This is a genomic window from Streptomyces sp. NPDC016851, assembly GCF_055562795.1.
This window is the reverse complement of sequence record NZ_JBVHEP010000037.1, coordinates 1-54857: the sequence shown is the minus strand read 5'-3', so window position 1 is coordinate 54857 and position 54857 is coordinate 1. Positions and strand designations below refer to the sequence as shown.

Annotated in this window: 54 protein-coding genes and 2 pseudogenes; 31 read left to right on the top strand and 25 right to left on the bottom strand. The window is 72.0% G+C overall.

Going from position 1 to position 54857, the window contains the following annotated elements:
* Positions 1 to 41: 41 nt before the first annotated feature.
* The gene (locus ACZ3I3_RS38725; protein ID WP_467372473.1) at positions 42 to 569 is read right to left on the bottom strand and encodes a hypothetical protein; all 528 of its coding nucleotides are present in this window, start codon (positions 567 to 569) and stop codon (positions 42 to 44) included.
* 270 nt (positions 570 to 839) lie between these two features.
* Here ACZ3I3_RS38725 and ACZ3I3_RS38720 point away from each other — a divergent pair, with 270 nt between their 5' ends.
* On the top strand, positions 840 to 1373 hold the full coding sequence (locus ACZ3I3_RS38720; RefSeq protein ID WP_467372472.1) for a hypothetical protein: 534 nt from the start codon (positions 840 to 842) through the stop codon (positions 1371 to 1373).
* Between the two features lie 117 nt (positions 1374 to 1490).
* Here the strand turns inward: ACZ3I3_RS38720 and ACZ3I3_RS38715 are convergent, their stop codons facing one another.
* Positions 1491 to 1814: a hypothetical protein gene (locus ACZ3I3_RS38715; RefSeq protein WP_467372471.1), complete on the bottom strand. Its 324-nt coding sequence runs from the start codon at positions 1812 to 1814 to the stop codon at positions 1491 to 1493.
* A 208-nt stretch (positions 1815 to 2022) separates the two neighbouring features.
* Between ACZ3I3_RS38715 and ACZ3I3_RS38710 the strand changes: the two genes are divergently transcribed.
* Positions 2023 to 2877: a fructosamine kinase family protein gene (locus ACZ3I3_RS38710; protein ID WP_467372470.1), complete on the top strand. Its 855-nt coding sequence runs from the start codon at positions 2023 to 2025 to the stop codon at positions 2875 to 2877.
* Between the two features lie 4 nt (positions 2878 to 2881).
* Here ACZ3I3_RS38710 and ACZ3I3_RS38705 read toward each other — a convergent pair whose 3' ends face one another.
* Positions 2882 to 4540, bottom strand: a complete 1659-nt coding sequence (locus ACZ3I3_RS38705; protein ID WP_467372469.1) for a catalase — start codon at positions 4538 to 4540, stop codon at positions 2882 to 2884.
* Positions 4541 to 4649: 109 nt separating this feature from the next.
* Positions 4650 to 6002 carry a hypothetical protein gene (locus ACZ3I3_RS38700; RefSeq protein WP_467372468.1) on the bottom strand — a complete coding sequence of 451 codons (1353 nt, stop codon included), beginning with the start codon at positions 6000 to 6002 and terminating at the stop codon, positions 4650 to 4652.
* 96 nt (positions 6003 to 6098) lie between these two features.
* Here ACZ3I3_RS38700 and ACZ3I3_RS38695 point away from each other — a divergent pair, with 96 nt between their 5' ends.
* The gene (locus ACZ3I3_RS38695; protein ID WP_467372467.1) at positions 6099 to 6713 is read left to right on the top strand and encodes a hypothetical protein; all 615 of its coding nucleotides are present in this window, start codon (positions 6099 to 6101) and stop codon (positions 6711 to 6713) included.
* A 69-nt stretch (positions 6714 to 6782) separates the two neighbouring features.
* On the opposite strand, the gene ACZ3I3_RS38690 is transcribed toward ACZ3I3_RS38695, so the two are convergent.
* Positions 6783 to 7019, bottom strand: a complete 237-nt coding sequence (locus tag ACZ3I3_RS38690; RefSeq protein ID WP_020276938.1) for a hypothetical protein — start codon at positions 7017 to 7019, stop codon at positions 6783 to 6785.
* Between the two features lie 342 nt (positions 7020 to 7361).
* On the opposite strand from ACZ3I3_RS38690, the gene ACZ3I3_RS38685 reads away from it, so the two are divergent.
* From ACZ3I3_RS38685 to ACZ3I3_RS38660, 6 genes are read left to right on the top strand one after another with little or no spacing between them, the layout of a single operon-like run.
* Positions 7362 to 9050 carry an ATP-binding protein gene (locus ACZ3I3_RS38685; RefSeq protein WP_467372466.1) on the top strand — a complete coding sequence of 563 codons (1689 nt, stop codon included), beginning with the start codon at positions 7362 to 7364 and terminating at the stop codon, positions 9048 to 9050.
* A complete protein-coding gene (locus tag ACZ3I3_RS38680; RefSeq protein ID WP_356928909.1) occupies positions 9047 to 9469 on the top strand; it encodes a roadblock/LC7 domain-containing protein in 423 nt (140 codons plus the stop codon). The genes ACZ3I3_RS38685 and ACZ3I3_RS38680 overlap by 4 nt, the downstream gene beginning before the upstream one ends.
* On the top strand, positions 9466 to 9828 hold the full coding sequence (locus ACZ3I3_RS38675; protein ID WP_467372465.1) for a DUF742 domain-containing protein: 363 nt from the start codon (positions 9466 to 9468) through the stop codon (positions 9826 to 9828). The genes ACZ3I3_RS38680 and ACZ3I3_RS38675 overlap by 4 nt, the downstream gene beginning before the upstream one ends.
* Positions 9800 to 10426: a GTP-binding protein gene (locus tag ACZ3I3_RS38670; protein ID WP_467372464.1), complete on the top strand. Its 627-nt coding sequence runs from the start codon at positions 9800 to 9802 to the stop codon at positions 10424 to 10426. Before ACZ3I3_RS38675 ends, ACZ3I3_RS38670 begins: the two co-directional genes overlap by 29 nt.
* Positions 10423 to 11661 (top strand): cytochrome P450 family protein, encoded by a 1239-nt coding sequence (locus ACZ3I3_RS38665; RefSeq protein ID WP_467372463.1) that lies wholly within the window; start codon positions 10423 to 10425, stop codon positions 11659 to 11661. Before ACZ3I3_RS38670 ends, ACZ3I3_RS38665 begins: the two co-directional genes overlap by 4 nt.
* Positions 11658 to 12884, top strand: a complete 1227-nt coding sequence (locus ACZ3I3_RS38660; protein ID WP_467372462.1) for a cytochrome P450 family protein — start codon at positions 11658 to 11660, stop codon at positions 12882 to 12884. The genes ACZ3I3_RS38665 and ACZ3I3_RS38660 overlap by 4 nt, the downstream gene beginning before the upstream one ends.
* Positions 12885 to 13122: 238 nt before the next feature.
* Here the strand turns inward: ACZ3I3_RS38660 and ACZ3I3_RS38655 are convergent, their stop codons facing one another.
* A complete protein-coding gene (locus ACZ3I3_RS38655; protein ID WP_467372461.1) occupies positions 13123 to 14616 on the bottom strand; it encodes a helix-turn-helix domain-containing protein in 1494 nt (497 codons plus the stop codon).
* A 174-nt stretch (positions 14617 to 14790) separates the two neighbouring features.
* Between ACZ3I3_RS38655 and ACZ3I3_RS38650 the strand changes: the two genes are divergently transcribed.
* The 5 genes and pseudogenes from ACZ3I3_RS38650 to ACZ3I3_RS38630 form a co-directional block, all read left to right on the top strand.
* Positions 14791 to 15411 carry an L-threonylcarbamoyladenylate synthase gene (locus tag ACZ3I3_RS38650; protein WP_243377919.1) on the top strand — a complete coding sequence of 207 codons (621 nt, stop codon included), beginning with the start codon at positions 14791 to 14793 and terminating at the stop codon, positions 15409 to 15411.
* Between the two features lie 145 nt (positions 15412 to 15556).
* Complete coding sequence (locus ACZ3I3_RS38645) at positions 15557 to 16312, top strand: dienelactone hydrolase family protein (RefSeq protein ID WP_467372460.1); 756 nt, start codon at positions 15557 to 15559, stop codon at positions 16310 to 16312.
* Between the two features lie 131 nt (positions 16313 to 16443).
* The gene (locus ACZ3I3_RS38640) at positions 16444 to 17286 is read left to right on the top strand and encodes an MHYT domain-containing protein (RefSeq protein WP_467372459.1); all 843 of its coding nucleotides are present in this window, start codon (positions 16444 to 16446) and stop codon (positions 17284 to 17286) included.
* Between the two features lie 46 nt (positions 17287 to 17332).
* On the top strand, positions 17333 to 18838 hold the full coding sequence (locus ACZ3I3_RS38635; protein ID WP_467372458.1) for a metallophosphoesterase family protein: 1506 nt from the start codon (positions 17333 to 17335) through the stop codon (positions 18836 to 18838).
* 7 nt (positions 18839 to 18845) lie between these two features.
* Positions 18846 to 19045, top strand: a pseudogene (locus ACZ3I3_RS38630) (LLM class flavin-dependent oxidoreductase); the annotation flags it as partial.
* On the opposite strand, the gene ACZ3I3_RS38625 reads toward ACZ3I3_RS38630, so the two are convergent.
* From ACZ3I3_RS38625 to ACZ3I3_RS38615, 3 genes are all read right to left on the bottom strand, one after another.
* Positions 19042 to 19605, bottom strand: coding sequence for a dihydrofolate reductase family protein (locus ACZ3I3_RS38625; protein WP_467372457.1), 564 nt, complete (start codon positions 19603 to 19605; stop codon positions 19042 to 19044). The pseudogene ACZ3I3_RS38630 and the gene ACZ3I3_RS38625 sit on opposite strands and share 4 nt — an antisense overlap.
* Before the next feature lie 81 nt (positions 19606 to 19686).
* Positions 19687 to 20661 carry a TauD/TfdA dioxygenase family protein gene (locus ACZ3I3_RS38620; RefSeq protein ID WP_467372456.1) on the bottom strand — a complete coding sequence of 325 codons (975 nt, stop codon included), beginning with the start codon at positions 20659 to 20661 and terminating at the stop codon, positions 19687 to 19689.
* 129 nt (positions 20662 to 20790) lie between these two features.
* On the bottom strand, positions 20791 to 22335 hold the full coding sequence (locus ACZ3I3_RS38615) for a glycoside hydrolase family 32 protein (protein WP_467372455.1): 1545 nt from the start codon (positions 22333 to 22335) through the stop codon (positions 20791 to 20793).
* Positions 22336 to 22494: 159 nt separating this feature from the next.
* Here ACZ3I3_RS38615 and ACZ3I3_RS38610 point away from each other — a divergent pair, with 159 nt between their 5' ends.
* Genes ACZ3I3_RS38610 through ACZ3I3_RS38595 form a run of 4 tightly spaced genes read left to right on the top strand, consistent with a single transcriptional unit; the run spans position 22495 to position 27099 of the window.
* The gene (locus tag ACZ3I3_RS38610; RefSeq protein ID WP_467372484.1) at positions 22495 to 23904 is read left to right on the top strand and encodes an extracellular solute-binding protein; all 1410 of its coding nucleotides are present in this window, start codon (positions 22495 to 22497) and stop codon (positions 23902 to 23904) included.
* Entirely contained in the window at positions 23901 to 24857 is a 957-nt protein-coding gene (locus tag ACZ3I3_RS38605; protein ID WP_467372454.1) for a carbohydrate ABC transporter permease, read from the top strand. Before ACZ3I3_RS38610 ends, ACZ3I3_RS38605 begins: the two co-directional genes overlap by 4 nt.
* Positions 24858 to 24871: 14 nt before the next feature.
* Positions 24872 to 25726 carry a carbohydrate ABC transporter permease gene (locus tag ACZ3I3_RS38600; RefSeq protein WP_467372453.1) on the top strand — a complete coding sequence of 285 codons (855 nt, stop codon included), beginning with the start codon at positions 24872 to 24874 and terminating at the stop codon, positions 25724 to 25726.
* Positions 25723 to 27099 carry a glycoside hydrolase family 32 protein gene (locus tag ACZ3I3_RS38595; RefSeq protein WP_467372452.1) on the top strand — a complete coding sequence of 459 codons (1377 nt, stop codon included), beginning with the start codon at positions 25723 to 25725 and terminating at the stop codon, positions 27097 to 27099. The genes ACZ3I3_RS38600 and ACZ3I3_RS38595 overlap by 4 nt, the downstream gene beginning before the upstream one ends.
* On the opposite strand, the gene ACZ3I3_RS38590 is transcribed toward ACZ3I3_RS38595, so the two are convergent.
* Complete coding sequence (locus ACZ3I3_RS38590; protein ID WP_467372483.1) at positions 27062 to 28126, bottom strand: LacI family DNA-binding transcriptional regulator; 1065 nt, start codon at positions 28124 to 28126, stop codon at positions 27062 to 27064. The two genes, ACZ3I3_RS38595 and ACZ3I3_RS38590, sit on opposite strands and share 38 nt — an antisense overlap.
* A 123-nt stretch (positions 28127 to 28249) precedes the next feature.
* On the opposite strand from ACZ3I3_RS38590, the gene ACZ3I3_RS38585 reads away from it, so the two are divergent.
* Genes ACZ3I3_RS38585 through ACZ3I3_RS38575 form a run of 3 tightly spaced genes read left to right on the top strand, consistent with a single transcriptional unit; the run spans position 28250 to position 29976 of the window.
* Positions 28250 to 29080: an aldo/keto reductase gene (locus ACZ3I3_RS38585; protein ID WP_467372451.1), complete on the top strand. Its 831-nt coding sequence runs from the start codon at positions 28250 to 28252 to the stop codon at positions 29078 to 29080.
* A 54-nt stretch (positions 29081 to 29134) separates the two neighbouring features.
* The gene (locus ACZ3I3_RS38580; RefSeq protein WP_467372450.1) at positions 29135 to 29746 is read left to right on the top strand and encodes a DNA polymerase ligase N-terminal domain-containing protein; all 612 of its coding nucleotides are present in this window, start codon (positions 29135 to 29137) and stop codon (positions 29744 to 29746) included.
* Positions 29743 to 29976: a hypothetical protein gene (locus tag ACZ3I3_RS38575; protein ID WP_467372449.1), complete on the top strand. Its 234-nt coding sequence runs from the start codon at positions 29743 to 29745 to the stop codon at positions 29974 to 29976. The genes ACZ3I3_RS38580 and ACZ3I3_RS38575 overlap by 4 nt, the downstream gene beginning before the upstream one ends.
* Here the strand turns inward: ACZ3I3_RS38575 and ACZ3I3_RS38570 are convergent.
* The 4 genes from ACZ3I3_RS38570 to ACZ3I3_RS38555 form a co-directional block, all read right to left on the bottom strand.
* Positions 29966 to 30862 carry a carbohydrate ABC transporter permease gene (locus tag ACZ3I3_RS38570; protein ID WP_467372448.1) on the bottom strand — a complete coding sequence of 299 codons (897 nt, stop codon included), beginning with the start codon at positions 30860 to 30862 and terminating at the stop codon, positions 29966 to 29968. The two genes, ACZ3I3_RS38575 and ACZ3I3_RS38570, sit on opposite strands and share 11 nt — an antisense overlap.
* Complete coding sequence (locus ACZ3I3_RS38565) at positions 30859 to 32040, bottom strand: carbohydrate ABC transporter permease (RefSeq protein ID WP_467372447.1); 1182 nt, start codon at positions 32038 to 32040, stop codon at positions 30859 to 30861. The genes ACZ3I3_RS38570 and ACZ3I3_RS38565 overlap by 4 nt, the downstream gene beginning before the upstream one ends.
* A gap of 6 nt (positions 32041 to 32046) precedes the next feature.
* Complete coding sequence (locus ACZ3I3_RS38560) at positions 32047 to 33291, bottom strand: sugar ABC transporter substrate-binding protein (RefSeq protein WP_467372446.1); 1245 nt, start codon at positions 33289 to 33291, stop codon at positions 32047 to 32049.
* A gap of 146 nt (positions 33292 to 33437) precedes the next feature.
* Complete coding sequence (locus tag ACZ3I3_RS38555) at positions 33438 to 34502, bottom strand: LacI family DNA-binding transcriptional regulator (protein ID WP_467372445.1); 1065 nt, start codon at positions 34500 to 34502, stop codon at positions 33438 to 33440.
* A gap of 121 nt (positions 34503 to 34623) precedes the next feature.
* Here ACZ3I3_RS38555 and ACZ3I3_RS38550 point away from each other — a divergent pair, with 121 nt between their 5' ends.
* Together ACZ3I3_RS38550 and ACZ3I3_RS38545 are read left to right on the top strand one after the other, a co-directional pair.
* Positions 34624 to 36744, top strand: coding sequence for an amylo-alpha-1,6-glucosidase (locus ACZ3I3_RS38550; RefSeq protein ID WP_467372444.1), 2121 nt, complete (start codon positions 34624 to 34626; stop codon positions 36742 to 36744).
* Between the two features lie 63 nt (positions 36745 to 36807).
* Positions 36808 to 37113: an ATP dependent DNA ligase gene (locus ACZ3I3_RS38545; RefSeq protein WP_467372443.1), complete on the top strand. Its 306-nt coding sequence runs from the start codon at positions 36808 to 36810 to the stop codon at positions 37111 to 37113.
* A gap of 15 nt (positions 37114 to 37128) precedes the next feature.
* Here ACZ3I3_RS38545 and ACZ3I3_RS38540 read toward each other — a convergent pair whose 3' ends face one another.
* From ACZ3I3_RS38540 to ACZ3I3_RS38525, 4 genes are all read right to left on the bottom strand, one after another.
* Positions 37129 to 39471: a SpoIIE family protein phosphatase gene (locus ACZ3I3_RS38540; RefSeq protein WP_467372442.1), complete on the bottom strand. Its 2343-nt coding sequence runs from the start codon at positions 39469 to 39471 to the stop codon at positions 37129 to 37131.
* 61 nt (positions 39472 to 39532) lie between these two features.
* On the bottom strand, positions 39533 to 40000 hold the full coding sequence (locus tag ACZ3I3_RS38535; protein ID WP_467372441.1) for a peroxiredoxin: 468 nt from the start codon (positions 39998 to 40000) through the stop codon (positions 39533 to 39535).
* Positions 39997 to 40377 (bottom strand): DoxX family protein, encoded by a 381-nt coding sequence (locus tag ACZ3I3_RS38530; RefSeq protein WP_467372440.1) that lies wholly within the window; start codon positions 40375 to 40377, stop codon positions 39997 to 39999. The genes ACZ3I3_RS38535 and ACZ3I3_RS38530 overlap by 4 nt, the downstream gene beginning before the upstream one ends.
* Positions 40378 to 40697: 320 nt before the next feature.
* Positions 40698 to 41213: a MarR family winged helix-turn-helix transcriptional regulator gene (locus ACZ3I3_RS38525; RefSeq protein ID WP_467372439.1), complete on the bottom strand. Its 516-nt coding sequence runs from the start codon at positions 41211 to 41213 to the stop codon at positions 40698 to 40700.
* Between the two features lie 189 nt (positions 41214 to 41402).
* On the opposite strand from ACZ3I3_RS38525, the gene ligD reads away from it, so the two are divergent.
* The 4 genes from ligD (at position 41403) to hemC (ending at position 45423) form a co-directional block, all read left to right on the top strand.
* Positions 41403 to 42383: a non-homologous end-joining DNA ligase gene (ligD, locus tag ACZ3I3_RS38520; RefSeq protein ID WP_467372482.1), complete on the top strand. Its 981-nt coding sequence runs from the start codon at positions 41403 to 41405 to the stop codon at positions 42381 to 42383.
* Positions 42384 to 42523: 140 nt separating this feature from the next.
* On the top strand, positions 42524 to 43297 hold the full coding sequence (locus ACZ3I3_RS38515) for an NPP1 family protein (RefSeq protein ID WP_467372438.1): 774 nt from the start codon (positions 42524 to 42526) through the stop codon (positions 43295 to 43297).
* Positions 43298 to 43396: 99 nt separating this feature from the next.
* Positions 43397 to 44419: a questin oxidase family protein gene (locus ACZ3I3_RS38510; protein ID WP_467372437.1), complete on the top strand. Its 1023-nt coding sequence runs from the start codon at positions 43397 to 43399 to the stop codon at positions 44417 to 44419.
* 68 nt (positions 44420 to 44487) lie between these two features.
* Positions 44488 to 45423: a hydroxymethylbilane synthase gene (gene hemC / locus ACZ3I3_RS38505; RefSeq protein ID WP_467372436.1), complete on the top strand. Its 936-nt coding sequence runs from the start codon at positions 44488 to 44490 to the stop codon at positions 45421 to 45423.
* Positions 45424 to 45446: 23 nt separating this feature from the next.
* Here hemC and ACZ3I3_RS38500 read toward each other — a convergent pair whose 3' ends face one another.
* The 4 genes from ACZ3I3_RS38500 to ACZ3I3_RS38485 form a co-directional block, all read right to left on the bottom strand.
* Positions 45447 to 45968, bottom strand: a complete 522-nt coding sequence (locus ACZ3I3_RS38500; RefSeq protein WP_467372435.1) for a hypothetical protein — start codon at positions 45966 to 45968, stop codon at positions 45447 to 45449.
* A gap of 191 nt (positions 45969 to 46159) precedes the next feature.
* Positions 46160 to 47020, bottom strand: coding sequence for an ABC transporter permease (locus ACZ3I3_RS38495; protein WP_467372434.1), 861 nt, complete (start codon positions 47018 to 47020; stop codon positions 46160 to 46162).
* The gene (locus ACZ3I3_RS38490) at positions 46980 to 47837 is read right to left on the bottom strand and encodes an ABC transporter ATP-binding protein (protein WP_467372433.1); all 858 of its coding nucleotides are present in this window, start codon (positions 47835 to 47837) and stop codon (positions 46980 to 46982) included. The genes ACZ3I3_RS38495 and ACZ3I3_RS38490 overlap by 41 nt, the downstream gene beginning before the upstream one ends.
* Positions 47834 to 48289, bottom strand: a complete 456-nt coding sequence (locus tag ACZ3I3_RS38485) for a MarR family winged helix-turn-helix transcriptional regulator (RefSeq protein WP_467372432.1) — start codon at positions 48287 to 48289, stop codon at positions 47834 to 47836. The genes ACZ3I3_RS38490 and ACZ3I3_RS38485 overlap by 4 nt, the downstream gene beginning before the upstream one ends.
* 278 nt (positions 48290 to 48567) lie before the next feature.
* Here ACZ3I3_RS38485 and ACZ3I3_RS38480 point away from each other — a divergent pair, with 278 nt between their 5' ends.
* Positions 48568 to 49359, top strand: coding sequence for an RNA polymerase sigma factor SigF (locus ACZ3I3_RS38480; protein WP_467372431.1), 792 nt, complete (start codon positions 48568 to 48570; stop codon positions 49357 to 49359).
* Between the two features lie 34 nt (positions 49360 to 49393).
* On the opposite strand, the gene ACZ3I3_RS38475 is transcribed toward ACZ3I3_RS38480, so the two are convergent.
* Positions 49394 to 49714, bottom strand: coding sequence for an ANTAR domain-containing protein (locus ACZ3I3_RS38475; RefSeq protein ID WP_174523400.1), 321 nt, complete (start codon positions 49712 to 49714; stop codon positions 49394 to 49396).
* 252 nt (positions 49715 to 49966) lie between these two features.
* On the opposite strand from ACZ3I3_RS38475, the gene ACZ3I3_RS38470 reads away from it, so the two are divergent.
* The gene (locus ACZ3I3_RS38470; protein WP_467372430.1) at positions 49967 to 50773 is read left to right on the top strand and encodes a VOC family protein; all 807 of its coding nucleotides are present in this window, start codon (positions 49967 to 49969) and stop codon (positions 50771 to 50773) included.
* A gap of 1 nt (position 50774) precedes the next feature.
* On the opposite strand, the gene glgX is transcribed toward ACZ3I3_RS38470, so the two are convergent.
* Positions 50775 to 52922 (bottom strand): glycogen debranching protein GlgX, encoded by a 2148-nt coding sequence (gene glgX, locus ACZ3I3_RS38465; RefSeq protein ID WP_467372429.1) that lies wholly within the window; start codon positions 52920 to 52922, stop codon positions 50775 to 50777.
* Positions 52919 to 53431: a pep a2 gene (locus ACZ3I3_RS38460; RefSeq protein ID WP_467372428.1), complete on the bottom strand. Its 513-nt coding sequence runs from the start codon at positions 53429 to 53431 to the stop codon at positions 52919 to 52921. The genes glgX and ACZ3I3_RS38460 overlap by 4 nt, the downstream gene beginning before the upstream one ends.
* 361 nt (positions 53432 to 53792) lie before the next feature.
* On the opposite strand from ACZ3I3_RS38460, the pseudogene ACZ3I3_RS38455 reads away from it, so the two are divergent.
* A pseudogene (locus ACZ3I3_RS38455) lies at positions 53793 to 53990 on the top strand (DUF5133 domain-containing protein); the annotation flags it as partial.
* A 300-nt stretch (positions 53991 to 54290) separates the two neighbouring features.
* On the top strand, positions 54291 to 54857 hold a 567-nt coding region (locus tag ACZ3I3_RS38450), incomplete at its 3' end, for a maltotransferase domain-containing protein (protein ID WP_467372427.1).

Below are 54857 nucleotides of genomic sequence, written 5' to 3'. Positions count from 1 at the left end.
AACCCGGGGTGCCGCCGCAGGCGCACGGACGGCCGGCGGTGTCAGGCGATCAGCGTGCGGCCCGGGTGCAGGCGGGCGAGGAGCTGGGCGTGGTGGAGGTCGGCCACGGGGGCGAGCAGGTCGGGGTGGCGCAGGAGGGCGGCGGCGCGCTGGTCGCTGTCGTCGGGTGCGACGAGGCGGCGGAACTCGGCCGTCGTGCCGGTGCTGTGGCTGCCCTCGGCGAGCGCGGCCACCGCCAGGGCGGCAAGCTCAGGGTCGGTGAGCAGACTGGCCGCCCAGCTCGCCACGACCTCGTCCACCCAGGTGCGCCAGGCGTGCGCGTCCACGTCGTCACCGAGGGACGCGTCGGCGCCGGTGAGCCAGTCCAGCCGCGCGGAGCCGCCGGGGCCCGCCACACCGACCAGGGCGGCGTCCATCTCCGTCGGGTACCTGAGCCACGCCGCGACCGTGACGGCCTGGCGGGCCTGCATCTCGCACAGCGCGGAGGCGAGCGCGCCGCCGGAGGCGGGGAAGGCGCGGGTCAGCCACTGGGCGGTCGCCGCTATGACAGGAGAGAGGTCTGCTTGCACTGCCGGGCCGTCCGAAAGGGTGGGGAAGCGGGGATCTGCCCGTAGACGGTAGCCGCCGCCCCGCGCACCCGGACGTGATCGGGGCCTCGTCCAGGTTGTGGCCTCGGCCACATCGAGGCGGGGCTCGTGAGCAGGGGCGTCGATCCCGTTTCGCGGGGAGGGGCCCGGGCACCCGCCCCGCATCAGCTTCCGCAAGCCGGAAAGTCCGGAGAACCCCTGGTCCAGCCGCCTTCGGGCGGGGCCGGGCCGGAGCAGGACAGGAGCACTGCCATGACGGAACAGCGAACGGATCCGCCGGGCGCCCGGCGTGCTCCGGCCACCGACATGTCGCTGCTGGGCGTCTACCTCAACGACCATCTCGCCGGCGCCACCGCCGGGACGGCGCGGATACGCCATCTGGTGCGCTCGTGTCGGGGTACGGCGCTCGCCGACGCCCTGGCCCCGGTCGCCGCCGAGATCGCCGAGGACCGGGCGAGCCTGCTGCACATCATGCGGCGGCTCGACGTCCCGGTGCGGCGCTACAAGGTCTACGCGGGCCGGGCGGTCGAGCAGATAGGCCGGTTGAAGAGCAACGGCACCCTGGTACGGCGCTCCCCGCTGAGCACGCTGTGGGAGCTGGAGGCGATGGGGTTGGGGGTGGAGGGAAAGATGGCCGGCTGGCAGACGCTCCGCGATCTGGCCGCCACGGACGCGCGCCTGGACTCGCGGCACCTCGACGACCTCGTCGAACGGGCCCGGCGGCAGCGCGCCACGCTGGAGGAACTGCGCCGCAAGCAGGTTCAGGTCGCCTTCCGCGAAACCTGACGCGCGGGTTCCGTCGTCGGCCGTTTCGTCGTCGGCCGTTTCGTCGTCGGCCGTTTCGTCGTCGGCCGTTTCGTCGTCGGCCGTTTCGTCGTCGGCCGTTTCGTCGTCGGTCCCGGCTTACCAGAACCTGCTGCTGAGAGCCGGCTGATGCGACAGTTCCACGGCGTCCCGCAACCGCAGCGCGACGCTGATGGTGGCGCGCAGCGCGGAGGGCCGCACGGTCTGGGCGGTCTCGGTGGCCAGGACGAGCAGGCAGGCCGCCGCCTGCTCGACGACCGGCGCGGGGAGGATGAAGTCGTTGTCGGCGGCCTCGCGGAACGCCTTCAGGGGGATCGCGGCCCCGTCGATGGACCGGTGCGCGGCCTGCTCCAGATGCTGTGCGGCCTGTTCACACACGGGGGCGGGCAGGGCGATGGTGCGCTGGAACGGTGAGCTCGTCATACCCCGACTGGTCCCCCGGCGGTGGCCGGTTCTGTCGGCGGGCGGCGCGATTTCACCGTCCCGCGTGACCGGGGCGTGGCGAATGTCCCGGAGAGGACGAGTGCCGTCTGCGGGTCCGTACGGGCTGGTCGCGCACTTCCCCGCGCCCCTTCGGGCGCGGTCGTAGTCTGGGTGCCGATCAAGCTCGACCCACGAGGGAGGAACACGTATGACCACCCCTGCGGACGTCGTGGCCCGGCTCACCGGGCGGGCGGTCACCGGGGAACGGCCGCTGTCCGGGGCGCTCGCCGAGGTCACGCTCGACGACGGGCGGGTGGTGATCGCCAAGCGCGCCGACGATTCGGGGGCGGCGCGGGCGGAGGCGGCCGGACTGCGCTGGCTGGCCGGCGCCGGCACGGTGCGGATACCGGCCGTGCACGGCCACGACGGGAACTGGCTGGTCGTCGACCGGGTCACGCAGGGGCGGCCGAGCCGGGAGGCGGCGGTCCGCTTCGGCCGTGACCTGGCCGCCCTGCACGCCGCCGGGGCGCCCGCGTTCGGCGCGCCGCCCCCGGACGGGCCGGCGGACGCGTACATCGGGCTCGCCCCGATGCGCAACGAACCCGGCGCCGACTGGCCGGGCTGGTACGCCGAGCATCGCGTGCTGCCCTATCTGCGGCGCGCGGTCGACGAGGGCACCGTCCGCCCCGGCGAGGCGACCGACGTGGAACGCCTGTGCGAGCGGCTGCCGGAGCTGGCGGGGCCCGCCGAACCGCCCGCTCGGCTGCACGGCGACCTGTGGAACGGCAACGTGCTGTGGGCGGCCGACGGGCACGTCTCGCTGATCGACCCGGCCGCGCACGGCGGGCACCGCGAGACCGATCTGGCGATGCTGCGTCTGTTCGGCTGCCCGCACCTGGAGCAGGTACTGGACGGCTACCAGCAGGAGGCGCCGCTCGCGGAGGGCTGGGCGGACCGCGTCGGCGTGCACCAGCTGTTCCCGCTGCTGGTGCACGCCGTGCTGTTCGGCCGGGGCTACGCGGAACAGGCCCTCGCGGTGGCCCGGAGCGCCCTGGCGGGGTGACCGGTCACCGGGTCACGACGTGCCGTTCGTCCGGCACGCAGTGGGTCATGGTGAGGCCCTCGACGTCACGCGGCGGGTTCTTGCCCAGGTTGGCCAGGCGTTCGCGGTCCTCGTCCGTGAGGTCCTGGCTCGCCAGCGGCTCCAGACCGGCCACGTCCTCGGGACCGATGCCCAGCCCCTCCCCGACCCGCAGGCCGAGGTCGTTCTCGACCAGCAGGAAGTGCCAGACCATGCGCTCCTGGACGGGCCGGTCGCACTGCGACAGCAGGTCGGTGAAGTTCTTCACCAGGTCGTCCCGCTCCCAGTCCTCCAGCAGCAGGTAGCGCTGGCCCGCCTGCATGTAGTCGTTGGTGCGGGGGATGCGCTTGCGGGTGAGCCGCCCCTCGATCACGGGCCCCTGATCGTCGTGGGTCGGGTAGCGGGCCTCGCGCAGGCCGCCGGTGATCGACGGCTCGTAGTTGACCTGCGGGTTCTCTCCGCCGCCGTCCACGTGGTACGCCATCTGGCCGTCGCGCTGGTTGGTGCGCACATCCGCGTTCTTGGCCTGGTTGACGGGCAGCTGGAGGTAGTTCGGGCCGACCCGGTAGCGCTGGGTGTCGCTGTAGGAGAAGGTCCGGCCGACGAGCATCTTGTCGTCGGAGAAGTCCAGGCCGTCGACGAGGACGCCGGTGCCGAAGGAGATCTGCTCGTTCTCGGCGAAGAAGTCCTTCGGCATCCGGTCGAGCACCATCCGGCCGACCGGCTTCGGCGGGAAGTCCTGCTCGGGCCAGGTCTTGGTGTCGTCCAGCGGGTCGAAGTCGAGCTCGGGGTGGTCGTGGTCGTCCATCATCTGGACGAGCAGCTCCCACTCCGGGTGGTCGCCGCGGGCCACCGACTCGTACAGGTCCTTGGTGGCGTGGCCGAGGGAATCGGCCTGGACGTTGGCCGCGTCCTCCTCGGTCATGCTGCGCACGCCCTGCTTGGGCATCCAGTGGTACTTGACCAGCTTGGTGTCGCCGTCGGCGTTGACCCACTTGTACGTGTTGACGCCGAAGCCCTGCATGTGGCGGTAGTCCGCGGGGATACCGCGCGGGCTGAACAGGTTGACCAGCATGTGCATGGACTCGGGCGTCTGCGACATGAAGTCGAAGATGCGGCGGGGCTGCTGCTCGAAGGTCACCGGGTCCGGCTTGAGGGCGTGGATGACGTCCGGGAACTTGATGGCGTCGCGGATGAAGAAGACGCCGAGGTTGTTGCCGACCAGGTCCCAGTTGCCGTCCTCCGTGTAGAACTTCACCGCGAAACCACGCGGGTCGCGGGCGGCCTCGGAGGAGTCGCGTCCGCCGATGACGGTGGAGAAGCGGACGGCCACGTCCGTGCGTTTGCCCCGGTCCTGGAAGAGTTTGGCCCGGGTGTAGCGGCTGATCGGCTCGTCGCCCCAGGTGCCGTAGGCCTCGAAGTGGCCGTAGGCGGTGACGCCGCGGGCGTGCACGACGCGCTCGGGGATGCGTTCCCGGTCGAAGTGGCTGATCTTCTCCAGGAACTGGTAGTTCTCCAGCGTGGCGGGCCCGCGGGCGCCGATGGTGCGCTGGTTCTGGTTGTCGTAGACCGGATGGCCCTGGCGGTTGGTGAGGACCTCGCGGTCGTCGCCCGGAGCGGGACCGGTACCGGATACGTCCGTCATATGCGTGGGCTCCTTCGGCTCATGGCCGGCGGCCGACCGGGTCGGCGCCGCGAGCGGCCGCCCGGCCGGTCATGGCGGAACGCCCGGGTACCCGGAGGGGCGGGCTCAGTCACCTGCCGGTCCCGCGCACCACGGACCAGACCTCCGCGAGCAGGGCCGTGTGGTCCTCGCCGTATGTGACGACGGCCGCGAACACCGCGTCGAGGGCCGCCCGGAGCGGGTCGGGTCCGGCGGCGTCGGTCACCGCGGGGAGGGCCATGTGCGGTTGCGACATCCGCAGGGACGGGTCCGGTGGGCCGAAGGTGACCGCCATGGTGTGCAGCCCGGAGCCGGCGACCTGCGGTTTCGCCGCGGCGGACGGGCCGGAGCCGGAAAGCTGTCGTATCGCCGAGGCGTACGGGCCGGAGCCGGAGGCCTGCATTCTCGCCACGGCAGCCGCCGGGCCCACCACGGCCTGTGTGGCCTCCAGGGCTTGCGGCACGGGGGTGCCCGGGGACGTGGGCGGCCGGAAGGGAGGCCGCTCGGGCGGGACGGCCCGGCCGACGGTCCGGTCCGGGACATGCGGGTCGGTGGCCAGGGTCTCCCACATGCGGGCGTCGTCGTCGAACGGCGGCGGCAGCGGACGGCCTTCGTCCAGGGCCGTGAGCGCCTCGGCGACCCAGTCGAGGGCGGTGAGACCGGCCGCTTCACACGCCCGGCGGGCCGAGAACAGGGCCACCTCACGCTGCGTGGCGGGGCCGGACGCGTCGATGGCGTGGACCAGGGCGGGGTCGAACTCGAGCAGGCCGCGGACGTTGCCGCCGACGTCCCTCAGGGCCTGGCTCGGATGCTGTCCGCCCCATTGCCATCGCTCGAAGGCGAGCCGGCGTTCCCGTTCCGCCGTCTCCTGGGCGAGGCGGGCCCGGCGCTCGGCTTCGGCGCGTTCGGCGGGCGTCGGAGGCGGCGGCAGTTCGCGGGCGTAGCGGTTCCAGTAGGCGGCGACCTGCGAGGTCTGCTTCAGAACACGGTCCGGCTCGGGTGGGGCGGGCCAGAACTGCAGGAGGTAGCAGTCGAGTCGGGGCTCGCCGTCCATCCGGGTGTCCCGCTCGCTCGCCCGGTCCATGCCCCGGGCGCAGTACCGCACGCGGTAGTCGGTCTCCTCCAGATCGAGCTGCCAGGAATCTCCCCCTCCCCATTCCACGAGCGCGCTGTCCGCCGACACCGGACGGAAGGACACCTCCACCACGTCCTCCCAGGCCGGATCCAGCGGCGGCTCCTGCTCGTGCACCTCGACCGTGAAGCCCACCGAGCCGGTGTGCAGTCCGGTGTTCAGCCACAGGGCGCCCGGCGTCGCCGCCCCGCACAGTCCCGCGCTCTGCCCGGCGAACGCCTCCTCGAGGCCCGGCCCGTAGCTGTCCGGATCGGTCTCGACGTAGATCTGGCCGTAGTGCACATGAACCTCTCCCTCGACCGGCCTGCGCACGATCAGCTCCTTCTCGTCCGGGGATGGGATGGTGAGCTGTCGGCATCGTGGCATCCACCACTGACAATCAGAGCGCGACCACGGGAGAGCGGAAGCATGCGGCACGTCTACTGGATCGGGGGCGGGAGCGGCGCGGGCAAGTCCACGATCGCCCGCAGACTCGCCGATCGGCAGGGCTGGCGTCTCTACTCGACCGACGACGTGATGGGGGACCACGCCCGCCGGACCACGCCCGACGAGGCCCCGTTCCTGCACGAGTTCATGGCCATGGACATGGACGAGCGCTGGGTGGACCGGTCTCCGGAGACGATGCTCAGCACATTCCACTGGTTTCGCGGCGAGGGCTTCGGGCTGATCGTCGAGGACCTGCTGCGCATGCCTCGGGAGACGTGTGTCGTCGTCGAGGGCTTCCGCCTGCTGCCGCACCTCGTACAGCCCCTGCTCACCGAGCCCGGACACGCGGTCTGGCTCCTGCCCACACGGCGGTTCCGGCAGGCCGCGTTCACGGGCCGGGCCACGCCGGGAGCGGGTTTCACGGAGCGGACCAGTGACCCGGAGCGGGCGAACCGCAACATCGCCGCGCGGGACCACCTGTTCACGGAACGCCTCCGCGAGGAGACCGCACGCCTGCGACTGCCCGCCGTCACGGTCGACCTCACGATGTCGGAGGACGCACTCGCCGAACGGGTGAGCGCGCTCTTCCGGCTCTGACCTCTTGCCACGCGAAGGGCCCGGACCCCGCCCGCCGGCGGTGTCCGGGCCGTGTGACCCGGTGGGGCCTCAGCCGCCGTTGAGGCGTGCGCGCAGGAGGTTCTTGCCCAGTTCGGCACCCTTGCGGCTGTCCGCCTGGGCCTTGCGGAACAGGTCCGCGACCTCGGTGTCCTTGGCGCGCTCCGCGTCCTGGATGTAGCTCTCCAGACGCAGGGCGTTGTTCAGGCACGCCTCGACGTACCAGATCAGGTTGTAGTCCTTGTCCTGCGTACCGGTCACGCCGCCGGTCTCCGTCTCACTGGTCATTCGGACCTCCTTCTCACGGAGCGGACCTCTTCAGGCGCCGGACGGGTACCCGTCCTCCGGTCGGACACACAGCCCTCCTCCATCACGTTGCGTATTCATTCGGTCACCCCCCGGGCGAGCGGGCGGCCGACCCGGCGGTCAGACCCGTACGGACCACCAACTCCCCTCCCCCGTACGGCAATACCGACAGTTGCCACAGAAGCGAACAGACGCTGGTCAGTTTCAGAACGAAGTGCCGTTCCACCGTGCGAGACCGGTCGATGACGGTGTGTACTGTGCTGCGGGTGGCTCGTCAGAGCGCCTCGGACTCCGCCCTGCCCGACTCCCCCTGGACTCGACTCGATGATCGAATTACCGGACCTGGTCGTCGGCGGTCTCGCCGTCGGCACACTGTCCGCGTTCGCCCTCGGCGGCGGGTTGCTGCGCTCACGGCGGCAACTGGCCGCGCAGCGCGCGAAGACGGCCGCCCTGCGGGCGCGACTCGACGGCACCACACGGGCGTTCACGGCCGAGGTCGAGCACCTGGCGACCCGGCGCGTGCCCGCAGCCGCCCGGCAGGCGGCCCATCCGCACGTCGCGGTGCCCGGCCCGCTCAGTCCGCAGCTCGCGGGTTCGCCCCTGGGTCTCGCGCTGGAGCAGATACTGAAGGGGCTGCACGCCGAACTCGCCGCGCAGCGCATCCGTATCGACGCCGCCGCGCAGGCCGGGATGCGCGGGGCCACGCGGGAGATCCAGGCGGCGCTGTACCGGCTGCAGGACGCCCTGCGCGGTCTGCAACAGCGCTATGACGACCCCGAGTTGGCGCAGACCCTGTTCGAGCTGGACCACGAGAACGAGCAGTCGCTGCGGCGCGCGCAGATCGCCGCGGTGGTGTGCGGGGCCTGGGTGGGGCTGGCCCGGGAGGAGTCCCATCTCGTGGACGCGGTGACGGGCGGTCAGGCCCGGCTCGCGGGCTACCAGCGCGTCCGGATCCACAACCACCTTCAGGCCGGGACCGCCCTGGTGTCCCACGCCGTCGAACCGGTCGCCATCATCGTCGCCGAGCTCCTCGACAACGCGCTGCGGCACTCCGCGCCCGACACCGAGGTCGTGGTCAACCTGGAGGCCGTCCACCACGGTGTCTGCGTCACCGTCGACGACGCCGGACTGGGCATGACGCAGGACGAACGGGCCCGCGCCCAGCGGATGGTGGCCGGCTCGGAACCGATCCTGCTCACCGAGCTCGGCGACCCGCCGCGCATGGGACTCGCCGCCATCGGCCAGCTGACCCGGCAGTTCGATCTGAGCGTGGACCTGTCCTCCCCGTCCCCGTACGGCGGCGTGCGGGCGGTGCTGCGGGTCGACAGCCACCTGCTGACCCGCATCGACCCCGACGAACTGCCTCCGGCGGCCAGCGCCCCGCGGTCGACCCGCAGGGCGGAGCGGGACACGGCGGGCGGTACCGCCACGTCCCCCGGTGTGGTGCCGTCCCCCGGTGTCGTGCCGTCCCCCGGTGTCGTGCCGAAGTCCCAGAGTGACGTGCCGGACGCAGCCGCCCCTGCCGCGCCCGCCGCCCCTTCGGCCCCTCCCGCCCCGGGCCGTGAACCCGATCCGGCCCCGGCCCCCGCGTCGGGGAAGCCCGAGCAGCCGTCCGCCCCCACCCCCGCCGCCGACTCCGCCCCGTCCTCCGACGATCACGGCTACGGCACGGACCAGGAGGACCAGCCCGCCGCCCCGGCCCCGGGCCACCACGGCCCCCGTGACAGTGGCGGACTCCCCCAGCGGCGTCGCCGCAGCCGGGCCACGCCCCCGCCGGGCATCCCGGCCGCCGCGCCCGCACCGGCACCGCAGCGCCGCCCGCGCCGTCCCGAGGAGTCCGCCGCCGCCCTCGGCGCCCTCCAGTCCGGCACGGCGGCCGCACGTTTCGCCGCCCGGCCGAACACCGGCGCCCCTCCAGCCGTACCTGAGGGTGCCCCGGCCGCGACCACGGCCGACGGGCCCGACGACACCGGCCGAGACCGGAACGACCACGAAGGGGGAACGGCTCGATGACCAGCCGCGCAACGGGGGACACGGCCTGGGTGCTCGAACCGGTTCTGGAGGTGCCGCACGTCGTGGCCGCCGTCCTGCTCACCCGGGACGGGCTCGTGACCGGTTACACGGACGCGCTGTCGCGGCCGTCGGCCGAGCGGGTCGCCGCCATCACCAGCACCGTGCAGGGCGCCTGCCGTACCGCGGCGGCGGCGTTCGCCGACACCGACCGGGCCGACATCCGGCAGGTCGTGATCGAGTCGGACCACGGCTATGTGCTCATCGTGCCGACGGATCACGGCACCTGCGTGGCCGCGTACGGCGACCCCGAGGTGCGCCTGGACCTGCTCGCGCACCGGGTGCACTCCCAGGTCGCGCGGCTGGGTGAGAAGGCGATGGCCGCGGGGCCCCGAGGTGCCGACGGCGACACGCCGGCATGACGGGCCGCCGAGGCGGCCGTCCCCTGGTTCCCGCGTATCTGTCGACCGGTGGGGTGGCCCGGCCCAGCCGTGCCCATCTGGAGCGGCTGTCGGTCCTCACCGGCAGCGGCGAGCCGGCTCCCGCCGATCTGCCCGCCGCGCAGGCGGCCCTGCTGGAGGAGCTGGAGTACGGGTCGCTGACGGTGGTGGAGGCCGCGGCCCTGCTGCGGCTGCCCGTCTCCGCCGTGCTGGTGCTGGCCGCCGACCTCATCGACCGTGACCTGGTGCTGGCCCGCCCGCCGATCCCGCCCGCCCGGCGCTTCGACCCCGACCTGCTGAAGAGAGTGGCCGATGGCCTCCGCGACCTCAAGCACCGTTGACGCCCCCGGCGGCGGCGACGGCGTCCATCTCCCGGACACCGCCCGCGACCTGGTGAAGATCCTGGTCACGGGGCCTTTCGGGGTGGGCAAGACCACCCTGATCGGCTCGGTCTCGGAGATCCGCCCGCTGCACACGGAGGAACAGCTCACCGAGGCCTCCGCGCAGGTCGACGATCTCGCCGGGGTCCGGGACAAGTCGACCACCACGGTCGCCATCGACTTCGGCCGGATCAGCCTGCCGGGCGGGATCGTGCTGTATCTGTTCGGCACGCCCGGCCAGGAGCGGTTCCGGTCGCTGTGGGACGACATCGCCCACGGGGCGCTCGGCGCGCTCGTGCTGGTCGACGCCCGCCGGATCGACGCCTCGTTCGACGTGCTCGGGCTGGTGGAGGAGACCGGACTGCCGTACGCGGTCGCCTTCAACACCTTCCCGGACGCGCCCCGGCACCACACGCCCGAGCAGTTGCGCGCCGCCCTGGACCTGGAACCGACGACCCCGATGGTGACCTGCGACGCGCGGGAGGCGAACTCCTCGATCGACGCCCTGCTCGCCCTGGTCCAGCACCTGATCGACCACCGACCCGCGGAGTACCGGTGACCCACCCGTCCCTTGCCGAGCAGGCGTTCTCCCGCGCGGTGCCCGTCCGCCTGTGGGAGGACGGCTTCGCCCGCGACCCCCGCCCGTACTACGCCGCACTGCGCGCCCAGGGCCCGGTCGGCTGGGCGGAACTCGCGCCCGGTGTGCCGGCGTACGTCGTCACGGACCGGCGGGCGGCGCTGGACCTGCTGCACGACACGAAGACGTTCTCGCACGATCCGCGGCCCTGGCAGGCGACGGTCCCCGACGACTCCCCCGTCCTCGGGATGATGCGCTGGCGGCCCAACACCCTGTTCGCCGACGGTGCCGCCCACCTCCGCTACCGCACCACGCTGATCGACGCGTTCGACCTGGTGGAGCCGCACGACCTGCGGGACCGGGTGCACCGGGCGGTGCACCTGCTGGTGAGCCGGATCGGGCCGCGGGGCGAGGCCGACCTGGTCGGCGAGTTCACCAGGCCGCTGATGGCGCTGGTGTTCAACAGCCTCTTCGGCCTGCCGGACACCGCCGGCGACCGGCTCGACGCCGCGCTCGGCAAGCTGATCGAGGGCGGCGCCCAGGCGGCACAGGGTGAGGCGGAGTACGCCGGGTACGTGCTGGAGCTGATCGCGGCCAAGACCGAGCGGCGCGGCGACGACCTGCCGAGCTGGCTGCTGGACCATCCGGCGGGGCTGACCCCCGAGGAGGTCACCTGGCAGGTGTTCCTCACGCTCGGCGCGGGACACGAGCCGACGGCGAACCTGGTGTCCAACGCGCTGTCCAGGATCCTCGGCAACCCGGCCTACTACTCGACGCTCACCAGCGGCGCCCGGCCGGTGACGGACGCGGTGCTGGAGGTGCTGCACCACGAGACGCCGCTCGCCAACTACGGCATCCACTACGCCCGTACGCCCGTCACCTTCCACGGCGTGTGGATCAGGGCCGCGGTGCCGGTGGTGGTCTCGTACGGGGCACTGGCGCAGGCCACCGAGCAGGAGCGCGGCGCGGACCGGCACCCGGGCGACGCCTCACACCTGTCCTGGTCGGCGGGCCCGCACGCCTGCCCGGTCAAACAGCCCACGCTGCTCATCGCCACCGAGGCGATCGAACGGCTCACGCAGTGGCTGCCCGACCTCGAACCCGTGCTGCCCCGCGAGCGCCTCACCTGGCGGCCCGGCCCCTTCCACCGCTCGCTGACGGCGCTGCCCGTCCGTTTCACTCCCCGCTCCCCCGACCAGCCAGGAGGACGACCGTGACCGTGACCGACCGCATCGCTCTGGACCCGTTCGGCGCCGACATCCCCGGTGAGAGCGCCCGGCTGCGCGCCCTTGGGCCGATCGTGCCCGTGGAGCTGCCCGGCGGGATACCCGCCTGGGCGCCCACGCGCTACGACACGCTGAAGCAGCTCATCCTCGACCCTCGGGTCAGCAAGGATCCGCGGCTGCACTGGCGGCTGTGGCCCGAGATCGGCGAGCATCCGTCCTGGGGCTGGATCCTGGGCTGGGTGGGCGTGGTCAACATGCTCTCCACCTACGGCGCGGACCACACGCGGCTGCGCAAGCTGGTGGCGCCGAGCTTCACGCACCGGCGCACCGAGGCGATGCGGCCCCGGGTGGAGGCGATCACCGCGGAGCTGCTGGACGCGCTCGACGCGGCCGGCGGCGATGTCGTGGACGTCAAGGCGGGGTTCGCCCATCCGCTGCCGATGCGGATCATCTGCGAACTGTTCGGCGTCCCGGACGCGTTGCGCGAGGACACGGCCCGGATGATCGCGGCCATCATGGACACCACCGACCCGAGCCCGGAGCACGCGGCGTCCGTCCAGCGGCAGATCGGCACGGTGCTGCCCGCGCTGATCGCGCACAAGGCCGCGCACCCCGGTGACGACATGACCACCGAGCTGATCCGGGTCCGGGACGAGGACGGTGACCGGCTCAGCGACGAGGAGTTGCTGTACACGCTGCTGCTGGTCATCGGGGCCGGTTTCGAGACCACCGTCAATCTCATCGGCAACGCGGTGGTGGCCCTGCTGCGCCGCCCCGAGCAGCTGGCGGCCGTCCGGTCCGGGGAGATCGGCTGGGACGCCGTCGTCGACGAGACGCTGCGCGCCCACCCGTCGATCGCGTCGCTGCCGCTCCGGTTCGCCGTCACCGATCTCACGGTCGGCGATGTGAAGGTCCCGGCCGGTGACGCCATCATCACGACCTACGCCGCCGCGGGGCTCGACCCCGAGCACTACGGGCCGGACGCCGACCTCTTCGACGCCACGCGCGCCGCCGACGACCATCTGGCGTTCGGGATCGGGGTGCACCGCTGTATCGGGGCGCCGCTGGCCCGTCTGGAGGCGCTGACCGCGCTGCCCGCGTTGTTCGACCGGTTCCCCGGCCTGAGCCTGGCCGCCGGTGACGAGGGCCTGCGGCAGGTGCCGTCGTTCATCGCCTTCGGCTGGCAGGAGATACCCGTGCGGCTGCGCGGCTGAGGCGACCGGAGGGCCACTGCCTCGCAGGGCGGCAGCACGCGGGAGCGCGACCGGTCCCCCGTTCCGGTCGAGCCCCCGCGGTGCGTTGAACTTACGTCCCTGGCCGAGACCTTGTGAATCGCGTCGATGCCCGTTGCGTGCTCAACAGGGCTCACCCGTGCACAGCTGAGTCCGGATGGCCCTGTTTCGTCCCGCCGGGACCTGGCCAACCGGTTGCCCGTGCGGCACCGCCGGCCGGTCAGCCGTGGCGGCGGAAATCCGGCAGATCGAGGTCACCGACGGCCAGGTGGGCCAGCACGACCTCGTACAGGTCGGTGCCCGCGGCGAGCAGTTGGCGTTCCAGGACGGGTTCGGCGCTGCGGACGTGCTCGCGCACCGTCTGCGGGTGCATGCCCAGGGTCTGCGCGGCCCGTTCGGCGTTGCCGCCGGCGGTGATCCAGCCGCGCAGCGTCCGGCGCGGGTTCCTGGCGTCCGCGTCCAGCCGGCCCAGCAGGCCCTTGGCCCAGGTGCGTAGGGCGGGTCCGGACAGCAGGTCGGAGAGCCGGAGCGCGGAGTTCCGTGTGCCGTCGGGGACGTGGGCGTCGGGCAGGCCGATCTGGGTGTTGAGCGCCAGGTGGACGACGGCCCGGACCGTGAGGTCGGCGAAGTCGGTGCCGAGCAGGGCCTCCACGCGTTCCATGCGGGCGCGGACGGTGTTGCGGCTGACGCCGAGGACCTTGGCCGCGTTGACGGCGGTGAACTCCAGACCGAGGCGTGTGGTGGCGAGGAGTTCGGCGCGTGTGTGGTGCGGCAGGGTGTCGAGCGGGCGCAGCACCCGGGCCGTCCAGCCGCGCAGCACCTCGGGGTCCATGAGGCGTTCGGGGTGGGTGCGCTCGGCGTAGACCGCCGTCTTGTCCGGGCGGAAGTGGGCGACGGCGAGGGCGCTGACCGCCTGTCCGTACGCGGTGGCGGTCCGGGCGAGGCTCTGCCGGACGCTGCCGCCGAGGAAGACGTCCGGGTGCCGGCCGACCAGGGACCGCAGGGCCTCGCCGGTGGTGTCGCGGGGGCTGACGACGATCACGTGGCCGTCCATGGCCGGGCAGCGCACGACCAGGGCGTCCTCCCCGGTGCGGTCCAGGCACTCCTCGGCCATCCGGTCGCGTACGGCGGCGTCGGACTCGAGGACGTACACGCACGCCGTGTCGGCGTCGAGCAGTCCGGGCCAGAGCCCGGCGGCGACGCGGCGGGCGGCGATGGTGTCCTCGACCATCAGCAGTTGCAGGATGGCCAGGCGCAGGTCGGAGGTGGCCCGCCGGAGCCGGTGCCCGGCCGCGGTCGACTCGCGCGCGGTCAGCAGGAGCTCGATCACCTGGGCGGTGTGCGTGACGACGTCGGCGGCCCGGCGGTCGAAGGGGGTCCCGCGGGAGACGGCCAGAACGCAGGTGTGGGACGGGTGTTCCACCCTGACCAGGCGCTGGTGGCGGTCCCGGCTCTCCCAGGCGGCGGAGGCGATCCGGCCGGCGGTGATGTCCGTGACGAGGCCCTCGTCCAGCGGGAGCCGGGTCCCGGCCAGGAGGTTCCCGGCGGCGTCCTGAAGGGCCACGTCCCCGCCCACGGCGCCGGCGAGCCAGCCCACGACCCGGCCGACGTCGCGCCCCGCCGGACGCAGGTGGCCGAGCAGTTCCTCCGCCCACGCCGGGCCCGGCCCGGCCGCTGTCCGCTGCTGCCGGTTCCCGTCCTCTCGGCCAGCCACCTCGGCCTTCCCCTCGTCGCTCGCGCCGCCTCCGGCGCACCGGTCGGGGACGTTACCCCACACGTCCCGCGCTCTCGTCCCGGGCATCCCCGGGCGGACCCGCCCGACGCAGCCCGCGGGCCGACACCCCGCCCTGCGCAGCCGCACCCGCGCGGAGCGGCATAAGCTCGGCGGATGGCGAAGTACTACGACGTGCACCCCGACAACCCCCAGCCCCGCACCATCGGCCAGATCGCCGACAGCATCCGTGCGGACGCTCTTGTCGCCTACCCGACGGACTCCTGTTACGCACTGGGCTGCCGTCTGGGCAGCCGTGACGGCATCGAGCGGATCCGTACGATCCGCAAGCTGGACGACCGGCACCACTTCACTCTCGTGTGCCAGGACTTCGCGCAGCTCGGCCAGTTCGTGCGGATCGACAACGACGTGTTCCGTGCGATCAAGGCGTCGACACCCGGCAGCTACACGTTCATCCTGCCCGCGACGAAGGAGGTGCCGCGCATGCTGCAGCACCCCAAGAAGAAGACGGTCGGCGTGCGCATCCCCGACCACGTCGTCACCCAGGCCCTGCTCGCCGAGCTCGGTGAGCCGCTGCTGTCCAGCACCCTGCTGCTGCCCGGCGAGGAGGAGCCGATGACGCAGGGCTGGGAGATCAAGGACCTGCTCGACCACGTGCTGGACGGGGTGGTCGACTCCGGTGACTGCGGCACGGAGCCGACGACGGTGATCGACTTCTCCGGCGGGGAGGCCGAGATCGTGCGGCACGGCGCGGGCGACACCTCACGCTTCGAGTAAAGGGCACGCCAACGGGCGTTCACGGCTGTGCCGTGTGCGGGGGGTGGGCGAAATGCCCCGGGAAGCGGCGTGTCACGATGCCCGTGATCCGCCCGGTCACGCGGACGGGTTCCCGGCCGAGACCCCGCAGAGAGGCAGCACAGCCATGACCGCCGTACAGGGAACCGTTGTCGACATCCCCACCGAGGACGGCACCGCCGACGCGTATCTGACCCACCCCGCCGACGGGGCCGCCCACCCGGCGGTCCTGCTCTACATGGACGCCTTCGGCCTGCGTCCCCGACTGCGGTCGATGGCCGACCGGCTGGCCGGCGAGGGCTACACGGTGCTGGTGCCCAACGTGTTCTACCGGCACGGCCGCGCCCCGCTGTTCGATCTGCCCGAGTTCATCGACCCGGGTGCGCGGCCGGAGATCTTCGAGCGCATCATGCCGGTCATGCGGGCCCTGACGCCCGAGCTGGCGATGCGGGACGCCGGTGCCTATCTGCGCCGGCTGGCCGAGTCGCCCGCGGTGGCCAACGGCCCGGTCGCGGTGACCGGTTACTGCATGGGGGCGCGCCTGTCGCTGCTCACGGCCGGGACCTACCCGGAGCGGGTCGCGGCCGCGGCCGGCTTCCACGGCGGGCGGCTGGCGACGGACACGCCGGACAGCCCGCACCTGGTGGCCGGCAAGGTCACCGCCGAGCTGTACTTCGGCCACGCCGACCAGGATCCCTCGCTGCCCCGGGAGCAGATCGAGCGTCTGGAGGAGGCTCTGACGACGGCGGGGGTCCGCCACCGGTGCGAGGTGTACACGGGCGCGCCCCACGGTTTCACGCAGTCCGACACCGCGTCGTACCACGAGGAGGCCGACGCGCGGCACTGGGCAGCGCTCCTCGACCTGCTGAAGCGCACATTCTGACCTCAATCGGCACCTGGCCGAAAGGAGTTGCCGAGGAGTTGCCGTCCTACCGACGGTAAGGGCTTGCTTTCCCTCGATCCCTGCGCGTAGACCTTGCTGAACATCAGGCATGACTCGGGGGGAGTTTGCTCATGGAGGGCACGGTCGACGGGTTCCGCTACGGTGCGGTGACCCCGGTGGCGGCGTATCTGATGGCCTGTCTGGGAGGGGCGCTGGGGCTGCGGTGCATCGTGCGCTCGCTGCTGAACGTGCGGTCCTGGAAGCCGGGTTGGCTGGCGTTAGGCGCCGCCTCCATCGGGTGCGGGATCTGGACGATGCACTTCATCGCCATGACCGGCTTCCACGTGGAGGAGACCCGGGTCCGTTATGACGCGGCCACGACGGTGCTCAGTCTCGTCGTGGCCGTCGCCGTGGTGGGCATCGGCGTGTTCATCGTCGGCTACCGCGGCCCGGGCCGTGTCACCCTGGCGGTCGCGGGTGTCGTCACCGGACTGGGGGTGGCGGCCATGCACTACCTGGGCATGGCGGCCATGCGGCTGCACGGCGACATCGGCTACGACCCCGTCGGCGTCGTGCTGTCCGTGCTGATCGCCATCGCCGCCGCGACCGCCGCGCTGTGGTCGGCCGTCACGATCCGCGGCCTGCTGACGAGCCTCGGGGCGAGCCTGGTGATGGGCGTGGCGGTGTCCGGGATGCACTACACGGGCATGGCCGCCGTCAGCGTCCATGTGCACGACACGGCCGGCGGCACGTGGGAGGGTGACTCGCCCCTGTCGCTGCTGCTGCCGATGCTGCTGGGGCCGGTCGTCTTCCTGCTGCTGGCCGGGGTCGTGATCATGTTCGATCCGCTGCTGGTCCACGGCGAGCGGGCCGGGAACCGGAACCCCGCCCCGCCCCTGGCCCGTTCGGCCCAGGCCATTCCCGCGCCGCGCACGTCCAGGCACGACACGGACTCGCACGCCCGCGGCCGGTGAACGACCCGCCTGCGGACGGCTCTTGGATCATTGTTACGGTGCAGCGGTGTCTGACTCCTCACGCCACACTGCCGAGGGCGCCGGCTGGGGCACCGGCGAACGCGGCGCGTACCGGCGGTTGATGCCGCGGCAGGTCGAGAAGATCTCCTGGCTGGACCCGAGAATGCTGTGGGCCGCCCGCAACGGCGTGCTGGCCTCCTGGCTCGGGGATCCGACCGGCCGCACCCGCGGCCGGTGGGTGGCCCGGCGCGTGGCCGTCGGCGCACCGGCCGACAAGGTGATCCGGCGCGACGACCCGGACCGCTTCTCGTTCCTGGTCATCGGCGACACCGGTGAGGGCGACGACCCCCAGTACGCCGTCGTGCCGGGTCTTCTGAAGACCGGTCAGGACACCCGCTTCGCCGTGCTGGCCAGCGACGTGATCTACCCGGTGGGCAGCGCGGACGACTACGGCACCAAGTTCTTCCGCCCCTACCGGGACTACCAGGCGCCGATCTACGCGATACCCGGCAACCACGACTGGTACGAGGACCTCGGCGGTTTCATGCGCGTCTTCTGCGACGACGCCCCGCCGCTGCCGCCCGAGCCTCGGCCGCGCCCGCTGACCCGGGCCTGGCTGCGGTCCCTGCTGTGGCACCGGCCACGGCCGGACGACGGTCATCACCTGGACGAGGCCCGGAAGTTGCGCTCGGCGCCCGCCCAGCAGGCCGTCCAGCCGGGTCCCTACTGGGCGATCGACGCCGGACCGGTGCGGATCATCGGCATCGACACCGGCCTGCTGGGCACCCTCGACGCCGAGCAGGGCGCCTGGCTGCGCGAGGTCTCCCGAGGGCCGCGCCCGAAGATCCTGATCACCGGGTCACCCCTGTACGTGGACGGCAGGCGCGAGCCGTGCGCCATCGAAGGGGGCGGCACCGTCGACGACATCGTGCGCGACCCTGAGCACCACTACGTGGCGGCGATAGGCGGCGACATCCACAACTACCAGCGCTACCCCGTCCGGCTGGACGACGGACGGACCCTCCAGTACGTGGTCGCGGGCGGCGGCGGGGCGTTCATGCACGCCACCCACACCATCCCCCGCGTCAACGTCGCGAACGTGACCGAGCGGGACTTCCGCTGCTACCCGCTGCGCGGCGACTCCCTCGCCTTCTACAGCCGGCTCTACGGCCGCCGGCTGCGCATGCCCCGCTTCTTCACCCTCACCGAGGCGGAGGCGACGGCGGTGATCGCCGAGCGCCTGGGCATCCCGCCGACGCGTGTCCCGGGCGCGGCCACCCGTGTCACCCGGCGCGTCCGGCTGGTCGCCGGGCTGCTCGGCACCGGCCGCAGGCCCGACCGGGCCAGGCGGTTCCGGCTGCCCGTGCGCAAGATCTACACGTCGCTGTTCTCGCCGAGTTCGGCGACGTACAGCCCGCCCTTCTTCAAGTGCTTCCTGCGCCTGGACGTCTCCCCGGAGTCGGTCCGGCTGCGCTGCTTCGCGGCGACCGGAAACCGCGCCCAGGAGCTCGCCCCGCCGGTCGAGGACGAGGTGACGATCCCGCTGCGCTGACACGCGCCCCGACGGCGAAGCCGCCCGGGTTTCGCAGGGCCTCGTCGTCATCCCCACGGACTCCGCCTCGCCCGAGCAGCGCGCCCGCTACGAGAAGTACGCCGCCGCGCGCATGCCCCGTACGGCGAGCACGAGGACTACGTCCAGATCCTCACCGACACGGCGACGAAGCTCGGCCCGGCACTGGGCCGGCGACCGGGCGTCTAGCGGACCACGCGGTGGCGGAGGTAGACGACGCCCGAGTTGAAGGTGCGGGTCTCGACGAGTTCGAGATCCACCCGGCGCTCGTGCCGGGGAAAGAACGGAATGCCACCGCCGACCAGAACCGGGTAGACCACGGCCCGGTACTCGTCGATCAGGCCCAGGTCGGCCGCCTGGGCGGCGAGAGTCGCGCCGCCGATCGCGATGTCGCCCTCCCCCGGCTCGGCCCGCAGCCGCTCGATCTCCTCCGCCACGCCGCCGGAGGCCAGACGGGCGTGGCCCTGCACCTCCGACAGCGTGGTGGAGAACACCACCTTCGGGAGCGGATTCCACAGCGCGGTCCACTCGAGCTCCGCGTCACCGAGCGAGGGATCCTGGTCGGCGGTCTCCCAGTACAGCATCGTCTCGTACAGCCGTCGTCCCATCAGGTGGACGCCGACGTCCCTGATCTCGTCGATCCAGAAACGGAAGACCTCCGGGTCGGGCACTGACCAGTCGAAGCCGCCGTCCGGCCCGACAATGTAGCCGTCCAGTGAGACGTTCATCGAATACGTCACGCTGTGCATCGGTGTCCTCCTGAGCAAGGGGTTCGACAGTACGACCGCGGGACACCGCGAAACTCATCGCGACTCACGGAACGGTTCGCGTCACCAGCGGCCGGGGGCCGTCCCGGTGATCGGCTCCGACGCCCTGCCGTCCACCCCGACGGGCATGTCCCCGGCGAGCATCACCCGGTGCATGATCCGCGGGTGGTCCAGGTGTGCGGTGTCGCCGGGAGCCAGGTGCATCGTGGCGCGGTTGTCCCAGAACGCCACGCTGCCCGGCTCCCAGCGGAACCGGACCGTGTACTCGGGCCGGACCGCCTGCTCCAGCAGCATGTCCAGGATCGCGGCGCTCTCGGGCCGGGAGAGGCCGGCGATCTGCTCGACGTAGTAGCCGTTGACGTAGAGGATCCGCTCGCCCGTCTCCGGGTGGACGCGCACCAGGGGGTGCAGCGAGGCGACCTGGCGGTCCAGCAGGTGGCGGACGTACGCGTCGTCGCCGGGCCGGGGCTGGTAGCCGACGCCGAGCCGGTGCTCGGCCCGCAGGCCGTCGACGAACTCCCGCAGCGGCGCGGAGAGCCCGGCGTAGGCCGCCGCGAGGTTCGACCAGGTGGTGTCGCCGCCGTAGGGCGGCACGGTCTCGGCGCGCAGGATCGTCGCGGCGGGCGGGTCGACGCGGGCGCCGTGGTCGCAGTGCCAGCCGCGCAGCAGGGTGTGGCGGCGGCGCCGCAGCCACTCGTCGTGCTCCATGCCGAACCGCCCGCCGAGCTCCAGCCGGTCGGCGGTCGTCTCGATCTCGGGGAAGTCCGGGGGCGAGGCCTTGCCGCGTCGCGGCAGCACGACCGGTTCCCCGAACCGGCGCGCGAACGCCACGTGCCCGGCGTGGTCGAGCCGCTGCCCCCGGAAGAACACCACCTTCCACCGCAGTACCGCCGCCCTGATCGCGGCGATCACGGTGTCGTCGAGGTCGGCGGCCAGGTCGACCCCGCCGATCTCGGCGCCGATGTGTCCGGCGACCGGCCTCACCTCCACCCCGGCGTCCCGCACCGCCTCGTCCGTCATCGGGCTGTCCGTCGTCATGCGCACTCCGCTGGTCGTGGGCGTGGTCGTGCCTACCGGAAGGTCGTGTCTTCCGGAAGATTCGTGCCTACCGGAAGATCGTGACAGCGATCCCCGCTCAGGGCGACACCGCACCAGCGCCCGCGCCCCTCACACCTGGAACTCCCGGATCACCGTGTTCCGGAACACCGCCTTCCCGTCGACCGTGAACAGCGCGAGCCCGGTGTCGACCAGGTACGGGAAGACCGCCGACGCGTGCGCGTACCGGCCGTCGTCGAGGAACAGCTCCACGGAGGTCCGGTCGACCAGGATGCGCAGACTCACCGTGCGCCGGGCCGGGTCGAAGGGGCTCCGGCTCTCCTGCCATCGGCCCGACATGTCGGGTGACACGGAGGGGCGGCGGTTGAGGTAGGCGTAGTCGCGGTGGACGCCGGCGTCGATGTGCCGGACGCCGTCCGGGGAGCGCCGCAGTTGCACGCCCGCGCCCGTGAGCTGGTCCCAGGCGATCTCGCAGGTCAGTTCGTAGGCGGTGCCCCGGTAGTCGAGGACGCGGGTGCCCTCGACCGCCAGGTCGCCGAGCCGCACCGTGCGGGAGACGTACCGGTCGAGCGCGGCGACCGGCCGGGACGCCAGGTGGTACGTGCCGTCGGCCGCGCGCTTCAGCGTGATCTCGCGGACGATCGAGTCGGTGCCGTTGAAGCCGTCGCTGTCGATGGTGGGCGTGATGTGGGCGTAGTCCCAGTTGTTCAGCCAGCCGATCGCGTAGCGCGTCCGCTCGTCGGGAACGCCGTCCGCCGTCCGCTTCTCGAAGGTGACGGCCCCGTACCAGTCCCAGCCGTGGTCGAGCCACTGCGGCTCTTCGGCGTCGGCCGTGAAGGCGGTGCCGTCGAAGGAGCCCGTCCAGTACGCGTACGTGTTGGGCAGCCCGGCTCCCTTGCCGTTGGCGCTCACCCCGAGCACCCACTTGGCCGTGCCGTCCCCGGCGCGGATCCGGAACAGGTCCGGGCACTCCAGCACGCCGATTCCGCTCCTGACGAAGCCGCCCACGTACGTCCAGGACTTGAGGTCGGCGGAGTGGTAGAAGCCGACCTTGTCGTTCTCGGCGAGGGTCATCACCCACCGGCCGCGTTCCTCGTCGCGGATCACCTTCGGGTCGCGGAAGTCGCGCACGCCCGGGTTGGGCAGCACCGGGTCGGTGCCGTGCGGGGTGAACGTCCGGCCGCCGTCGGTGGAGTAGTACAGGTACTGCGCCTGGTCGCTCGGACCGTCGTGCGGCGACATCGTGGCCAGGACGACGACCGCCCCCGCCCCGAAGCCCGCCGTGTTCTCCGTGTCGACCACCGCTGAGCCCGACCAGACATCGCCGTTGGCGGTCGTGTCCTTGGGCACGGCGATCCCCCGGTCGGTGAAGGAGACCAGGTCGGTGCTGGTGGCCAGCCGCCAGGCGGTGCCGATCGCGCCGGACAGGTAGTCGGCGTTGTGCAGGTAGTAGTAGTGATACGCGCCGTCGATCCAGACCGGGCGCTGCGGGTCGTTCTTCCACTGCTCGGGGACGGTGAAGTGGTAGGCCGCGCGGTAGCTCGCGCAGCCGTTGCGCGGCCTGGCCTCGGCCGTGCCCGCCGCGGCGGGCAGCAACGCGCCGGCCGTGCCAAGGGCCGACCCGGCGAACAGGGCTCTCCTCGTGATCCCGCGCATCACACCTGGTTCCTCTCGTCGGAAACGGTGGCTCATGTGCCTCAGGACTTTGGGACCTAACTCGTTAAAGGTCAAGCGGTCGCGCGGTCTTGACACGTCTCGGCGGCGCTCACATCATCTGGGGCATCAGTCCTCAACTAACACGAGTTAGGCCCCATGATGACCGACTCGCACCTCACCCGCCGCAGGCTGTTGCGGTACGGCGCCTACGGCGCGGGTGCCGCCGCCCTGGGCGGCACCGCCGCGAGCTGGGAGCGGCTCACCGGAGCCGACATCCCCGGACGTGACGACGGTTCCCTCGTCGTCGCCACACTCGGCCCCGCCTACGGGCCGGAGGCCATCCGCACGCTCCGCGAGGGCTTCCGCGAGCTGCACCCCGACATCAAGCTCCAGATCAACGCGGTGCAGGCCGTGGACTGGTCGGACTTCTTCGCGAAGATCCTCACGCAGGTGGCCGCCGGCACCGCACCGGACCTGGTGTACGTGGCCACCGAGGGCGTGCAGTTGTTCGCGCAGCGGCTCGGCGTGGCCCTGGACAAGTGGGTGAAGCGGGACGCGGCCGAGCTGAAGGAGTACTTCGCCGACGTCCATCCGTCGCTGGTCGAGTCGATGATGTACGAGGGCAGCCTCTACCAGCTGCCGGTGGAGTTCAACGCGGCCGACATGTACCTCAACCACCAGGTGCTGCGGAGGGCCGGGGCACAGTACCCGCCGGCCGACTGGACCCGCGACGACTTCACGACGCTGCTGCGGGACATGAAGCGGGCGAGCGGCTCCCGCTTCACTCCCTACTTCTGGACCAACCGGCTGTGGGGCGGTGTGGTGCCCTGGCTGTTCGCGAACGGCACCAATCTGCTCGCGGAGTCCAAGGCGCCCGGTGGCGAGTGGCTGTGGGACTCCTTCTACCCGGCCGGCCAACGCGCGGGCCGCGGCGGCGGCTTCCGGTGGACGACGCCGCAGGCCACGCACGACCGGGTGGAGGAGGTCTACGACTATCTCGCCTCGCTCGTGCGGGACGGCCTGTGCACCCGCCCCGAGGGCGGCAACGGCCAGAACCTCATCGGCGTGTTCTCCACCGGCCGGGTCGGTATCACCCCGGCGGGCGGCTTCTGGGCGGGCGGCCTGCACCTGGCGGGGATGGAGCGGGACGGGTTCGACGTGCAGTACTTCCCGCGCTGGCGCACCCAGCGCATGCAGTACGGCGCGGCGGGCTACGCGCTGCTGCGCACCTCCAAGAGGCAGGACGAGGCTTGGGAGTTCATCAAGTACGCGGCCCGCAAGGACACCCTGACCCAGCTGTTCACGACGAACCAGACCACCCCGGCCCGCCGCTCGATGCTGAACGCCGGCCGCTACGCGGAGACCGGCCCGGCGCACTGGCAGGTCTTCTACGACACCCTCGACCGGTTCCCGAGCACAGGACCGATCCCGGCGCCGCCGCAGGTCGCCGAGGTCGAGCAGCTGCTGCTCAAGCACACCGGCACGGCCCTGGCCTCCTCGCGCTCGGTGCGTCCCGCGCTGCGCCGGTTGCAGGGCGACCTGGAGAAGGCCATGGAGCGTGACGCATGACGGACACCCGGATACCGCCCGCCCGAGCCGAACAGCCCGAGGCCCCGCCCGCCCGGAACGCACCGCGTCGCTCGGCCCGCGACCGCGGCACCCGACTGCTGGCCACACTCTTCCTGGCCCCGACGATCGTCGGCATCGTCGTCTTCACGGTCGTCCCCATCGTCGGCTCGGTGGTGCTGAGCCTCTTCCACTGGAACGTGATCGACTCGCCGCGTTTCGCCGGCGGCTCCAACTACGGCGCGGTCTTCGGCGACGAGACCGTGCTGGTGTCCTTCCGCAACACCCTCGTCTTCATGGTGCTCGCGGTGGCGCTGCAACTGCTCGTCGCGCTGGCGCTCGCCCTGACGCTGACCGGGCGGATGCCCGTGTGGCTGCGGTCGGTGTTCCGCTCGGCGTTCTTCTTCCCGCTGGTGCTGTCCGCCGCGTCGATCTCGGTGGTGATGAAGTACCTGTTCAACCAGGACTTCGGAGTCATCAACTGGCTGCTCGGCTTCATCGGGATCGCGCCGGTGCCGTGGCTGACCTCGGAGAACGCGGCCATGGTCACCGTGGTGCTGGTCTACGTCTGGCAGCAGTTCGGCTTCTCGCTCCTGCTGTTCGTCGGCGGTCTGAACAACATCCCGAAGGAGATCCACGAGGCCGCCGCCCTGGACGGCGCGACCGGCCTGCGCAAGCACCTCTCCGTCACGCTGCCGCTGCTGTCACCGACGCTGCTGGTCGCCTCGGTGGTCGGCATCATCAACGCGCTCCAGGTCTTCGAGCAGCCGTACGTCCTGACCAACGGCGGTCCCGGCGACTCGACCCGCACGGTCGTGATGGTCATCTACGAGACCGCGTTCGAGCAGCTCCGCTTCGGTGAGGCGTCCGCGGTGGGTGTGCTGCTGTTCGTGCTGATCATGGCGGTCACGGCCCTCCAGTTCCGGCTCAGCCGGCGTTTCGTCCACTACCAGTGAGCCGGGTGAGTCCCTTGAGCCAAGCAACCCTGTCCTTCAGCCGTGGGCGCCACGGGCTGGCGCCGTGGGCGCGGATCGCCGGGCTGACGGTGTGCGCCCTGCTCACGCTCGGCCCGGTGGTGTGGACGGTGTCCACCTCGCTGCGCACACCCGCCGAGGCGTTCGACCTGCCGCCGCAGCTCATCCCGTCCGACCCGTCGACCGAGGCGTACCGGGGGGTGTTCGGCCAGATCGACGTGTGGCTGCTCGCCCTCAACTCCACGCTGGTCACGGGGCTGATCGCGGTCGGCCAGATGATCACGGCGGGGCTGGCCGGATACGCCTTCGCCCGCCTGGAGTTCCGCTTCAAGAAGCCGCTGTTCGCCCTGGTCCTGGCGACGATGATGGTGCCCTTGCAGGTCACGATCGTGCCGGTGTTCCTGGTCCTGAAGTCGATGAGCCTGACCGACACCCTGCTCGGGCTGATCATCCCGGCCTTCCCGACCGCGTTCGGCACGTTCCTGATGCGGCAGTACTTCCTGGGCATGCCCAAGGATCTGGGCGAGGCGGCGATGCTGGACGGTGCCGGCCCCTGGCGGACGTTCCGGTCGGTGTACGCCCCGCTGGCCGCGCCCGGCCTCGCGATCGTCGGCGTCCTGGCCTTCAACTACCACTGGAACGAGTTCTTCCGGCCGCTGATCCTCGAAACGTCCGGCCAGAACTACACGTTGCCGCTGGGTCTGGTCTCCCTCCAGGGCAACCTCGGCACCGGCTCCGTCTCCGTGGTGCTCGCCGGTGTCGTCCTCTCCATGATTCCCGCCGTCGCCGTGTTCGTCGTCGGCCAGCGCCCTCTGCGTGAGGGCATCACGTCCGCAGGAGTCAACCGTTGAGCCTCGCCGCTCCCCCGCAGGACCCGCACGCCCCGCGCTTCCGGGTCCGCCCGCCCGCCAACTGGATGAACGACCCCAACGGGCCGTTCCGCTGGCGCGGCCGCTACCACCTCTTCTACCAGCACAACCCGGACGCCCCGGTGCACGCCAACGTCCACTGGGGCCACGCCTCCAGCCCCGACCTCGCCCACTGGGAGCACCACCCGATCGCCCTCACCCCGACCCCGGGCGGCCCGGACGAGGCGGGCTGCTGGTCCGGGTGCGTGGTCGACGACGGGGGCGTGCCGACGGCCGTCTACACCGGGGTCGACCGTGACCACAGCGGGCTCGGCACGATCTGCCTGGCCCGGGCGGCGGATCCGGACGACCCTGCTCTGACCGACTGGACTCCCCTGCCCACGCCGGTGGTGAAGGGCCCGCCCGAGGGCCTGGACGTGGTGATGTTCCGCGACCCGTTCGTCTTCCGGCACGACGGCCGGCGCCGGGCACTGGTCGGCGCGGGGCACGCCGACGGTACGCCGTCGGTCCTGCTGTACGACTGCGACGACCTGACCGACTGGCGCTTCGCGGGTGTGCTCCTGGACGGCCGGGACCCGGCCGCCGCGGCGGCGTTCGGCGACCGGGCGACCGGCTGGGAGTGCCCGCAGCTGTTCGCGACGCGGGGCGGCGAGTGGGTGCTGGTCGTCTCCCTGTGGGACGGCGACCCGTGGACCACCGGCTACCTGACGGGACGGCTGAACAACGATCTGCGCTTCTCGGCCCGGGCGGGCGGCCTGCTCGACCACGGCCGCGACTTCTACGCGCCCGCCGTGCTCCAGGAGCCGGACCGGGCCCTGATGTGGGGCTGGTCGTGGGAGGCCCGCGAGCAGGGCGAGACCGGCTGGGCCGGGGTCCTGACCGCGCCCCGGGTCGTCGACGTCCATCCGGACGGGGCGCTGCGGGTGACCCCGGCCCCGGAGCTGCACCGGCTGCGCGCCGCCGAACCGTTCGTCACCGCCCCGGGCCGGGCCGCGCTGCCGACGGCCTACGACCTGACGGTGAGCGCCCCCGAGCGCACCACGGTGAGTCTGCTGCGCTCGGCCTCGGGCGCCGAGCTGACGGTCCGGCTGGACCCGGGCGAGGGCACCGTGACCCTGGACCGTGGCGACTGGCCCCGTGCGGAGGCAGGACCACCGATCGTCGTCCATGTGCCGCCCGACGAGGAGCTCACGGTTCGCGTTCTCGTCGACGGCTCGCTGTACGAGCTGTTCGTCGCAGACCGGGCCATGGTCACCGAGCGCGTCTACCACCGGCCCGACGACACAAGGGAGTTGACGGTGCCGTCCGGCGCGAACGTCACCGGATGGGAGCTGGTCCCACCGACGCACGGCTGATCACCGGGCAGGCCAGGCGCCGCACGGTGGCGGGCGGCGTCCGGCCGGTGGCGATGGAGTCCAGCAGGAGCCGGGCGGCGGCCTCGCCCATCTCCCGGTGCGGCAGCGCGACCGTGGTGAGGGGCGGCGTGAGGTACGCCGCCATGTGCTCCTGGTCGTCGTAACCCACCAGCGACAGGTCGCCGGGTACGGAGATCCCGAGCCGGGTCGCGGCGTGCAGCACGCCCGCCGCGACCCGGTCGTTGTAGGTGAAGACCCCGGTGGGGCGGAGGTCGGCCGGGGCTTCGTCGAGGAGGCGGACGGCGCCCTCGTAGCCGCCGGAGATCTCGCCTCCGGTCCGTACGACCCAGTCCTTGGGCACGGTGATGCCCTCGGCGCGCAGCGCGTCGCGGAAACCGCGCAGCCGCTCCGCCGAGGCGATGTCGTCGTGCCCGCCGACGACCGCGACCCGCCGGTGTCCCTGCTCCAGCAGCAGCCGGGCCGCCGTACGGCCGCCGGCGCGCTCGGCGGGGATGACGGCGGGCAGCGAACCGTCCTCGGGCAGGCAGTTGGCCAGCACGGAGTGGGTGCGGTGCAGGCCCTCGGGGACGCGGACGCGGCGCAGGGACATGGCCGCGTAGATGATGCCGTCGACGCGCCGGTCGAGGAGTTCGGCGACCGCCGCGTCCTCCTTGGCCGGGTCGCCGCCGGAGTCGACGGTGAGGACCAGGTGCTCGCCGGCCCAGGCGGTGTCCATGGCGCCGCGCAGCAGCCGCCCGGCGAACGGTGAGGAGGCGATCTCGTCGGTGACCAGGCCGATCACGGCCGTACGGCTGCGGCGCAGGCCGCGGGCGACGGGGTCGGGCCGGTAGCCGAGCTGGATCGCGGCCTGCCGGATGCGCTCCTGCGTGGCGGGCGAGAGGTTGCCCTCGGCGCGGCCGTTGAACACGAAGGACACCGCGGTGTGCGACACGCCTGCGAGCCGGGCGACGTCCCGCGAGGTGGGACGCCCCGGTCGTGCCGCCGGCTTCTCCTCGGCGCTGCCCATGCCGTCCGCCGTCCTCATCCCCCACCCGTCCGGTTGATCATTGCTCACCCTATCCGTGACGCTGGAGGGACGACACAGCCTGACGACACATGCAGACCCCACAGCCAACGGGAAGGTCCGACGGTGATCAGCATCCCGACGCACACGCTCAACGACGGCACGACACTCCCCGCCCTGGGCCTGGGCACCTGGCCGCTCGGCGACGACGAGGCGCAGCAGGCGGTGCTCTCGGCCCTGGAAGCGGGCTACCGCCTGATCGACACGGCGACGAACTACCGCAACGAGACGGGGGTCGGCCGGGCCGTGGCCTCCGGCGTGGTGCCGCGCGAGGAAGTCGTCGTGACGACGAAGCTCCCGGGCCGGCACCACGGCTACGAGGAGACGCTGGCCTCCTTCGAGGAGTCCCGGACGCGTCTGGGCCTGGAGTACGTCGACTTGTACCTGATCCACTGGCCGCTGCCGCGCGTGGACCGGTACGTCGACTCCTGGAAGGCCATGATCAAGCTGCGCGAGGAGGGACTCGTCCGGTCGATCGGCGTCTCGAACTTCACGGCCGGGCACATCGAGCGGCTGGAGAAGGAGACCGGAGTGCTGCCCTCCGTCAACCAGATCGAGCTGCACCCGTTCCTGCCGCAGGAGGAGCTGCGCGCCTTCCAGGCGGGCAAGGGGGTCCTCACCGAGAGCTGGAGCCCGCTGGGCCGGGGCACGTCCCTGCTCCAGGATCCCGCCGTGGCACGGATCGCCGAGGCGCACGGGGTGGCGCCCGGGCAGGTGGTGCTGCGCTGGCACACGCAGCTGGGCGCGGTGCCGATCCCGAAGTCGGCGAACCCCGAGCGGCAGCGCGAGAACCTCGACGTGTTCGGCTTCGAGCTGAGCGAGGACGAGATGACCGCCGTCGCCGACCGGGCGCAGCGGCGGGTCGGCGGGGACCCCGAGGTGCACGAGGAGTTCTGACGGGTACCCGGGGCCCGCGAGGAGTTCTGCCCGCGAGGCGGGAAGGAGCCGCAGGTGGCTGAGCGGGACCGGCTGCGGGACTACCGCGGCAAGCGCGACTTCGGCCGGACCGCGGAGCCCCGGGGCAGCGGGGAGTCCGCCGGGGACCGGCCCCGGTTCGTGGTGCAGATCCACGACGCGAGCACGATGCACTTCGACTTCCGGTTGCAGGTGGACGACGTCCTGAAGTCCTGGTCGATCCCCAAGGGCCCCTCGGCCGACCCGAAGGACAAGCGGCTGGCCGTGCCCACGGAGGACCATCCGCTGGAGTACGAGGAGTTCGAGGGAGTGATCCCCCGCGGCGAGTACGGCGGCGGCACGGTGATCGTCTGGGACCACGGCACGTACGAGCCGCTGAGCCACGACCGCAAGGGGCGGCCCGTCGACTTCGCGGAGTCTTTGGAGCGCGGGCACGCCACGTTCCGGCTGAGCGGGGCGAAACTGCGCGGCGAGTACGCCCTGACCCGGTTCCGCGGCGACGGCAGTGGTGACGGGGAGGAGGCCTGGCTGCTGGTGAAGCGGGCCGGGGGCGCCCGTACGCACGGGGCTCCCGATCCGCGCCGGGCGCGTTCGGCCATGTCCGGGCGCACTCTCGCCCAGGTCGCCTCGGACGCGGCCGGGGGGTGACGGCGCTGGCCGGTCTCGTGGACACCCTGCCCGAGGGGCAGCGGCGGCTGCTCGGGGCGGCCCGTCCGGGGGCGGAACTGGCGGCGCGCCCGATGCTCGCCACGCTGAGCGACCGGCGCGACTTCTCGGACGCGGACGAGGAGTGGGTGTTCGAGCGCCAGGGGCCGCGGGCGGTCTGCGCGGGACGGTGCCCGGGTGGAGGGCACCGTCGCGGTGGGGCTATTCCTTGACGGCGCCCGCGTTGGCGCCTTGGACGAAGTAGCGCTGGAAGCAGAAGAACAGTGCGGCGACGGGGATGGTGGCCATCAGGGCCGCTGCCAGTTTCAGGGGGTACTGGGTGCCTTGGCCCAGGCTGCCGGAGACGAAGCGGGCGAGGCCGGTGGTGAGGGTTTCGTACTGGCTGGACTGGGTGGCGACGAGGAGGTTGGTGAACTCGTTCCAGGAGCCCTGGAAGGACAGGATGGTCAGGGTGATCAGGGCGGGGCGGGCCATGGGCAGGACGATCGACCAGAAGGTGCGGAAGACGCCGGCGCCGTCCATCTTCGCGGCCTCCTCGACCTCGCGGGGGATGGACTCGAAGAACTGCTTCATGATGAAGATGCCCACGGCGTCCACCAGCAGCGGCAGGATCATGGCGGCGTAGGTGTCGAACAGCCCGAAGATGTTGAGCACCAGGAACTTCGGGATCAGCAGGGCCACGGGCGGCACCGCCAGGATGGTGATGACGAAGGCGAACAGCAGCCTGCGGCCGGGAAAGTTCAGGCGGGCGAGCGCGTAGCCGGCCATCGAGTCGAACAGCACGCGTCCGGCCGTGACGGTGACCGCCAGGAAGACGGAGTTGCCCAGCCAGCGGAAGAAGGGCACCGCGTCGCCGGACTGGCTCAGGCCGAAGAGCTGCTGGTAGGCGGCGGTCGTGGGGGTGGTGGGGATCAGCCCGAGGGGGTGCGCGGCCGCGTCCGGGTCAGTTTTGAAGCCGGTGACCAATTGCAGGATGAACGGGAACAGGTACACCAGGCCGAGCGCGATGACGGTCGTGTAGCCGAGGATGCGCAGCGGCAGGGGGAACCGTTCCAGTACCGGGCGCCCCTGTGCCCGGGCGGCGGCCTTGGCGTTCATCGGTTCCTCCGGGTTCGGGGGGTGCGTTCGCGCAGCAGGAAGCGTTGTGCGGCGGTGAGGGCGAGGATGATGATCAGCAGGACGAAGGCGATGGCCGCGCCCTGGCCGAAGTCGGCGTCGTCGAAGGCGTTCGAGTAGGACAGGTAGGCCGGGGTCAGGGTGGTGTTGCCGGGGGCGCCGCCGCTCATGACGTAGATCTGGTCGAAGACCTGCCAGGTGGCGATGAGGCCGAGGGTGACCACGAGGAAGATCACGGGCCGCAGCGCGGGCAGGATCACGTGGCGCAGCATCTGGAGGCGGCTGACGCCTTCGATGGCGGCGGCCTCTTCCAGCTCGCGCGGGATGCCCTGGAGGGCGGCGAGGAAGATCAGCATGAAGGTGCCGGAGGTCGTCCACACCGCGAGCATGATGATCACGCACATGGCCACGGACGGCCCGGACAGCCAGTCGAACCAGGACAGGCCCATCACGTGGTGGTCGGCGAGGAAGCCCGAGGGGTGGTCCGGGTCGACGATGCCCAGTGCACCGAGCAGCAGGGAGAGCACGCCGCGGGGATCGTTGAACCAGCTGGGGCCCTTCACCCCGATCCAGGACAGCGCCGTGTTGACGGCGCCGCTGCCCTGGAACAGGAAGAGGAAGATCGTGGAGACCGCGATCGAGCTGGTGACCGAGGGGAAGAAGAACGCGGTGCGCGCAGCGCTACGGGCGCGCAGTATCCGCTGGTTGACGATCAGTGCCAGCACCAGGGCGAGGATCGTCTGGATCGGCACGGTCAGCAGCACGTAGTAGGCGTTGTTGCGCAGTGAGGTCGCGAACAGTGTGCGGTCCAGGCCGTCCTCGGCGAACAGGGCCCGGTAGTTGTCCAGGCCCACGAACTTCGCCTGGCCGCTGAAGGGGTTGGACTGGCCGTCCCAGTGCAGCAGGCTCACCCACAGCGCCATCAGGATCGGCAGGACGAAGAACAGGCCGAGGACGATCACCATGGGACTGACGAACAGCCAGCCCCAGGGGCCTTCGCCGCGGCGTCCCACACGCGGGGCGGGCTTGATGCGGGACGCCGCGGCCGAGCCGGGCCCGCCGGGCGCGTCAGGGACGCCCGGCGAGTCGGCCGTACGGGGACCCCCGCCCGCGCGGGAACGCGGGTTCGGGCGGGGAGTCTGTGACGTACTGGAGGGCATGGCGGCTCAGTCGCCCTTCGTCAGGGCCTGCTCGCCATTGCGCTGCAGGTCGGAGAGGATCTTCTTCGCGTCACCGGTGCCCAGCGCGGCGAGGTCGGTGTTGAACTGGGTCAGCACCTTGTCGAAGCCGGCGACGGTCACCGGGCCCTGTGCGTAGGCCGTGCCGTCCGCCCACGCCTTGACCGCCGGGTACTTCTTCGCGTACTCCGCGAGCGCGCTGGTACGGGAGGGCATCACACCGAAGGCGTCGGCGTTCTTGAGCTGCTGGGTGGCGGAGGTCAGATACTTCACCAGGTCCACGGCCGCAGCCCGGTGCGTGCTGTCCTGGGCGACACCCCAGCACTGGCTGAAGGCGAGGGTGCCCTTGCCGGCCGGACCGGCGGGCAGCGGGACGACCGTGTACTTCACGTCCGGGAAGTCCGCCTTCATGGCGCCGGTGAGCCAGTTGCCCTCGATGGTCATGGCGGCCTTGCCCTTGCCGAAGGCTTCGCCACCCCAGCCGGTGTCGACCTGGCTGGCGTACTTCATGGAGCCGGACTTCAGCAGCGTCTGCACGTAGTCGAGTGCCTTGGTGTTCTGTGTGCTGTCGGCGGTCATCTTCGTCTGGTCGCTGTCGGTGATCCAGCCGCCGGCCTCCTTCATGAAGACGCCGACTCTCGCGTACTCGCCGTTGGTGACCAGCCCGGTGACCTTGCCCTTGGTCAGCTTGGCCGCGACGGTCCTCAGCTGGGCCCAGGTGGTCGGGTAGTCCTTGGCGGTCAGCCCGGCCTTCTTCCACAGGTCGGTGTTGATCGCCAGGGCGAGGGTGGAGGTGTCCTTGGGCAGGCACACCAGCTTCCCGTCGTAGGTGAAGGAGGTGCGCAGCTGGGCGGAGAAGTCGTCGGCGTCCTTGATCTGGTCGCCGTAGGGGTAGAGGGAGCCGCCCTTGGCGTAGTTGGCGAACTGGCTGGAGTCGACGTAGAAGGCGTCCGGCGGCTTGTTCCCGGCGAAGGACTGACCAAGCTGCTGGTTGATGTCCTTGGCCAGGTCCACGGTCACCGTGTTGCCGGACTGCTTGGCCCAGGCGGCTGCCGCATCCTTGACGGCCTTGGTCTCCGCGTTACCGGAGGAGGCGATCAGCACCGTGAGGTGCTGCTTGGAGCTGGAGTCCTGCGCGGTCTTCTTGTCGCTGCCGAAACTCGACGAGCAGCCGGTGGCGGCAAGGAGTGCCGCGCAGGTGACGAGGGCCGCGACGGCCGTACGGTTGGGCATTGCTTCCTCCGAGGGTTACGGGGTGGTGCGTGCGGCTCCTCCCGGGCACACGAGGGCGTGGGCCAGGGGTGTGGGGGTGGAGGAGAAGAAACGTTTCGGGATGGGGCGGGACCTGGCGGGCAGGGAAGGCAGGCCCGTCGAGGGGGTTACGCCTGGGCGGACAGCGGCCCGCCGGCGCTGTCGCGCACGATCAGGGACGGCTCCAGCAGGAGCCGCTCGGGCGGGGAGTCAGGGGCCGCGATCCGGGCCAGCAGCAGTCGTACGCACTCCCGGCCGACCTCCTCCAGCGGCTGGGCGACGGAGGACAGACCGGGCGAGAGCAGCTCGGCGGTCGGCGAGTCGTCGAAGCCGATCACGGCGACGTCACGGCCCGGGGTGAGGCCACGCTCGCGCAGCGTCTGGTAGCAGCCGAGGGCGAGCACGTCGCTTGCCGCGACGATGGCGGTCGCGCCGCCGTCCAGCAGCGGTTTCGCCGCGGCACGCGCAGCCTCGATGTCGTTCACGATGCTCTGCCCGCGCCGGCCGCGGGTGGGAAGTCCGTGCCGCCGCATGGCCCGCTGCCAGCCCTGGGCACGGTCGTCACCCGCGCCGGAGGTGCCGCGTTCCCAGCCGAGGAAGGCGATCTTGCGATGTCCGAGGGCTACCAGGTGCTCGACCGCCGCGTCCGTGCCCGAGGCGCCGTCGACGTCGACCCAGTCGCCGAGGGGCCGTCCCGACCACATCCGGCCGAACCCGATGAACGGCACGTCCCGCTTGGTCAGCCACGACTGGCGTGGGTCACCGCGCTCGGTGCCGCTGAGCACAAAGCCGTCGACCTCGTGCTGAGCCAGCAGTTCCTCGTAGCCCTCCAGGCTCGGGCCGTCGGGCGGGGAGGCGAACAGCAGGATCCGATACCCCGCCTCGTCGGCGGCATCCGACAGGGCGTGCAGGAAGCGGTCCATGACGGCGCCCGCGGTGCCGGGCGGGGTGGGCTGGATGCCGTAGCCGATGAGCTTGCTCGAACCGCTGCGCAGGGTCTGCGCCGCCCGGCTGGGCCGGTAGCCCATCTCATCGATCGCGCGGCGGACCCGCTCCAGGGTCTCGGGCCGCAGCATGTCCGGCGAGTTGATCGCGTTGGACACGGTCTGCATCGAGACCCCGGCCCGGGCGGCGACCATGGCGAGGGTCACCGGTCCCCCGTTGGGCGAGGGTTTCCTACTTGAGCGGGGCATGCGGCTCTCCGACGTGCAGAAGATCTTGTGTACTCGGTTTTAGCGTTCCAAATACGTTGTCATCGCTCCGAAGAGTGCTTACTGTCTTTGGAACGTTCGAATGCAGAGAGGTTCTACTTCCTTGGACACCACTGTCAAGCCCCAGGACACAGGCGGTTCGGTCACCACAGCCCCGTCCGCGAGCGCGGGCCCGCAGCCGTTCCTGCATGACGCGGTCGTCACGCTGCACGCGCCGAGCCTCGTCATCTCGCATGCGGACGGGCAGCTCAACGGGGGTGCGGACGGCTTCTATCACGGCGACCGCCGGGCCCTGTCCCGCCTCACCGTCGCCGCCGAAGGTATCCCGCTGGAGCCGGTCACGGGGGGCCTGCGGGGCGCGGACCGCGCGGAGTTCCGGGCCGTCCTGCGCGGTCTCGGCGAGGTCACACCCGACCCGGCCGTGGCCCTCCGGCGCCGCCGCAGCACGACGGCAGGCCGGCTCGAGGAGCACCTGGAGATCACCAACGCCGGCAGCCGACACGTCCACCTCAGGCTGACGGTGACCGCCGGGACGGACCTCGCCACCATGGACCAGGTCAAGTCGGGACGCGCTCGCGAGGACGTGCCGCCCCAGGCTCCGGACAGCGACACCATCGGTCTGGCATGGGCGTGTGACGGCTTCACCACCCGCCTGGTCAGCGAACCGGCGCCGGACGAACTCGACGTGCAGACGGGGCGGCTGTCGTACGACGTCGAACTGGCCCCCGGTGCCTCGTGGCCGGTGACGCTGTCCTGTACGGCCGCGTACGCGGACGGCGATCAGTTCCCGCCCCCGCCCGCGGATCAGATGCCGTGGAGCATCCCCGTGCTGCGCAGCGCGGACCGCAGCCTGGACCGCTGGCTGAAGCAGTCCCTCGCCGACCTGGACCGCCTGCGCCTGACCGACCCGCGGTCACAGAAGGACCGGCCGGACCAGTTCCTCGCGGCGGGCGCACCCTGGTTCCTGACTCTCTTCGGGCGCGACGCCCTGTGGGCCGCCCGCATGCTGCTCCCCCTCGGCACCGGCCTCGCGGCCGGTACGCTGCGCACCCTCGCCCGTCGGCAGGGTGCCGTCACCGACCCCGCGACGGAGGAACAGCCGGGCAAGATCCTGCACGAAGTCCGCCGCGACAACATCAAGCTCGGCGACCGGCTCTCACTGCCCTCGGTGTACTACGGCACGGTCGACGCCACCCCCCTGTGGATCACCCTCCTCCACGACGCCTGGCGCTGGGGACTCGATCCGGCCGAGGTCGAACTGCTCCTGCCGCACGCGGAGACCGCCCTGGCCTGGATGCGCGACCAGGCAGCCGCCGACGGCTTCCTCAAGTACATCGACCAGACCGGCCAGGGCCTGTCCAACCAGGGCTGGAAGGACTCCGACGACTCCATCCGCTACCGCGACGGCAGCCGCGCCCACGCACCCATCGCCCTGTGCGAAGTGCAGGCGTACGCCTACGAGGCCGCGCGCTGCGGAGCCGCACTGCTGCGGGCGTTCGGCCGCCCGGGAGCCGACGAGTGGGAGGCATGGGCCGAGCGGCTCGCCGCCCGCTTCCGCGACCGCTTCTGGGTGAGCGACGAACACGGTCCCTACCCGGCCGTGGCCCTCGACGGCGACGGCAGGCCGGTCGACTCGGTCACCTCCGGCTTCGGCCACCTCCTCGGCACCGGCCTGCTCAACGCCGAGGAGAGCGCGCTGCTCGCGGCCCGCATCGCCGGAGGGGACCTGGACGCGGGCCACGGCCTGCGCACGCTGAGCAGTGACGCGGCGGGCTACAACCCCTACGGCTACCACGTGGGGTCCATCTGGCCGCACGACACCGCGATCGCGGTCCACGGCCTGGTCAAGGCCGGGTTCCCCGACACTGCGGCCTCACTGGCGGCCGGCCTGCTGACCGCGTCGACGGCCTTCGACGCCCGCCTCCCGGAGCTCTTCGCCGGCCACGGCAGCCAGGAGAGCCCGACTCCCGCCCCCTACCCGGCGTCCTGCCGGCCGCAGGCATGGGCGGCCACCGCCGCGATCCTCGTGCTCCAAGCGGCCCTCGGCCTGAGCGCGGACGTCCCGGGCGGTACGGTCACGGTGGCGCCGGCCTTCGCCGCGGCGTACGCACCGCTCACGGTGACGGGGCTCCGAGTCGGCGGAGACCAGCTGGACGTCACGGTAACGGCGGACGGAACGGTGAACATGACCGCTCCGGCAAGGCTGGCCGTGGTTGGACCCTGATGCCGCGTCACCGAGCCGGCCTGTCCTTGACTTCTGTGCCGTGGACACCTCAACAGGGCGCAAATGAAGCTGGACGACGTCCGCATGCCGGCGGTCCGGGAGGGCGAGCGGGTGACCGGTTTCGGCCGGCGCACGCTGCTCGACCTGCGCGAGCGGGTCGACGTGCTGCGGGAGCCCGGCTCGCCGTTCGACGGGCCGGTGCGGGAGGCGGGCGCGCGCTGGGTTCGGCCGGAACTGGTGGCGCGGATCGCGTTCGCCGAGTGGACCTGTGACGGCATGCTGCGCCATCCGCGGTACCTGGGGTTGCGGGACGACAAGAAGCCGCGGGACGTGGTGCGGGAACGTCCGTCGGGGCGCGCTGCCGCGTGAGCGTGAGCGGTCCGGTCAGAACAGCGGCGTGAGCGGCTGTTCGCACCAGATGGTCTTGCCCCGGGTGGTCTGCCGGCTGCCCCAGCGCTGGGTGAGCTGGGCGACCAGCAGCAGTCCGCGGCCGCCCTCGTCGTCCTGGTGGGCCCGGCGCAGGTGCGGGGAGGTCGAACTGCCGTCGGACACCTCACAGATGAGGGTCTGGTCGCGGATCAGCCGGAGCTGGATGGGCGCGGCGCCGTAGCGGATGGCGTTGGTGACCAGTTCGCTGACGACGAGTTCGGTGACGAACGCCGTCTCGTCCAGCCCCCACGCGGTGAGCTGCTCGGTGGCGGCCTGGCGGGTGGCGGCCACCTGCGCGGGGTCGGGCGTCACGTCCCAGGTGGCGACCTGGTCCGCGCCCAGCGCCCGGGTGCGGGCCAGCAGCAGGGCCACGTCGTCGCTGGGCTCTTCCGGCAGTACGGCCTTCAGCACGGTGTCGCACAGGGCGTCGAGCGAGTCGGCCGGCACCGTCAGGGCGCGGCACAGCTCGTCCGTGGTGTGGTCGAGGTCGCGGTCGCGGTCCCCGATGAGCCCGTCGGTGTAGAGGGCGACGACGGAGCCCTCGGGCAGCTGGAGCTCCGTCGCCTCGAACGGCAGCCCCCCGACGCCCAGCGGGGGCCCCGCGCTCATGGGGATCAGCCGCGCGGACCCGTCGGGCAGTACCAGAGCGGGGGCGGGGTGCCCGGCGGCGGCCAGGTTCAGCCGGCGCGTGACAGGGTCGTAGACGGCGTACAGGCAGGTCGCGCCGAGCTCGGCGACCTCGTCGCCGTCGTCGTCCGACGCGAGATGGGTGACCAGGTCGTCGAGGTGGGTGAGGAGTTCGTCCGGCGGCAGGTCCACGTCGGCGAGCGTGCGGACGGCCGTGACCAGCCGGCCCATGGTCGCCGTGGAGGGGATGCCGTGGCCCACGACGTCACCGACCACGAGCGCGACCCGGCTGCCGGACAGCGGGATCACGTCGAACCAGTCGCCGCCGATGCCGGCCGCCGAGCCGGAGGGCAGATAGCGGTGGGCGACCTGGACGGCTGCCTGGCCGGGCAGTCCCTTCGGCAGCAGGCTGTGCTGGAGGGCCAGCGCGGTGGTGCGTTCGCGGGCGAAGCGGCGGGCGTTGTCGACGCAGACCGCGGCGCGGCTGGCGAGTTCCTCGGCGAACACGGCGTCGTCGGGGGCGTAGTCGTCCACCTGCCGGATGCGCACGGCCACCGCGACGCCGAGGGTGATGCCGCGGGCCCGGAGCGGCACCGCCATCATCGAGTGGACGCCCTGGCGGTAGGGGCTGCCCTGCGGGGCGCGGGTGTTGCGCTCAGCGACCCAGCGCATGAAGGACGGCTCCCCCGCCTGGCTGACGATCGCCCGGCCCTCCCGCATCGCCCGCGCGATGGGGGAGAACCCGGGGTAGGCGTCCACTTCTCCCAGGTGGACGGCGGCTTCCGGGGTGCCCTCGGTGACGGAGCCGTGGGCGACGCGGCGCAGCACGATCTCGTTTTGCGGCACGGTCGGCGACTCCTCCGCGCCCAGGACCCAGTCGAACAGGTCCACGCTCGCGAAGTCGGCGAACCGGGGCACCACGACCCCGATCAGCTCCTCGGCCGTGCGCACCACGTCCAGGGTGGTGCCGATGGCCGCCGCGGCCTCGTTGAGCAGGGCCAGCCGCTGCCGCGCCCAGTACTGCTCGGTGCTGTCGAACGCGGCGAGGGCGGTGCCCAGGAGCTCGCCGGAATGGTCGCGCAGCGGCCACATCTCGGTGACCCAGGCGTGCTCCCGGTTCAGGGCCGGGGCGCCCGTGTAGCTCTCGTAGCGGAGCGGGCGACCGGTCTCGACGACATGGCGGAGGTGCCAGTTGAAGCCCCGGCTGTGCTCGGCCTCCTCGACGGTCTCCGGGAAGTGCCGCCCCAGCAGGGTCTCCTCGGACACGCCCATCACCTGGCAGGCGGCACCGTTGAGCCGCAGATAACGCTGGTCGGTGTCGAACACGGACATCGACATGGACGCCTGCTGGAAGGCCTTCCCGGCCAGGGACGTCTCGGCGCTGCCGGGGGGTTCGGCGGTGATCACGTAGCCGTCCGGTGCCCCGTCCGCGCCCGTCACGGCGCAGGCTGTGACGCGCAGCCCGACCAGATAGCCGTCGTGGTGCCGCACCATGACGGTGCCCGAGCGCGCGGACAGCGCCTCGGCCGGCACGTCCTCGGCGAGCAGGTCCCGTACGGGCCGGCCCACGGCCTCCTCGGCGGGGTAGCCGGTCAGTCGCCGTGCGCCCTCGCTCCACCCCGTCACGGTGCCGCGGGCGTCGATGATCGCAGCAGCGGAGGCGTCCTCCATATCGTCCAGGATTCTCCCTTTGCCGCCCTGTATCAACCGCGACGGAGCTTTCGTGACAGTGTCAGCTCCGGTGAGCGCGCAGGGCGGCCAGCGCCCGGTCGGCGTGGGCGTTCATGCGCAGTTCGCTGCGGACGACGTCGAGGACGGTGTGGTCCTGCCCTATGACGAACGTGGTGCGCTTGGTCGGGGCCAGGGAGAAGCCGCGTTTCACGCCGAACCGCTCGCGGACCGTGCCGTCGGTGTCGGACAGCAGGGGCATGCCGAGGCCGTGCTGTCCGGTGAACTCCTGCTGGCGCTCGACGGTGTCGCCGCTGATGCCGACGGGGCGTGCGCCGACGGCGGCGAACTCGGCGGCGAGATCGCGGAAGTGGCAGGCCTGTGCGGTGCAGCCGGGGGTCAGGGCGGCCGGGTAGAAGAAGAGCACGACCGGCCCCTCGGCGAGCAGCCCGGACAGGCTGCGGACGGTGCCGGTCTCGTCGGGCAGGGCGAAGCCCTCGACCGTGTCCCCGGCCTCCACGCGCGCGGTCATGCCCGGCCCTCGGTGTTCCGTGCGACGCCGCGGGCCCAGAGCACGAGGGGCAGCTGGAGCGGCAGGCGCCCGAAGGCCGCGGCCTTCTGCGGCGCGGGGCGGTGGCGCCAGTCGGCCGCCATCTTCACGTTGGCGGGGAACACCCCGACGAAGAACGCCGCCGCGGCCAGCGCGGCCGTCTTGCGGGTACGCGGCAGCGCCAGTCCCGCGGCCAGCGCGAGCTCGGCGGCTCCGCTGGCGTAGGTCCAGGTCCTGGGCGTGCCCGGCAGTCCGCTCGGGATGGTCGCGTCGAAGGGGCGTGGGACGGCGAAGTGGGCGATACCCGCGGTGGCCAGCAGGCCGGCGAGCAGCAGGGGCGAGCGTTCGGACCGGGACACGGTTCCTCCTCTGATGGCCTGCCGCGCGATATTACTGGACGGTAGAGGCACCCCTCCGCCGGGTCCTGCCGACGCCGTCGGTGGACACCCGGGGGGTAGCCGAACGAGCGGCGGAAGACGTGAGCGTCGGCGGCCTCGCCGCGCCCTGCCCAGTGCGCCGGCCGACGCGACGTCCCTGCGGACGGCTCTGCTGTCGCTGATCGCCCTGCCGGCGGTGGGCCGGCTGCCGCTGTGCCGGCTGCGCGAGCCCGCACCGCCCGGACCGGCGGTCGCCGAGCGGGCGGATCCGCGCGGCCCGGCCGCACGGTGACCCGCGGGGGTCAGGCCCTGCTCACCGGGGCGGAGCGGTCCTCGGGCTCCTCGTCGACGGCGTGGGCGAGGAAGTCGTCGACCATGCGGTGGAAGAGCGTGGCGAGCTGCCGCAGTTCCTCGGGGGACCAGTCGGACAGGGCCATCTGCATGCCGCGGACCCCGGCCTCGCGGACCTTGGCGATGGCCTGCCGGCCGGTGTCGGTGAGCTCGATGCGCTGGGCGCGGCGGTCGTCGGGGTCGGGCACGCGGGTGACGTAGCCGGACTTCTGCAACTGCTGCACCGTGCGCGTGACGTGCGAGGCCTCCACTCCCAGCCGGGCGGCGAGCTCCCCCGGCCGCAGCGGCTCGGAGTCGGCGACCTGCCGCAGCAGCGCGACGGCGGCACGGTCGAGCGGCACGCCCGCGATGGCCATCAGCCGGTCGTGCTGTCGGGCGCGGGTGCTCAGGTACGTGATACGGGTGAGCGCGCGCTCGATATCGATCACTTCCGGGGAGGGGGTGTCGGGGAGCGGTGGTGTGGCCATGCCGGCCACTTTACCATCTCGTTGCCTAACTCAAGTAATTCACGACGTCGAGGTCGAACCGGTGCGTTTCGACCCGCGCCGGCACCTCGGCCCCCGAGTCCGCTGAGGCCGGCGCCCGCCTCGACGCCGTTCAGGGGAAAGACCCGGCAAACGCGCGTGACCGGGCGCGTGGGCGTCCACACCTCACCCGTGGACCTGCCGCTGATCCCGCCCATGCTCGCCACGTCCGGCACCCTGCCGCCCGCCGCGCAGGACGCGCGCTGGGCCTATGAGACCAAGCAGGACGGCCAGCGGGTGGTGGCCTACCTCCCCGGCGACGACACTGTGCTGCTGCGCGCCCGCTCCGGGGAGGACATCACGGCCGCGTATCCCGAACTGCGGCCGCTGGGCGCCGCCTTGGGCCCCGTGCCGGCCGTGCTGGACGGGGAGATCCTGGCCCTGGACGAACAGGGCCGGGCGAGCTTCCAGTTGCTCCAGTCGCGCATGGGGCTGGCGCACGCGCCCGCGAGGGCGGCCCGGCGGGCGGCGGAGGTGCCGGTCCATCTCGTGCTGTTCGACCTGATGCATCTGGAGGGCCGGTCACTGATCCGGCTCCCCTACGCACGACGCCGCGCGGCACTGGAGGACCTCGGCCTCGCCGGACCCTCCTGGTCGACCCCGGCCGCGATCGTCGGCCACGGTGCCGAGGCCCTGGCCGCCACACGCGAGCACGGCATGGAGGGCCTGGTCTGCAAGCGGCTGGACTCGGTGTACGAACCGGGCGTGCGCTCCCGGGCCTGGGTCAAGATCCGCAACATGCGCACCGAGGACGTCCTGGTCGGCGGCTGGCAGCCCGGCAAGGGACGGCTCACCGGCCTGCCCGGCGCGGTGCTGGTCGGGCAGCGTGCCGCGGGGCGGCTGCGCTACGTCGGGAGCGTGGGCACCGGCTGGAGCGAGGCCGAACGGACGGAACTGGCCGGCCTGCTGCGGGCCGCCGCGACCGACGTCTGCCCCTTCGACCCCGCGCCGCGCGCCCCGGGCGCCCACTGGGTCGTCCCCCGGCTGGTCGGCGAGGTCCGCTACAGCACCCGCACCCGGGAGGGCCTGCTGCGGCAGCCGTCGTGGCTGCGGCTCCGGCCGGATCTCGCGCCCGAGGAGGCGGCGGCCGACATCCCGGACGACATGGTCTGAAACGGCACCGGCATTCCGGTTGTTGGGCAGCGATTCACCTACGGGATCACACCTCCCTCTTGGCATGGACGCGTTCAGCCAGGAAGCTGAACCTCCCTTTCCCCCCACAGCCGTTGGGCTGCGCCCAAGAGGAGGACGCAGTGTCGTCACGCCCGTTCGCACCCCGCAGGAGATGGCTCACCGGACTGGCCGGCGCCGCCGCCCTCGTCCTCGCCTTCCCCGCCACGGCCTTCGCCGCCCCGCCGCGTGCGCTGCCCGCCAACGCCGAGTCGCTGGAGAAGACGTTCCAGCCCGCCTACGACTACGACACCGACGGCTGCTACTCGACACCCGCCATCGGCGCGGACGGCACCGTCAACGGCGGGCTCAACCCGACCGGAGCCCTCAACGGCGACTGCCGCGACGCCTCGGACCTGGACAACACCAACGGCTACGCACGCTCCAAGTGCAACAACGGCTGGTGCGCCGTCCTGTACGCCCTCTACTTCGAGAAGGACCAGGCGGTGGCCGGCAGCGGCATCGGCGGCCACCGGCACGACTTCGAGCACGTCGCGGTGTTCGTGCAGGACAACCAGGTCAAGTACGTGTCGACGTCCGCCCACGGTTCGTTCGACGTGCACGCGGCGTCGCAGGTCCGCTTCGACGGCACGCACCCGAAGATCGTCTACCACAAGGACGGCGTGAGCACGCACTGCTTCCGTCTCGCGAACGCGAACGACGAGCCGCCGGAGAACCACAAGCGCACCTGGCAGTACCCGCCGCTGGTCGGCTGGAACGGCTACCCCGCCGGAGTGCGCGACAAGCTCACGTCGTACGACTTCGGCAGCGCCAACTTCGGCCTGAAGGACGGCAACTTCGCGAACCACCTCGCGTCGGCCAAGCCCTCCGGCATCGCCTTCGATCCGTACGCCTGATCCGGGCTCGCTCCTGCCGGGGGCTTAGGTCCCCGGCCGGGTCCGGTCTCCGCCCCGCGTCCGATCCGTTGGCGCGGGGCGGCCGCATAGCGTCCCCTCATGGACGCACACGACACGACAGGGACACTCGAGGAAGCCCTCGAACGGCTCCACGCCTCGGGGCCGGAGCGGCTCGGCCGGCTCACCAACCACGCCCCCATGGTCGTGGAGGTGCTGGCCGCGCACGGGCAGGCGGGTGCCGTGCACCGCTGGCTGGATCTGTACCGGCCCAGGCTGGAGGACTTCCCCACGCCCGTGGCTCCCGTGACCGACGCCAACTGGCGCGAGGCGCTGGGGGATCCGCGCCGGGCCGCCGACTGGATCGGGTATTTCGGCCACGCCCTGGCGCGACAGCCGTGGCGGGACGTCCTCGCGACCTGGTGGCCGCGGCTGCTGCCCGGGCTGTACGGCGGCTCCACGCACCCCGTCATCCGCGTCGGCCACGCCGTGCGGGCTCTGGAAGCCGGTGAGAGCGCCCCGCGGCTCGACGAACTCGCCCACGGACTGGGCTACTGGGCCGCCCGGCACCGCCCCGTCTCCGGCATCACCGAACTGCCCGCCGCCCCGAGCGCGGCGCGGTCCCTGGACGCCGTGCCGCCGATCGCCGATCCCCGAGGGGGATTTCCCGACCGGCTGGAGGCCGTACGGCGGCTGCCGCTGTGGGCGGGCGACGTGACCGACCCGGACACGGCACGCACACGCCTGACCGAGCTGGTCCGGGCCGCGACCCATCGGTACGCCACCCATGGCCATGGGGAGGCGACCATGCTCGTGCATGCCGCGACAGCCCCCAACGCCGTGCTGCGCACCCTCGGTTCCCTGCCCCGCGAGCTGTGGGCACCGAGCCTGCACGCGGCGTGGACCGCGTCCGCGGCGGTCACCGCGATGTACGCACCCTCCGAGCCCGCAGCCCACGTCCCCGCACCCGGCCGCACCGCGCAGGAGGTGCTGGAGCGGGCCCTCGCCCACGGTGACGAACACGTCATCAAGCTCACCGACACCGCCCTCGACGTCGGCGACGAGCGGGCCCTGGCCGCGGCCCTGCGCGCGGTCGAACTGAGCGAGCCCCTCCTCCCGAACTGACGTACGCCGAAGGGCGGTCGGGGGAGGTACGGCACGGACGTACCCCCGGGAGGGTCTATCGTGTCGGCATGTCCGTCCCCGAACTGATCCGCATCGTCTCCCGCGACTCCCCCATGGCGCTCGCCCAGGTGGAGCGAGTCCGGGCCGAGCTGTCCGCCGCCCATCCCGGAGTGCGCACCGAGGTCGTACCGGTGAAGACCACCGGCGACAAGTGGATGGGTGACCTGTCCAAGGTCGAGGGCAAGGGTGCGTTCACCAAGGAGGTCGACGCGGCACTGCTGGCCGGTGAGGCCGATCTCGCCGTGCACTGCGTGAAGGACGTGCCCGCCGACCGGCCGCTGCCGGCGGGGACGGTGTTCGCCGCGTTCCTCAAGCGGGACGACGTCCGGGACGCCCTCATCCACCCGGGCGGCCTCACCCTGGACGAGCTGCCGGCCGGGACGCGGATCGGCACCTCCTCGGTGCGCCGCGTCGCCCAACTGGCCGCCACCCACCCGCATCTGGAGTGCGTGCCGTTCCGGGGCAACGCCAACCGCCGCCTGGCGAAGCTGGCCGCCGGAGAGGCCGACGCGCTGCTGCTCGCGGTATCCGGCCTGGAACGCATCGGCCGGCAGGACGTGATCAGCGAGATCCTCTCCACCGAGACGATGATGCCGCCCATCGGCGCGGGCGTGCTGGCCCTCCAGTGCCGGGAGGACGACGCCGATCTGATCGACGCGGTGAGCGGTCTCGGCGACCCGGACACCCACCGGGAGACCACGGCCGAGCGCATGTTCCTCCATGTCCTCCAGGGGCACTGCAACAGCCCGATCGCCGGGTTCGCGCAGGTGGACCGCAGCGGTGAACTGTCCCTGCGGGCCTGTGTGTTCACCCCGGACGGCAAGACCCGGCTGAACGCCCACGAGTGGGCGGGCCGGCTCGACCCGGCCACGCTCGGCACGTCGGTGGCCGTGGCACTGCTGCGCCAGGGTGCCCGCGAGATCATCGACGGCATCCCGCACTGACCCCGGGACGCGCTGACACCGGATCAGGCGGTGCCTTCCTCCGCCTGGTCCTGGAGGAAGACGCTCACCTGGTGCGCCAGGCTGTCGCGCAGAGCGACCTGCTGACCCCCGGCGGGCCCCTCGTGCGCGCCGATGCCGCCCGACCACAGCCGGCGGTCGGCCCACTCCTCCTCGACGCGCAGCTGGACCTGGACGTCCACGAGGCTCAGGGACGCCTCGGCGCCGGCCGCGTACAGCACTGCGGTGGCCCGGCGCAGCGGGTAGACGTCGAAGCCCTCGATGAACTGCGAATTGCGCCAGTCGAGGAAGGCACTCTCCCCGTCCGGGCCGATCCGCACGTCGATCTGGCCGTCCTCGAGATGGATGCCGAGGTGCCGGCTGCCGCGGTTCTCGACGGTCACGCGGAGGCTGAAATACGTCAGCCCCTCTGCGGCGTCGTCACGGCCGCGGGGCGGCTCGGCCAGTTCCAGACGGTGGACGCGGACGCGCAGACCGGCATGCTCGTCGTACTCCTGCCAGTCCCCGACCACGTTCGGCTCGTACACACTGCACCTCTCGACCTCTGGAAGCTGCTTCCTATCTGTGGTCTCAGCGCACTGTCAAATGAGCAGAATGCGCTGTGGCCTGGCAGTTCATCCTTTTTGATCGGTGATCAAGCCCTGCCCAGCGGTTATCCGGAACCCAGGGGAGAAAGCGCTTGCGGCGGCGTGCCGCACATCACTTCCCCGAGTGAAGATCAACGGGCCAGACGGCCCAGCAGCGCCGAGGCGGCGGTGACGCCGAGGGCGGCGGCCACGAGCAGCACCGCGAAGTCGGAGGCCAGGTGGTGGGGCGTGCCCAGGAGGAGCCCGCGCAGGGCGTCGACCTCGTAGCTGAGCGGGTTGGCCTTGCTGACCGCCTGGAGCCAGCCCGGCATCACGGACACCGGGTACAGGGCGTTGGAGCCGAAGAACAGCGGCATGGTGATCGCCTGCCCGAAACCCATCAGGCGGTCGCGGCTGAGGACGATGCCGGCGATGGTCATCGACAGGCAGGAGAAGAAGGCCGAGCCGAGGACGACGATCGCGGCGACGGCGAGCAGTTTCAGTGGGTTCCAGGTCAGTGCCACGCCGAGCAGGGCGGCGATGAGGAGGACCACGACCGCCTGGACGAGCGACTTGACGCCCGCCGCGAAGGCCTTGCCGGTGATCAGCGCGGAGCGCGGGGTCGGCGTGACGAGGAGCTTGTTGAGGATGCCGGCGTCGCGCTCCCAGATGATCTGGATGCCGTAGAAGATGGCGATGAACATCGCGGACTGGGCGATGATGCCGGGCGCCAGGTAGTCGACGTAGGGGATACCGCCGGTGGGGATGGCCCTGATGCGGGTGAAGGTCTGGCCGAAGATCAGCAGCCAGAGGGCCGGCTGGACCGCCCGGGTGTAGAGCTCGGTGCGGTCGTGGCGCAGCTTCTGCAGTTCGACCGCGCACATCGCGCCGACGCGAGCGGGCAGCAGCCGCCAGTCGGCGCGCGGCTGCGGGGGTCTGAGCAGCAGATCGATGCCGGGGCCGCGGGCGGGGTCAGCCGACACGGCGTGCGGTGCGGCGGGTGCTTCGGACATCGCGGAAATCTCCTGCCTCGTCGTCGAGACCGCTGCCCGCCACGTCGCGGAAGACGTCCTCCAGCGTGGGCAGCGTGTCCGTGGCCACGCCTGCGGCGCGGCGGCGGGCGCCGAGTCCTTCCCTGAGCTCGGCGGGGGTGCCGAGGGCGCGGATCCGGCCGCGGTGCATCAGGGCGACCCGGTCGCAGTACTGGTCGGCCTCGTCCATGGAGTGGGTGGTGACGAGCACGGTCATGCCGGTGGCCGCGCGGACCGCTTCGATGTGGTCCCAGACGCCGGTGCGGGCGATCGGGTCGAGGCCGATCGTGGGCTCGTCGAGGATCAGCAGCCGCGGGGCGCTGACCAGGGCCTGGGCGAGTTCGAGCCGGCGGACCATGCCGCCGGAGTAGGTGGCGGCGAGCCGGTCGGCGGGGCCGGTGAGGTCGACGGCGGCCAGGGCCTGGGCGACGCGTCCGGCGCGTTCCCGGCGGGGCACGTCGAAGACCCGGGCGAACAGCGCGACGTTCTCCCGCCCGGTGAGTCCGGCGTCCGCCGAGAGTTGCTGGGGCACGTACCCGAGCAGCCGGCGTACGGCCATGCGCTCGCCGGCGGCGTCGTGGCCGAAGACGCGGACGGTGCCCGCCGGCACCGGCAGCAGGGTGGTGAGGCAGCGCATCGCCGTGGTCTTGCCGGCGCCGTTGGGGCCGAGCAGCCCGAAGACCTCGCCCTGGCGGACCGTGAGATCGAGTCCGTCCACGGCCCGGGTCGCGCCGAAGGCGTGGACGAGCCCGGTGCAGGCGACGGCGTCGGCCGAGGGTGGTTCGGTGTCCCGCGTCATGACTCCTCGGCCTCCTCGTGCAGGGTGCCGGCCAGCTTGCGCAGGGCCGGGATCGCGGCGCGCAGGGCCTGGCGGTCCGCCTCGTCCAGCCGCGACACATGGCGTCGTACGAGGTCGGCGCGGCGGCGGCGCCACTCGCGCAGCCGTGTCCCGGCGGCGGGCGTGGGCAGCAGCCGGGCGGCCCGGCGGTCGGCCGGGTCGGTCTCGCGGACCAGATAGCCCGCCCGCACCAACTGGTTGACCAGGGTCGACACCGAGTTGGCCGCCAGCCCGAGGTCCTTGGCCGCGTCGGAGATGCCGATGCCGGGCCGCGTCACGGCCAGGCGCAGCAGCTCGACCTCGGCGCCGCGCAGCCGGGGGTCGGGCATCTCACGGCGCAGGCGCCGCCGCATCAGCCGCTGGACCCCGACGAGCGCGTCGGCCAGCTCTTCGGGGAAGGTCTCCGGCTCCATGCGGCCGAGATTAGCTCTGTGACAGAGGTAATCGGCCCAAGGCGGGGTCAAGGGATGCACCCGAAACGGCAGCGGCTCCCGGGAAAGCCCACGTTCACGAATGGGCGTATTGTCGGAATTGTTTCGTGGTCTCCCCGCCCGGGAATGGGCGATGAAGTGCTTCGGACCGGAGGCACGTCCGTGGGAGACGCCCGGGCCCCCGGTGCCCTCCGTGAGGTCCGAGCCCGTGCTTCCCACGGTGTCTGTCCTTTCGGCACCTGCTCAGGGAGGTGCGCACCATGCGTATCGCCGGCAGCACCAGAACGCACCCCCACGACGACGCTCCCGACACCGCCGAGGCGTTCGAACGTCTCGTGCGGCTGCCCGAGGGGCCCGAGCGCAAGGCCCTGCGCGACGAACTGGTCGAGGCCTGGCTGCCCATGGCCGAGCGGATCGCCGTCCGCTTCCGGGGCCGGGGCGAAGCCCTGGAGGACCTCTACCAGGTGGCCGCCCTCGGTCTCGTCAAGGCCGTCGACCACTACGACCCGGCGCGCGGCAACGCCTTCGAGGCCTACGCCGTGCCGACGGTCACCGGCGAGATCAAGCGCCACTTCCGCGACCACATGTGGACGCTGCACGTCCCCCGCCGGGTGCAGGACCTGCGCAACCGCGTGCGGCACGCCGCCAAGGAGCTGTCCCAGACCACCCCCGGCCGCTCCCCCACGGTCGCCGAGATCGCCGAGTACGCCCACCTCACCGAGGGCGAGGTGCGCACCGGCATGGAGGCCCTGGAGTGCTTCTCCGCCCTGTCGCTGGAGGCGGAGATGCCCGGCACGGACGGCTACGCCCTCGGGGACGCGATCGGCGGGCCGGACCCGGCCTTCGACACGGTCGTCAACCGCGTGGCCGTCAAGCCCTGTCTGGAGGCGCTGCCGGAACGCGAGCGAATCATCCTCTATCTGCGGTTCTTCAAGGGCATGACGCAGAGCCGCATCGCGGAGCAGCTCGGCATCTCGCAGATGCACGTCTCCCGGCTGCTCAGCAGCTGCTTCGCCCATCTGCGCGAGGAGCTGCTGACCGAGACCAGGTGACCGCCGGACCTCACCTCGGCGCCGCCGGGCAGTGTCACTGCTCCGGCGGCGCTTCGGGGATCTGGGTCGGTCCGGCGCGGTCGAGCGCGTCCTCCAGCTCGGCCCGTATCTCCCGGGGCATCACACCGGTGCGTCCCCAGACGAGGATCAGTTCCGCGACGTTGCGCAGCTTGATGTTGGTGTGCTGGGAGACCTCCTTCAGCACGGCCCAGCCCTGGTCGGGCGAGATCCGGCCGAGCACGACGACCATCCCGATCGCCTGGTCCACGACCGCGTGGGAGACGACCGCCTCCTTCAGTTGCCGGACTTCTTCCTGCAACTCGAAGATCCGCTCCGAGCCCCCGTCCGTGGGCATGGTCACCTCCGGGTCCGGTGCGCCGCTGTCCCCATGGCCTCGTGGGGTGCTTGAGTGCCTTGACGCAGTGTCCGACGCCTCCATCGTCGTCACTCGGCCCGCCCGGTGCCACCGGGGCGGTCCGGGCCGGTCCACCACATCGTTTTGCTGCCGTCGCCGGGGTACTCGGCAGGCGCCTACGGGGGTTCCGGTTGGACACTGGTGTCATTCCTCCGGTGGCTGCCAGGCCGAAGAGATCAGGACGCGACTGCCATGAACCACGACATGCCCACCCCCTCCGGCACCAAGGACGTCGTCTCATCACACTCCGTATTCGGCGCGCCCTGCTGGGTGAGTCTGACCAGCCGGGACGTCAAGGCGACCGAGGAGTTCTACGGGGCCGTGCTGGGCTGGCAATGGCGGCCGGCCAAACTCGGCGACCGCTTCCGGATCGCGCTGGCGGACGGCTCGCCGGTGGCCGGGATCGCGGGGGTGGCCAGCATGTGGCAGATGGCGGTCGCGTGGACGCCCTACTTCGCCGTCCGGAGCGCGGACGACGCGGTGGCGCGGGTGCAGGAACGCATGGGCACGGTCGCGGTCGGGCCGATCTCGCTGCCGCCGGGGCGGGCGGCGCTGCTGGCCGACCGGGACGGGGCGACCTTCGGGATCTGGGAAGGCGACCTGTTCACCGACTGGGAGACCTGGCGCAACGCGCAGCCGGCCTTCATCACGCTGCACACGCGGGACGCCTTCGACGCCGCCATCTTCTACGGCGAGGTCCTCGACTGGGCCTCCGAGAGCCCCGGCTGCTGCGAGGTCCACTACGAGGGCGGGGAGGTCGTGCTGCGCAGCCGCGGTGACGTGGTGGCACGGATCGAGTCGGGAGCGCTCGAGGCGGCCCCCGACCCGACGATCCGGCCGCACTGGCAGGTCCACTTCAGCGTCGACGACGTCGAGGCCTGCACCCGGGCCGCGGAGCTGCACGGTGGCAGCGTGCTGTCCAAGGGCAGCGACGAGGCCGTGCTGCGCGACCACGACGGCGCGCAGTTCACGGTGACGGCGCGCCGGGACCGCTCGTAGGTCATCCGGCCTTGGTGCGGGAAGGCCGCGACAGCAGCACCAGGCTGCGCGCGTCGACCGTCAGCACCGTGCCCGCCTTGTGCTCCGCCTCGTCGGGGGAGCCCTCCGGGGCGGCGGTGTCGATCAGGGCCGTCCAGCGTTCGCCGTAGGCGGCGTCCGGGAGGCGGAAGTCGACCGGCTCCCAGTGGCTGTTGAACAGCAGGAGGAACGAGTCGTCGACGACGGGGCGGCCGCACGGATCGGGTTCGGCGATGGCGTCGCCGTTGAGGAAGACCCCGACGGAGTGCGCGTCGCCGCGCTGCCAGTCGTCGTCGGTCATCTCCTGGGCGTCCGGCGCCAGCCACACCAGGTCGGGCAGCGGCTGGTCGGCGCGGGTCATGGTCTCGCCGAGGAAGAAGCGGCGCCGACGCAGCACGGGGTGCCCGGTGCGCAGCCGGATGACGTACCGGGTGAACTCCAGCAGGTCGCGCTGCTCCTCGGTGAGCCGCCAGTCGATCCAGGAGATCTCGTTGTCCTGGCAGTAGGCGTTGTTGTTGCCGCGCTGGGTGCGCCCCAGTTCGTCGCCGTGGCAGAGCATCGGGATGCCCTGGGAGAGCAGCAGCGTGGCGAGGAAGTTGCGCTGCTGGCGGGTGCGCAGCTCCAGGACCGCCGGGTCGCGGGTGGCACCCTCGGCGCCGCAGTTCCACGACCGGTTGGTGCTCTCGCCGTCCTGGTTGTCCTCACCGTTGGCGTCATTGTGCTTGTCGTTGTAGGAGACGAGGTCGCACAGGGTGAAGCCGTCGTGCGCGGTGACGAAGTTGACGCTGGCCCGGGGCCGGCGCCTACTGTGCTGGTACAGGTCGGAGGAGCCGGTCAGCCGGGAGGCGAACTCGCCGAGCGTGTGGTCCTCACCGCGCCAGAAGTCGCGCACCGCGTCGCGGTACATGCCGTTCCACTCCGACCACAGCGGCGGGAAGTTGCCCACCTGGTAGCCGCCCTCGCCGACGTCCCACGGCTCCGCGATCAGTTTGACGCGGCTGATCACCGGGTCCTGCTGGATCAGGTCGAAGAACGCCGACAGCCGGTCCACCTCGTGGAACTGCCGGGCCAGGGTGGCCGCGAGGTCGAAGCGGAAGCCGTCGACGTGCATCTCGGTGACCCAGTACCGCAGCGAGTCCATGATCAGCTGGAGCACGTAGGGGTGGCGCATCAGCAGGCTGTTGCCGGTGCCCGTGGTGTCGTAGTAGTGCTCCCAGTCGCCGTCGACCAGGCGGTAGTACGAGGAGTTGTCGATACCGCGGAAGGACAGGGTCGGGCCCTTCTCGTTGCCCTCGGCCGTGTGGTTGTAGACCACGTCGAGGATCACCTCGAGCCCGGCCGCGTGCAGGGTCCTCACCATCGACTTGAACTCGGCGACCTGCTGGCCGCGGGTGCCGTGGGCGGCGTAGCCGTTGTGCGGCGCGAAGAAGCCGATCGTGTTGTAGCCCCAGTAGTTGGCCAGGCCGCGGTCGTGCAGCACGCCGTCGTGGACGAACTGGTGCACCGGCATCAGCTCCACCGCCGTGACGCCGAGCGAGGTGAGGTGCTCGACGGCCGCGGGGTGGGCGAGCCCGGCGTAGGTGCCGCGCAGCTCGGCGGGCACCTCGGGGTGGGTGCGGGTCAGGCCTTTGACGTGCGCCTCGTAGATCACCGTGTCGGCGTAGGGCCGACAGGGCCGGGTGTCGTCGCCCCAGTCGAAGGCCGGGTCGGTCACCACACCGAGCATGGTGTGACCGGCACTGTCGGCCGGGTCGGGGCCGTCCGGGTTGCGTTCGTAGAGCGAGGGGTGGTTGTCGATCTGCCCGTCGACCGCGCGTGCGTAGGGGTCGAGGAGCAGCTTCGCCGGGTTGCAGCGGTGTCCGAGGGTGGGGACCCACGGCCCGTGCACGCGGTAGCCGTAGCGCTGGCCGGGTCCGACACCGGGGAGGTAGCCGTGCCAGACGAAGCCGTCGACCTCGGTCAGCGGCACCCGGGTGTGGGTGCCGTCGTCGTCGACGAGGACCAGCTCGACGCGTTCGGCCACCTCGCTGAAGAGCGCGAAATTGGTGCCCTCCCCGTCGTACTCCGCGCCCAGCGGGTAGGGGCGTCCGCTCCACGCGGACACCCCTTTCCGTGTCTGCCGGCGCGTCACCGGGCCTCCTCCAGGACCTCGCCCGGCGTACTGGCGGGGCCGGCCAGCTGCGCGACGCGCACCTCGCGGGGCACCTCGAGGCCCTCCCGTTCCCGCGGGGCGGGCGCGGTCGGCACCAGCGGGACACGTTCGCCGGCCCGGGCGCGCTGCGAGAACCAGATGACCTTGCTGCCGGTCTCGGTGGCGCAGCACCCCCAGCCGTCGCTCATCGCCGCGAGGTGCTCCAGGCAGCCCCGCAGTTCCTGGTCCGGGCGCAGGGCGCGGTCGTTGTCCCCGATGGCGGTGATCAGGTGCTGGCCGTTCCACCACATCTCGATCGACGTGTTCTTGTCCGTGGCGTGCTCGTCGATGGCCTTGAGCAGCATCTCGGCACCGCCGCAGACGGGCTGGATCAGGTTGTCCAGGTCCCAGAACCTCAGGTGAGCGGCCAGAATGCGGCTGACCTGTCCCACCCGTTCCGGGCTGACTTCCACGTCGAGGTGGTAGTAGCAGGGCACTGCGGTCTTCATCGGTCGGCTCCTCACCGCGAAGCTCAGCTCCTCCTCGCTCCCGCGGTCCTGCGGGACGAGCCCCGAACACGGAACGTGAGCGCGTATCGCTTCTGAGTCACCTTCAGCCTGAGGGTGCTAGCCCGTTCGTGCAACACGAGCGCACAGTTGAGGTGTTTGTGCGCCCAAGTGAGCAAGCCTTGGGGCCTGGGCGGCTCGGCTGAGCCGCTTTTGGTTGAGGATCCAACAAGACGCTGCGTCGTCACCCGTGCACCATGTGTGAAGAACTCGATCGCCGTTACGGGTCCGTGCCGCTGTGGCACGGCAGCCGTCCGACCGTCGGGAGACCGTGCCCCTCGAAGCCCGAAAGGTGATCGGCGCCATGCTGCTACCCGCCAAAGCCGAAGTCGCCCGGCAGTTGCGGCGTTACCGGGCCTGGGAACGCGTGATGCTCGCGGCACCGAACGACCGCACGGTGCGGACCACGTTCGAGGACTCCGGCTACACGCTCTGTGTGCTGATGGGCAAGCGCTGCGCACGGGAGGCGGCGGACGCGGCCGAGCGGTATCTGCGCACGAACCAGGTCACCTCTGTGCAGGAACAGACCCAGGTCGCCTATGCGCAGGAACCGCAGACCGCCTGCGCGCACGAACCGCAGGTGGCGGCCTATGCGCAGGAACCTCAGGTCGCCTATGCGCAGGACCCGCAGGTCACCCGTCTGCAGGAACAGAACGAACGGCCCCGTCCGGCCACCGCGGTCCGGCGAAGACCGCCGGCGGCGGAGCGGCGCTCCCCTGCTGGACGGTAGCCGCCTTCCGCAGATCTTGTCCCCTGAACCGGGCCCGTGGCCCGGCTTTCGAGCACGGTGGAGGTGAGGACCATGAGTAGGACCCGGGCCATCGGCCGTATCCCGGTACGGGACGTCCGGCCGGCCGTCGAGAGCGGCAACCGGCCGGCCAAGGCGGTCGTGGGAGAGACGTTCGAGGTCACCGCCACCGTGTTCCGGGAGGGGCACGACGCGGTCGCCGCCAATGTCGTCCTGAAGGATCCGGAGGGCCGTCCCGGTCCGTGGACGCCGATGCGTGAGCTGGCCCCGGGAAGCGACCGCTGGGGCGCCGAGGTCACCGCGGACGCCGTCGGCCGCTGGACGTACCGGGTGGAGGCCTGGAGCGACCCGGTGGCCACCTGGCGCCACACGGCGGGCATAAAGGTGCCGGCCGGCATCGACCCCGGTCTGGTCCTCGAAGAGGGCGCCGATCTCTACGAGCGGGCGGCGGCCGGCGTCCCCAGGGAAGCCGGCCGCGGTGTGCTGCTCGACGCCGCGGAGGCACTGCGCGACGACTCGCTGCCCCCGGCGGCGCGGTTGGCGGCGGCGTTGACGCCGGAGGTGGACGAGGTCCTGGCCCGGCATCCGCTGCGGGACCTGGTCACCACCTCCGAGCCGCTG

What these genes read in the sequence shown, in the direction of transcription:
- ACZ3I3_RS38720 (WP_467372472.1), top strand. Translation starts at nt 840, where the DNA reads ATGACGGAACAGCGAACGGATCCGCCGGGCGCCCGGCGTGCTCCGGCC.
- ACZ3I3_RS38715 (WP_467372471.1), bottom strand. Translation starts at nt 1,814, where the DNA reads ATGACGAGCTCACCGTTCCAGCGCACCATCGCCCTGCCCGCCCCCGTG.
- ACZ3I3_RS38710 (WP_467372470.1), top strand. Translation starts at nt 2,023, where the DNA reads ATGACCACCCCTGCGGACGTCGTGGCCCGGCTCACCGGGCGGGCGGTC.
- ACZ3I3_RS38705 (WP_467372469.1), bottom strand. Translation starts at nt 4,540, where the DNA reads ATGACGGACGTATCCGGTACCGGTCCCGCTCCGGGCGACGACCGCGAG.
- ACZ3I3_RS38695 (WP_467372467.1), top strand. Translation starts at nt 6,099, where the DNA reads ATGCGGCACGTCTACTGGATCGGGGGCGGGAGCGGCGCGGGCAAGTCC.
- ACZ3I3_RS38690 (WP_020276938.1), bottom strand. Translation starts at nt 7,019, where the DNA reads ATGACCAGTGAGACGGAGACCGGCGGCGTGACCGGTACGCAGGACAAG.
- ACZ3I3_RS38685 (WP_467372466.1), top strand. Translation starts at nt 7,362, where the DNA reads ATGATCGAATTACCGGACCTGGTCGTCGGCGGTCTCGCCGTCGGCACA.
- ACZ3I3_RS38680 (WP_356928909.1), top strand. Translation starts at nt 9,047, where the DNA reads ATGACCAGCCGCGCAACGGGGGACACGGCCTGGGTGCTCGAACCGGTT.
- ACZ3I3_RS38675 (WP_467372465.1), top strand. Translation starts at nt 9,466, where the DNA reads ATGACGGGCCGCCGAGGCGGCCGTCCCCTGGTTCCCGCGTATCTGTCG.
- ACZ3I3_RS38670 (WP_467372464.1), top strand. Translation starts at nt 9,800, where the DNA reads ATGGCCTCCGCGACCTCAAGCACCGTTGACGCCCCCGGCGGCGGCGAC.
- ACZ3I3_RS38650 (WP_243377919.1), top strand. Translation starts at nt 14,791, where the DNA reads ATGGCGAAGTACTACGACGTGCACCCCGACAACCCCCAGCCCCGCACC.
- ACZ3I3_RS38645 (WP_467372460.1), top strand. Translation starts at nt 15,557, where the DNA reads ATGACCGCCGTACAGGGAACCGTTGTCGACATCCCCACCGAGGACGGC.
- ACZ3I3_RS38640 (WP_467372459.1), top strand. Translation starts at nt 16,444, where the DNA reads ATGGAGGGCACGGTCGACGGGTTCCGCTACGGTGCGGTGACCCCGGTG.
- ACZ3I3_RS38625 (WP_467372457.1), bottom strand. Translation starts at nt 19,605, where the DNA reads ATGCACAGCGTGACGTATTCGATGAACGTCTCACTGGACGGCTACATT.
- ACZ3I3_RS38620 (WP_467372456.1), bottom strand. Translation starts at nt 20,661, where the DNA reads ATGACGACGGACAGCCCGATGACGGACGAGGCGGTGCGGGACGCCGGG.
- ACZ3I3_RS38615 (WP_467372455.1), bottom strand. Translation starts at nt 22,335, where the DNA reads ATGCGCGGGATCACGAGGAGAGCCCTGTTCGCCGGGTCGGCCCTTGGC.
- ACZ3I3_RS38610 (WP_467372484.1), top strand. Translation starts at nt 22,495, where the DNA reads ATGACCGACTCGCACCTCACCCGCCGCAGGCTGTTGCGGTACGGCGCC.
- ACZ3I3_RS38605 (WP_467372454.1), top strand. Translation starts at nt 23,901, where the DNA reads ATGACGGACACCCGGATACCGCCCGCCCGAGCCGAACAGCCCGAGGCC.
- ACZ3I3_RS38590 (WP_467372483.1), bottom strand. Translation starts at nt 28,126, where the DNA reads ATGGGCAGCGCCGAGGAGAAGCCGGCGGCACGACCGGGGCGTCCCACC.
- ACZ3I3_RS38570 (WP_467372448.1), bottom strand. Translation starts at nt 30,862, where the DNA reads ATGAACGCCAAGGCCGCCGCCCGGGCACAGGGGCGCCCGGTACTGGAA.
- ACZ3I3_RS38565 (WP_467372447.1), bottom strand. Translation starts at nt 32,040, where the DNA reads ATGCCCTCCAGTACGTCACAGACTCCCCGCCCGAACCCGCGTTCCCGC.
- ACZ3I3_RS38560 (WP_467372446.1), bottom strand. Translation starts at nt 33,291, where the DNA reads ATGCCCAACCGTACGGCCGTCGCGGCCCTCGTCACCTGCGCGGCACTC.
- ACZ3I3_RS38555 (WP_467372445.1), bottom strand. Translation starts at nt 34,502, where the DNA reads ATGCCCCGCTCAAGTAGGAAACCCTCGCCCAACGGGGGACCGGTGACC.
- ACZ3I3_RS38545 (WP_467372443.1), top strand. Translation starts at nt 36,808, where the DNA reads ATGAAGCTGGACGACGTCCGCATGCCGGCGGTCCGGGAGGGCGAGCGG.
- ACZ3I3_RS38540 (WP_467372442.1), bottom strand. Translation starts at nt 39,471, where the DNA reads ATGGAGGACGCCTCCGCTGCTGCGATCATCGACGCCCGCGGCACCGTG.
- ACZ3I3_RS38535 (WP_467372441.1), bottom strand. Translation starts at nt 40,000, where the DNA reads ATGACCGCGCGCGTGGAGGCCGGGGACACGGTCGAGGGCTTCGCCCTG.
- ACZ3I3_RS38525 (WP_467372439.1), bottom strand. Translation starts at nt 41,213, where the DNA reads ATGGCCACACCACCGCTCCCCGACACCCCCTCCCCGGAAGTGATCGAT.
- ACZ3I3_RS38510 (WP_467372437.1), top strand. Translation starts at nt 43,397, where the DNA reads ATGGACGCACACGACACGACAGGGACACTCGAGGAAGCCCTCGAACGG.
- hemC (WP_467372436.1), top strand. Translation starts at nt 44,488, where the DNA reads ATGTCCGTCCCCGAACTGATCCGCATCGTCTCCCGCGACTCCCCCATG.
- ACZ3I3_RS38495 (WP_467372434.1), bottom strand. Translation starts at nt 47,020, where the DNA reads ATGTCCGAAGCACCCGCCGCACCGCACGCCGTGTCGGCTGACCCCGCC.
- ACZ3I3_RS38490 (WP_467372433.1), bottom strand. Translation starts at nt 47,837, where the DNA reads ATGACGCGGGACACCGAACCACCCTCGGCCGACGCCGTCGCCTGCACC.
- ACZ3I3_RS38485 (WP_467372432.1), bottom strand. Translation starts at nt 48,289, where the DNA reads ATGGAGCCGGAGACCTTCCCCGAAGAGCTGGCCGACGCGCTCGTCGGG.
- ACZ3I3_RS38480 (WP_467372431.1), top strand. Translation starts at nt 48,568, where the DNA reads ATGCGTATCGCCGGCAGCACCAGAACGCACCCCCACGACGACGCTCCC.
- ACZ3I3_RS38475 (WP_174523400.1), bottom strand. Translation starts at nt 49,714, where the DNA reads ATGCCCACGGACGGGGGCTCGGAGCGGATCTTCGAGTTGCAGGAAGAA.
- ACZ3I3_RS38470 (WP_467372430.1), top strand. Translation starts at nt 49,967, where the DNA reads ATGAACCACGACATGCCCACCCCCTCCGGCACCAAGGACGTCGTCTCA.
- ACZ3I3_RS38460 (WP_467372428.1), bottom strand. Translation starts at nt 53,431, where the DNA reads ATGAAGACCGCAGTGCCCTGCTACTACCACCTCGACGTGGAAGTCAGC.